Genomic DNA, 57,671 nt, shown 5'->3' with positions numbered 1-57,671 from the left:
GTACGAAGGTGCGCTCAGCGTGGTCGGAAATCACGCGTAGAGTATAAAGGCAAAAGCGCGCTTAACTGCGAGACCCACAAGTCGAGCAGGTACGAAAGTAGGTCTTAGTGATCCGGTGGTTCTGTATGGAAGGGCCATCGCTCAACGGATAAAAGGTACTCTGGGGATAACAGGCTGATACCGCCCAAGAGTTCATATCGACGGCGGTGTTTGGCACCTCGATGTCGGCTCATCTCATCCTGGGGCTGAAGCAGGTCCCAAGGGTATGGCTGTTCGCCATTTAAAGAGGTACGCGAGCTGGGTTTAGAACGTCGTGAGACAGTTCGGTCCCTATCTACCGTGGGCGCTGGAAATTTGAGAGGATCTGCTCCTAGTACGAGAGGACCAGAGTGGACGAACCTCTGGTGTACCGGTTGTGACGCCAGTCGCATCGCCGGGTAGCTATGTTCGGAAGGGATAACCGCTGAAAGCATCTAAGCGGGAAGCCTACCTCAAGATAAGATTTCCCTGTGACTTTATGTCACCTAAAGAGCCGTTGAAGACTACGACGTTGATAGGTTGGATGTGGAAGTGTAGCGATACATGAAGCTGACCAATACTAATTGCTCGTGAGGCTTGACTATACAACACCCAAACAGTTGTTGTATAAAAGCTCAATTGATTCGAAATCAAACGATCAAACTTGATTTAGTTGAAAAGCTAGATAGAATAAACAACCTAATTTAACTCAAGTATCTCTGTTAATAACTCATTTGACCAAGCATTGGCATTTAAATAAGACCAAACGCAAAGTCATACCAGTTGTGCTGGCGACCATAGCAAGAGTGAACCACCTGATCCCTTCCCGAACTCAGAAGTGAAACCTCTTAGCGCTGATGGTAGTGTGGGGTTTCCCATGTGAGAGTAAGTCATCGCCAGCTCATTATTCTAAACACCCCCTGTCAAATGACAGGGGGTGTTTTTTTATGGCTAGGATTTAAGAAAGTATCTAAATATTGATTTTTAATCTAAACCCATAGCAGAAAATCTGCACACTATATAAATTCATAGTGGTTGCTATCTTCTAGGATGGATTCCCTGTAATTGATTTTGGTAGTGGTTTTTAACTGATGCTAGGTACTACTCTGCATCGCTACTAAATACTTTGCTACAGTGCCTCGGAGGGCGGGTGGAAGGTGAATAACTTTGTTTTATTACCACCTTGGTGGTAATAAAACGTTTTGCGGGCTATCGGTAAATAGACTTGTAGCTATATAGACTCAAACGCCTTATATGAAGGGTATTGATATTTACAGAGTATGTTTTATAAAGGATGAAAGATTTACATATAAATATTATTTTTAGTCATATGTTGTACATTTAGATAGAAACTTAGATTATTAAATTGCTGGTTCTTTAATCAGGATTAGTTAAATTAAAATTGTGATTAAGTAATATCATATAAATCAGGCAGAAGTAACAGCTGCTCCCGTGATGGCTAGTTTGGGCTCTGCCATTTTATTTGTCTTACTTTTAATCATTTCAGGTATAGTCGATCATATATTTAAATATGCTTTTCTTGCAGGAATTTTGACTGGAATTATGAGCAGTTATTATGAATCTTGATTATATAATATTACAAGCCTGATTCAAGCTTGTAATATTCATATGGAATCAGATTTGAAAGTTAGAAATATCCTGAGCAATTTTTTTCGTGCAATATAACAGTTGACCTAAAAGTACATCATTAGTGGTCATGGCTAGGATCAGCATAGGAAACTTTGGATGCGGAATTGCAGTTAGGTTCGCTTTACCATTATTAGCATCCAGTGTAATGCTTTGACAGCCTTCCAGTTGTAATTCCTGCATAAATGCCTGGACCATAGCCACAATAGAACTACTTACCGCAGCAAGTTTTCCTTTACCGTTAGTTTTAATTTTTTCAAATGAGGCTAATTCAAATCCATCAGAAGAGCACAGCATGGTAAGTTCTATACCTTGCACATTGAATAAGAGTGCTTGAATCTGCTTGGCTGCAAATTCAGTTAATTCTTGGGGAGCAGTACGTTTTGCAAGATCATTTAAGGACATGGAATTTTCTTCAGACAGTAAGTTGAACTTCAGCTGTGGCGATCAAGGCATCAACCAGCATTAAAACATCATTTTTTTCACGGGCATCAATAAAGAACATTGGATAAGTACTGTCTTGCTTTTCAGCCCAGCCATGATAGAGAGCAGCATTATTTTTAGCTTTCTTATCAATATGCGTAATGCCAATCACAACGTTTTTAACTTTATCTTTGAAGTAATTTAGATAAAATTCTAGCTCTTCTAGTGGCTCATCAATACTGTCATCAATCAGTAATATTACTCCAATAGCGCCTTGTGTAATTACGTTCCAGATAAAATTAAAGCGTTGCTGGCCTGGTGTGCCATATAAGCCGACTTTGACCCCATCTTCCAGGACCAGTTCACCATAATCGATACCGACTGTTGTTAGTGATTTTTGGTGTGCTTCAAGGTCGGTATTAATTGCTTCGGTACTTAATACATCAATATTAGAAATGGTGCGAATGGCTGTAGTCTTGCCAGCACCCATGCTACCGGCAAATACCAATTTAAATTGGTGCAAGATCAAACTGAATTACTCCTAGATACCGAGCTTTTTACGTAATTTGCTAAAGAAACCCATCATTTTATTAGCTTCCTTTTGAACAGCGGTGGTTGCATGCTGTGTGAATTTGGCTTGATCTGATGAGATCGGTTCAAGTATATTGGCTAGTTGTGAAGCACATAGAAATTGATGAATATATTTTTCACCTAATTTCAACTGTTGTTGTGCATAGGCAACTGATGCACCTTCACTGAAAAGGGCAGCTAATTTGAATAGATCTTTGCGCTGGTCGAAATCTTTAATTTGTGGCCATTTAGCTAAGCGGTAATAGTCTGAATATTCAAGTTCAGCAAATTGCAGATGATGCCATACAAAATTCCAGATCCCTTGGTTAAGATCTTCTGGGCGCACTTGAGTGCGAAATTGCACAATACTATTTAAATCGGCAGGTTCAATGCTGAATTCTGAATCAGGTTGCGGATACCAGTCGATTGCTGGATAGAAGCAATGTTGTTCCAGATCGATAAGAGCTACACGTTTATCACTATTTTTGATTATGTATTTGCTATGACCTGATGGCTGAAATAGCTCATCTAGTATTAATTTAAATGACTGATATGCTATTTTGGCGCTACAAGAGGGTACTATTAATATGGGTTGTTCAATTGAATGAGGCGATTGAGTGCCTGATAAAAACTCACGTTGTAACCATTCAATTAAAGCATGGGGGTGCTCAAAGGGTAAGAACAAGGTATTTTCAATCACCTGAGATGACAATGCAGGGTTTTTCTCAATTTGTAGAAGTGTAAGATTATTACTTTTAATTTTTTGAATATGGGGTAAATCGACAAAATCAGCATTTACTAATAAAAGCTGTAGTTTCTGGTCAGTAAGATTGGTCCATACCAGATTATATTTTTCACTTAAAACATCAACCATTGTACTTTTAAATACATTTATTAAAGATAGGCTGAGGCCAGAAATGGAAATATAGAGAGTATCTTTCATGAGGATGTGCTCAATTTAAGGGTTACCGGAAAAAGTAACCCTCAAATAGCTTAATTAAGCAAAATCTAAACCTTTTTCAAAGTGTTTCAATTCATGACGTGCCATAGCCAGGTTTGAACGACTACGGTCAAGAACTAGATAAAGGAATAAATTTTCATTTGAATCAAGTGGGCGTAGCAAGTGATATTGTTTGCCTAAAGTGATTAGAATGTCTTCGATAGAATCATTCAGATTCAGGCTCGCTGCTACACGACGTTTAGCACGTACAACTTCTGTGTTGCCTGCAGCTGCGAGCTCAAGATCAATTGTATTATTGCCAAGAGTTGCTAATGCAAGACCACTTTCGTTGTCTACGAGTGCTGCTGCAACGAAACCATCAATATCTGTAAGTGCATCTAAAGTAAGCTTGGCCATACTATCCCCTGGAAAATTTTAAATAATGAAGATAAAAAAATTATCGCAAGAATGTTTATATAAAAGAACCAAGAATACAAGTTAAAATAAATTGAAAATATTTAGAAATTAGCTTATATGAAAACTATTAATTGAAATAGAGTATTATTTAAAATTAATTTAAAAATGATTTTATGTGACTTAATTCTTATTAATTTTAAATATTAACATCATATTTGAATAACTAATTGTATGTATAAACTGATTCATTATGTATTAATATTGTAAATTTTAAATAATATAAAAAAATATAACAAATAATTTTAAATGTTGTATTAATAAACAATATAGGTTTTGATATATTTAAATCAAAATGTGATTTAAATGGTATATAAAAATTTAATAGTGATGTGGGTCAAATAATATTATAAAAGTGGAAAATCATGGTTTAGATGAATAATTAAGCATAATCTATAATTATGCTTAATTACATCTATTAGAAAAACTAAATTGAATTTTTTAAAATTTTTTTATGATTAAGTACCTGTTTAGCGTATTTTTTACCTTGCTTACGCATCTTGCGATTATTTTCAAAACCAGATGGACCGACATTATAATATCCTAGCCCCTTTTTTAAGTCGCCTGCAGATTGTTGATAACGCGCTAATATATAGGAGCCACATTGGACATTGGTGGCTTCATGGAATAAATCAGCTCCACAACTGCTTTGCCAATAACGTGGAATAATTTGCATTAAACCCACAGCACCAGCAGGTGAGCTGACATACGGACGATAGGTAGATTCTTGTCGGATTACTGCTGCGACTAAGAGTGGATCTAAATTGTGCTGTTCGGCACTTTTAATAATCAGTGGCGATACGCGATTTGCTGTTTCTGGAGAGATAGAATATGCACTTTGTATCCCTTTGGAAAGTTTAGCTGAGCGTTTTTCTATGGAACCTCCACCTAAAGAAGAACATGCAGTTAAAGTAATTGCACTGCCTAGGAGGATGAGTTTTTTGAAATGCGAGGGTGTAAAAAAATGAGATAAAAGACGTTTTAAGGTAAATGACTTAAAGTAGGTCAAAATTAAATATCCGCATTATAAAATTAATTTGATACTAAAAAATGAACGGTTCAGCGTCAAGCTGATTAACCTTTTAAACCTGAGCTATAATAATTTTTGCAGCTTTTTAGCTTGATCTTTACTTGAGGCACTTTTATATAATTTTCAGCATCCAGATTTCACACGCTTCATTATGCCCCGTATTGCCCTCAGGATATGCCAGATGTTCAAAGCCCAGTTTTTCATAGAGTTTGACAGCTTGCCAAAGGGATTTTGTCGTTTCCAGATAAATCTTATGAAATTTCTGTTGTTGTGCGAAATCAAAAGCCAGATTCAAAATCTGCTTGGCAAACCCATGTTGACGAATGGCTGAGAGGAAGTACATTTTCTGGAGTTCTAGAATGCTATTATCACCTTGTAGGGGAGCAATGCCACCACCACCATAAACTTGATCATCTTCATCGACAATAACCCAGTAAGCAGCATTTGGTTGTTGATAAACCTGATATAAGCTGTCCAGAATAGAATCACCTACTGCAAAACCGGATTCAGCAGCAAGACCAAATTCAATAGAAACTTCACGAATAATTTTGGCAATTTGGGGATTATCCTTAGGCTGGATCGGTCGAATAGAATACATAAATCATGAAACATAAAAAAAGATGGAGGTTTTATAGTCCTAAAACTGTAAAAAATCCATCTTTATAGCTTATAAATCCATCAACGAGTCAGCATGTTCGAGATTCTGCAACCTACTTCAGCTCACTAGATGATTTACCCAGCTCACGACGAGCAATAATCAGCTGTTGGATTTGCTGGGTACCTTCAAAGATATCGAGGATTTTTGAGTCACGAGCCCATTTTTCGAGTAGCTCAGTCTCGCTATAACCTGCAGAAGATGCTAACTCGACGCATTTTAAAGTGATTTCATTAGCAATACGACCAGCCTTGGCTTTGGCAATTGAAGCTTCGCGAGAGTTGGGTTTACGATTGTCTGCCATCCAGGCTGCTTTCAGCATCAGCAGTCGAGCTGCTTCCCATTCTGCTTCCATCCGGTAAATCTGCGCTGCAATATGGGAGGTCTGTAAATAGGGTGTACCGTAATCCGTATCTAGCTGGTCTTTGAATATCTCTTTGATTCGTTCTAGAGATGCTTTGGAACAGCCAATTGCCATTGCAGCAACCAGTGGGCGGGTATTATCAAAGGTTTCCATTACGCCAGCAAAACCTTTGGCAACATCAATATCTGCATTACCCAACAGATTTGCCGCAGGCACACGACAGTCTACAAAGCTGATTGCGGCGGTATCCGAAGCTTTGATACCAAGTTTATGTTCCAGACGCTCGACTTTCATCCCAGGCGTACCTTTGAGTACCACAAAGGATTTGATTGCAGCACGCCCCAGGCTTTTATCCAAAGTTGCCCACACCACTACAGAATCTGCACGTTCACCTGAGGTGACAAAGATTTTTTCGCCATTCAGGATATAGTCATCACCATCTTTGGTTGCCGTAGTACGGATTGCAGCAGAGTCTGAACCACAACCTGGCTCGGTAATCGCCATTGCTGCCCAGGTGCCTTCAAAACGTGTCAATTGTTCCTCATTTGCCACCGCTGCAATCGCCGAGTTACCCAGACCTTGGCGTGGCATGGACAGGAGCAGACCTGTATCGCCATAACACATCTCAATAATACTCAGTGCAGTTGACATGTTGACGCCATTTTTATTAGACGTATCCGTATCACCACGTTTATTGACTGCGGCACCAGCATTCATACCTTCGCTACCAGCATTCATGCCATCCACAACAGAAGCCAGCATATCCAGCTCTTTAGGATAGGCATGTTCAGCCTTGTCATATTTACGGGAAATTGGACGTAATACATTCAGCGCAACTTCATGGGCCTGATCAATCAGTAATTTAAATTTTTTTGGATTTTGCAGATTCATTATAATTATTCCATATTCATGTCAATGATCAGGCATGCAGCCCACTTTGAATGACAGCAGTCGCGCGTAAGTCACGATACCAGCGTTCCACAGGATGTTCACGGGTATAGCCATGTCCACCCAGGATTTGCACGCCATCTGTGCCAATCTTCATTGATTTTTCTGCGCAGAGAATACGGGCCAAATATGCCTCACGATGGAAAGGCTTACCTGCTTCTGCAAGACTGGCAGCGTTCAGCACCAGCATACGCATAGCATCTGTTTCAATTGCCATATCGGCAATCATGAAAGCAACCCCTTGACGATGGGAAATGGGTTCACCAAACGCTGTACGTTCATTGGCATATTGAATACAGTATTTCCTGACAGCCTCGCAGGTACCGACAGCCATGGCACACCACATCAGATTACCCAGATCGATAAAGGCGGTGTAATCAAAATCTTCATCACCGAGACGTTGTGCTGGTGTATTGTCGAAATGCAGTGTGGCAGTTTCATTTGCTTTAAGACCCATCGCAGCTGACTTTTGAATACTGATACTCGGATCACGTTGCACCACAAATACATCCGGCTGACCATTGAGCATGGCACTGACCAGATAGATGTCTGCAGTGGCTGCGAGTAAGACCAGTGTTTTTTCACCCTGAATCAGATAATGATCTTGGTGTGGTGTTGCTTGGGTTGTAAGCCTAAAAGGATTGAAAGCCGGTATATTTTCCTGCGTGGCAAATGTGGCTCGAATACCTTTATCATTTGCGAAAGAAGCCAGATAGTCGGATTGAATCTGTTCTGAGCCCCATTGAGTCAGGGCATTAATCACACTAAAGGTTGAAAGCAGGCCAGCAGTCAGGCTGAAGTCTCCTTTAGCCAGATATTCAGCAATCAGCACATTGCTTACAATATTCTTTTCAGTCGCTACACCACCTAAGGACTCAGGCAAGGCATAGAAGTTAAGTCCTAAGTCGGTACCATGTTGCCACAGAACCTCTGGAAAGATTTCAGCGTGATCTGCATCGTGAGCAAGCGGATAAAGTACTTCGGCTGAGAACTGCTCCATTGCATCTACGGTCATCTGCTGCTCTTCAGTCAGGCTAAGATCAAACAGGGATTTATTCTGATTTGGCAGGCGCTGTTTTTTAATTTTTTGTCCTGATTTCAGCAGCTTTTGTGTCTGGCTTAGGGTTTTAAAACCTGCCTTAGAGCTTTGATACAGGGACTTTTCAACGAATTTTCGTAGCTTAAACTGATCCAGTAGCTCACTGCCTGCAATTTTAGTCAGTATGGATAAGCCAACTCCTTGGGCCTTATTCACCATATTGCTCATTATCATTATCCTGTTATAAATGTTTTAGATATTTTCAGAATTATGCTGACAGGTTGCCTGATAAAAAACCATGTCAGGAATGACATGATTGATTGACAATAATGAAGGAAATTTATTATATAAAATTTGCTAACAAGTTTATGAAATTATTAATATAATTATGTTATTTAAAAATATTAGAATGCAAAAAATTGACCCGGATGACAGATATCAGCCGGGTCAACTCAAAATATCACTTGATTCTCTTTAGAGATGTTTCTTGATCATGGCACGCACATTAGTTTTGGCATCAATCACGGTCATAAAGGTGTAGGCACCAATAAATTTACGGCTGATGAACATAAACTCTTTCGGTGGAACGCTGAAATAACGTGATGCCATCGATTTAGAGGCTTGTTGCATGACACGGCTATGCAACTGACTCTTTTTCCAGTCATAGCGATCTTGTGCATCCATTACGCCGGCTGGCAGGTCTTTATTGTTCATTGGCGAGCTAAATGCTTCAGTAGCCAGCAAGAAAACCTTGGCCATATCTGGTTTGATACTTTGCGGAATCGAGTCAAAGAATTCATAACCAGTCATGGCTTTGACCATCATATCTGAATCATGATGATAACCCGCTTGAATCAGATTACGCGCCACATTGAGCAGATGCTGGTCAAACTGACGGATTGCACCGAAGTCGAGCAGGACAATTTTATCCTGTGCGTCATCACCATTGCCCAAACGTACCAGATAATTCCCGAAGTTCGGGTCAGTCTGCATTTCGCCCCATTCGAAAATCTCGCGTACTGCGATTTCTAAGGAAGCTTCACCGAGTTTATTACGACGTTCCTGTGGCAGAGACAGCATGACCGGACTATTGATTGGTACACCACGCTCATAGGTCATACAGAGCACGCGATCGGTCGAGTAATCTTCAATAATGGTCGGTACGATATAACGTGGATCATTTTGCAGACGTTGACGGAAACGGCGGGTTGTTGCAGCTTCAATTTTGTAGTCCACTTCACGATGCATCATTTCACGAACTTCATCAAACCACTGATCAAATTCACGGGTTTGCGGCACCATACGGGTCAATTTGAGCATGTTTTTAAACAGGCTCATATCTGAGTCAATCGCTTCTGCAACGCCTGGATACTGGATTTTCAGTACCAGTTCCAGCCCGTCAGATTTGCGTTTGGCGCGATGTACCTGAGCCAGTGAGGCTGTTCCTAAAGGTTCATGATCAATGGTTAAATCATCAAGTTTTGAACCAAGCTGCGCTTGTAACTGCGCTTTAATCGCAGGCCAGGCCAAGGCTACAGTCTTATTATTTAATGTATTTAATGCCTGAGTGATTTCTTCGGGCAGAAAATGTTCACCATAGAGCGCCATCATTTGGCCGATCTTGACGATAGAACCTTTCAGCTTGCCGATTTCTGCAACCAAATAATCTGCCTGTTCTTTCATGGCTTTTTTGCGTTTTTTCTCTTTCTCTTCTTCACTCGAGAACATTGAAGTGGCATTTGATGCTGCCCAGCGGGTGCCTGCAAGTAGGGATGCCTTGGCGATCGATAAGCGTCGATCCATGGATGAGGTTTTCAGTTGTTTGAGCTTATCGTTCTGATCTGACATGTAGAATAAATCCTTTCCCAGCATATAGCAGAATAAATCATTGTAGCGGATATTAACCTGTCTTCACGTATTAAAAAAGTTTTAACAGATTGAATTTACGCTAAACATGATCAGGCTCGATGACCTGTATTTATATTAGCCAAGGCATTATGGCATCTGAAATTGAATTTTTAATTCAGTTCTTTGTTGCAACTGTTGGATATTTGTTTGAATGTGCTGTTGAATCAATGTAATCACGGACTCATGCTGAAAGCCCAGAGCATAACCTTTAACAATCACGATACTGGGTAAACTAAAAAACAGATAGCGTGCATCTTCTAGCGTTGCCTGCTGAAAAACACCCTGCTGAATTAACATGTCTTGCAAAAATGCCTTTTCCTGCTGCACGTTATGAGACTGTATATCATCCCAATAATTCAGGCGCATGGCCATCAGGTTGTTATGCTTGTAGCTCATAACATTCAACTCGTTTACTTGTATATCTTCGCTATATAATGGAGACAATTCTGAGAGTTTCAATTGCTTATTTGCATAAAATCGATGCTTATAAAGGAATAGGAATTTTCACTGGACTCAGGTAGTATCGGAATATAACTTAAAACAAAATTGATGAGTGCGATTGTAAGCATCATGCCAATTTGGCAAAGGGGAATGTATGCGTTTTGCATGTTTATTAACTGCTATTCTGGCAGGTACAGCTGTATATACACAAGCAGCTCAGGATTATTCAAGGGAATATTCACAGTGTATGAAGTTCACCTATGGTGACCGTACCAAGACTGAAAAATGTATTGCTAAGGAATTAAAAGGGCAGACTAAAATCTTGAAAAAAAGCTATAAAAATTATCTTAAATTAAACGCAAATAATGCTGCTGTAGTAAAAAACCATTATGCCTTGTTTGAATCCAGACTGGATAAGCAATGTGGTCGTATCCGTGCTGGAAACTATACCAAAATCCAGCAAGGGCAATGTGCCCTAGCCATGGTAATTGAGCAGTCCAATTATTATCAATCACGTTCTTTTGTCGGAAAACGCTGAGGAGCTGATCGGTACTCAAAAGCATAACGGACATGTAAGTTTGTTATGCTTTTTAAATTATGGCGAGAATTTGAGATTTATTAAGACTGGACAAAAGCGCTGAATAGGTGAGTCAGTATTATTTATCACTTACTTCATAAAACGTTCGATTTATCTCTCATACTTTAAAGCATTCAAATCCGGATTAAAGCGATCTATTGTTGACCATTCTCATCATCAAATAACAGGCTTCTAAAACCAGATTCAGCCAGGGTGGAGTCGTGCTGTTTTCGTATTTTTCATGGTTTTAGCATTATAAAAGCAGGCGAAACAAGGTATCATAAGGCGTTTTAAAATATGACCTCTGGAGACGCCTTAAGTGGATCGACCGACTATTAGCCCTGAACATTTGCAGGAAGCCGCTGAAAATCTAACAACCATTCGTGATTTTATCCGTTTTGGTGTTACAGCATTACGTCAATACGATGCGCACTTGGGCCAAGGCACAGAAGATTATTTTGCTGAAAGTTCAGCACTGGTTTTACAAACCCTTTCTCTGGACTGGAATGCTGATCCAGAAATTCTGGATTCAAAACTACTTCCAAGCGAAAAAGAAGAGTTTTTGAATCTGTTAGGACGTCGTATCAATGAAAGAATGCCGACATCTTATCTATTAAATCTGGCTTATTTCTTTGGCAAGCCATTCTATGTGGATGAGCGTGTACTGATTCCACGTTCACCAATCGTTGAGCTGATTGAAAACCGTTTTGCACCATATTGCCTGGGCGAAAATGGTGAAATGGGTGCAGCGGTAAATAACCTGCCAGAAAATCCGAATCCAAAAACACCACAACGTATTCTGGACATGTGCACCGGTTCAGGCTGTATTGCGATTGCATTGGCATACGCTTTTCCAGATTCTGAAGTGGATGCAACCGATCTGTCTAAAGAGGCTTTAGAAGTAGCGCAGATCAACTGTGAGCATCATAACAAGCAGTATCAAGTGGCATTGCTTGAATCGGACCTGTTCGCAAAAATTCCAGCTGAAAATCAATATGATCTAATCGTGTCGAATCCTCCATATGTGGATGCAGAGGATATGGCTGATCTTCCTGATGAATTCCATCATGAGCCAGAGCTGGCATTGGCTGCTGGTCAAGACGGTCTGGATCTAGTACGTAAAATGCTGGCTCAAGCGGCTGATTACCTGACTGAAGATGGTTTGATCGTGATTGAAGTGGGTAATTCTGAATGGGCGATGAAGCAAAACTTCAATACCGTTGATTTCCACTGGTTGCAGTTCCAACGTGGTGGTTCAGGTATCTTTGCACTGACTGCAGCCCAATGCCGTCAATATCGTGATTTATTCATTCAATCTGTTAATTCATAAGGAGTCGTTCACATGGCAGGTAATAGTATAGGGCAACTCTTCCGTGTAACGACTTGTGGTGAATCTCATGGTGTTGGCTTAATGGCCATTATTGATGGGGTTCCACCAGGGATTGAACTGTCTGAAGCGGATTTGCAAAAGGATCTGGACCGTCGTAAGCCGGGTACTTCAAAATTTGCAACACAGCGTAAAGAGCCAGATGAAGTTGAAATTATTTCCGGTGTGTTTGAGGGTAAAACCACCGGTACTTCAATTGGTCTTTTAATCCGCAATACTGACCAGAAATCGAAAGACTATGGCAATATCGCGCAGACTTTCCGCCCAGGTCATGCAGATTATACCTATACCCAGAAGTATGGTTTCCGTGATTATCGTGGCGGTGGCCGTTCAAGTGCACGTGAAACTGCAATGCGTGTGGCAGCGGGTGCGATTGCCAAGAAATTCCTGTTTGAGAAGTTCGGTATTGAAATCCGCGGTCATGTCACCCAGATTGGCACTGAAAAAGCCGAGAAACTGGACTGGAATGAAGTTCCAAATAATCCGTTCTTCTGTGGTGATGTTGATGCCGTTCCTCGCTTTGAAGCTTTAGTAACTTCATTGCGTGAACAAGGTACAAGTTGTGGTGCAAAACTGGAAATTATTGCTTCCAAAGTTCCAGTGGGTTGGGGTGAGCCAGTATTCGATCGTCTGGATGCCGATATTGCCCATGCCATGATGTCTATTAACGCCGTTAAAGGTGTGGAAATTGGTGATGGTTTTGGCGTAGCTGAACAGTTTGGTCACGAAACGCGTGATGAATTAACAACGGATGGTTTCCTGGCAAATCATGCCGGCGGTATTTTGGGTGGGATTTCTAGCGGTCAGGACATTCGCGTATCGATTGCACTAAAACCAACCGCTTCAATCACCACGCCGGGTAAAACCATCACCATCAATCGTGAAGATACTGACGTGTTGACCAAAGGCCGTCATGATCCTTGTGTGGGTGTGCGTGCGACGCCAATTGCTGAAGCAATGCTGGCGATTGTATTGATGGATCACTTTATGCGCCATCGTGCACAAAATGCCGATGTGGTTGCGCCGTTTGCACCAATTGAACCAAAATAATTCGCTTCTGATCTGAAGTGAATCCAAAAAGTCAGACTTCGGTCTGGCTTTTTTTATATTTGCAAAGGCAATAGATGATTTAGGTGGAGAGAAACTTATTTTTCCTATGCTTTTAAGAAGTTTAGGTTGATTAAAAACGAAATTCGAAAACTCATCCAAAAAATGATTCAAAAATTTTTAATGAGTTAGAAGGTTTAAAAGTTGAGGTATTAAATATTGCAAAAGAAGAAAGCTGGACTTAATTGGTTTATTATTTATTAAAATGCATAAGAGACTTTCTCTTACTTATTATCCGTTGATTTTTCCACTACTTTTTCTCCTAAAACTCTTCGGTTGTTGTATCCTTAATCATTGACAGGCAGTTGGGTTCGATTGCCACAAAATTGCATGTTACGAGTGGCTCAATGCTTCATACTATCTTCAGCGTCCTGTTTCCACTGATTGCCCTAATTACCCTGGGTTATACATTAAAACAAAGGAAATGGTTAGAAGACGGATTTTGGCGGGGGGCAGAAAAGCTAAACTATTATGTACTATTTCCAATCATGCTATTCCTGAATCTGGCTACTGCTCAGATTCATATAGATATTATTCAGGAGGTGGTGCTGGTTATTTCAATCATTACTGTACTGGTTTGTGCAGTGCTGTACAGTCTAAAAGCGATATACCGGATTAACTTTGCCCGATTTGGGGTCTATGTACAAAGCATGCTGCGCTTTAATACCTATATTGGCATTGCTGCGGTCAGCACCTTATTTGGGCAGGCAGGGATGACAGTATTTGCCGTCATTATGGTATTCTTTATTCCAGTCGTAAATACCGTTTCTGTGCTGGCATTTACTAAACCGGCCGATATGCAGTTTGGAAAAATTTTCATATCCCTCGCGAAAAATCCACTGATTTTAGGCTGTCTGGTAGGTGGGCTTTATAATCTGTCCGGATTGGGAATATGGCAGGGTATGAACCAGTTATTGAAACAGATGGCAGCATGCAGTTTACCTTTAGGTTTGATGTGTGTCGGGGCAGCATTAAAGTTTGGGCAAATTAATCTGGATTTATGGCGCATCGTCTGGAACACAACTGGGCGTATGATTTGCATGCCATTGCTTGGCTTGGGGGTATGCAAGATACTCGGAATATCCACGCTGACCACTCAAGTGCTGGTACTGTTTTTCGCGTTACCCACAGCTTCTGCTTCTTATGTATTGACCAAAGTTCTGGGTGGAGACAGTGAACTTATGGCGAAAGTTATTAGTGTGCAAACCCTGGTTGCAGGATTAACCTTGCCATTATTCTTAAGTTTTATCATCTAGTTAAAAGAATCCAATAGAGAAATTTTTCACTCAAAATAGCCTAAGCAAATTAAAATTTTTAATTAACCTATAATCCTGTTTCAAAAATCTAATCAAATATCTGCACCTTCATTTAAATTTCGTTTTATAGCTAAGCGAGCATAACGTATGCCTTGCTAATTACTGTGTCTTTACAACTTTGCACAGTAATTTTTTATTAAGCTCTATAGCATGGTATATAAATTGCTAAACAATACATATGCACATTATTGCAGGAGAGAAATGCACCTGCATTCGCCGAAGGAGCAACGACCCCGGAAACTCTCAGGCAGAAGGACTGTAATAATGCAAAACTCTGGAGAGAAGTGTTGAATCACTCACCGAAGGGGAAGGTTAAGGTATTGATCTCCAATACTGAAATCAAAGCTCTCAGGTAAAAATGACAGATGGGGCAGACATCATAATAAAAAAGGAGATGTCTATGCGTCATGTAATTGTCATTGGCGCCGGGATTACCGGCGTAACCACAGCTTATGAACTGGCTTTATTAGGTTATCAGGTCACTGTTGTCGACCAGCATCTTTACCCTGCCATGGAAACCTCGTATGCCAATGGCGGGCAACTTTCCGCCTGTAATGCAGAAGTCTGGAACCAAAAAGCGACGGTACTGAAAGGCCTGAAATGGATGTCGCAAAAAACTGCCCCATTACTGCTCAACCCGTCTTTTAGTATGCATAAATACAGCTGGCTAATGGAATTTATGGGGAATATTCGTCATTACGAAACCAATACCCGGGAAACAGTAAAAATGGCGTTATTGGCCCGTAAACGTTTATTTGAAATTGCTGAAACAGAACAGATTGAGTTTGATCTGGAAAAGAGGGGAATCCTGCATTTTTATCATACCGAGCAGGATTATAAGGTCGCGATGAAGGTCAATGATCTGCTTTGCAGTGGCGGGCTGGAACGCAATGCGATTTCCAATGAAGAAATTAAACAGATTGAACCCACTTTAACCGGTGATTATTATGCCGGCTTCTTTAGCCGTAGTGATGCTACCGGGGATATTCATAAATTTACTACAGGTCTGGCCAAGGCTTGTGCAGACAAAGGTGTACTGTTCCTGTTTGGTCAGAATGTACAGGCAGTAGAGCAGAAGGATGACTATACCCGGATCACCTGTATGCCGAGCAGTGAAAATTCCAATACCAATCCGCAAGAACGACTGGAACTGAAAGCTGATGCCATCGTGGTCTGTGCCGGTGTGGGTAGTTATCAACTCTCTTATCTGTTGGGTGACAGGGTCAATGTCTATCCGGTGAAAGGATATTCAATTACCGTACAGCTTAACGATGAACAAAGTCAGCAAAATGCGCCGTGGGTCAGCTTGCTGGATGAAAGCGCTAAAATTGTCCTTTCCCGATTGGGTAAAGACCGACTGCGTATTGCGGGTACAGCAGAGTTTAATGGTTATAACCGTGACATTCGTGCTGACCGGATTCAGCCTTTAATTGACTGGACGCATCGTAATTTTGATATTTCCACTGAATATGTGATTCCCTGGACCGGATTAAGGCCAATGATGCCGAATATGATGCCAGTCGTGCGTCAGGGAAAACACAAGCGAGTATTTTATAATACCGGACATGGGCATTTAGGCTGGACGCTCTCTGCTGCGACAGCAGCAATGATCAGCCAGCAGGTGGCTCAAACCTATCCTGTAGCTTAAAACAAAAAAGATCATCCTCGGATGATCTTTTTTTAATTGAATGGGTTTAGTCATATAGGCGATAGACACCGCTAAAGCGTTCACAGCCTTTCTGCTGGGTTTTTACCGAAAGAATGGCCTTGGTATAGTGAAATTCATACTTACAGTCGTTTTCGTTATCAGTGATTTCAGTTTTAGCTTCAGGAGTGGTATAAGCTAAAAAAGGGATAGTTTGAGTATCTATACGGTTTTTAGGACTGCGATAGGCAATACCTTCGATCTTGATGCGGTCTTTACTGAGCTGATGGATTTTTAGGTGTACCGGCTGTTTGGCAATCTGGCCCTGTTCAAATTTTAAATAATGCTGGGTCAGGCTTTGATTCAAAGAAATAAAGATATTCAGATCATCTAAACGCACATCAAACTGCTGTTTATAACAGTCTAGTGTTTTGCACTGTTGTAAGCGGTTTAGCCATAGTTGATGCGTATCCTGAATAATACTTAAAGGTGCATCAGTAATCAGGTAGGCCGTGAGATACTGGCTCGCCAGATTTTTTCTAAATTCAGCCAGAGGCACGGAACACAGCGTCGAAGTTGCTTTACTGGCTTGTGAGCTATCTGAACATTCTAGCGGATGTGCGGATGCTGTAGCACTTGTTGCCAAAGTGCTCAAACCCAGCATGAGACCCAGAAGTTTCATCATTTTTATATCAGTTTTCAGCAGCATGATCGCTTATACTTTCACTGTGTTACGCTTGGTCTAACTATAGCGAAATAGAAACGAAGTGTACAAGATTTCAATTGGTTATTTCTAAGGATGAAAACAGTGGTTGCACAAATTCGAATTGGTCAGGGGCTGGATGTGCATGCATTCGAAGAAGGTGATTTTGTCACACTGGCAGGCGTGAAAATTCCACATACCCATGGCCTCAAAGCACACTCGGATGGTGACGTTGTGTTACATGCATTATGTGATGCTTTGTTAGGTGCATTGGCACTGGGAGATATTGGTCAGCATTTTCCAGATACGGATCCTAACTTTAAAGGTGCTGACAGTCGTGTATTGTTGAAGCACGTGTATCAGCTGATCTTGGATCGTGGTTATGTATTGAATAATGCTGATATTACTGTGGCCTGTGAACGTCCAAAACTGGCAAAGCATAATCTGGAAATGCGTCAAAGCATTGCAGATGTACTAGAAGTAGATCTAACCCAGATTAGCGTTAAGGCGACCACCACAGAAAAGCTGGGCTTTACCGGGCGTCAGGAAGGCATTCTGTCTATGGCGACGGTCCTGATCACTCACGCAAAGTGATCAGGATTAATCATTGCCAGCTTAAGTTCTTCAGTTGCTTTACGGCCTTGTAGCTGTAAGGCAACAGCATGCAATAGACCCGTCCAGGTGTCATTCGGTTCCCAGACCTGATGCAGGCTTGCTTGCGCCGTCGGTAGATCCATATCCATATAGTATTGGCGATATAAATACATCAGGCTGCTGACATGGAAGTTCTGGTTGCAATGTACCCAAACGGCTTGTTGCTTGACTAGATGATCAATCATGTCCAGCACTAGCAGGCATTGATCATCGGATGGCATTTCCCAGGAAATTGGCAGCTGGATATAGTTGAGTCCAAGCTCCAGACAGATTTTATCTTCATGGTCCAGGTGAGGCTCTGCATCGCTCAAAGCTACATTGATAACGGTCGAGATCCCGTATTCCTTTATCAGCTTGAGCTGTTCTGCTGTCGGCTGGCCTGAAGTAAACAGGTGCTCATGGATGAATTGAAAATTATTAATTTGACAGAGTGCAGTTTCAATTTCATTCATCAGATCATTTTCCTTATGTAGAAATGCAAACGCCATCTTACGATGGCGTTTTGATCAATCGCTTAGCGATTTGGTAAAACGTCCTTTAACGCCTCATGCATATCAAGTAATGCCTTTTCAGTCGTTTCCCAGTCGATACAGCCATCAGTCACTGATTTGCCGTATTCCAGATCACAAAGGTTTGCCGGGATATCCTGACGACCACCTTTAAGATGACTTTCTACCATAATACCAACAATTGATTTATTTCCATCAATAATTTGTTCAGTGATGTTTTTTAGCACTAATGGTTGTAAGTACGGGTCTTTGTTTGAGTTTGCATGACTGGTGTCAATCATGATTTTGGTACTAACTTTCGCTTTTGCCAAAGCAGTCTCAGCCTCTGCAACAGAACCTGCATCGTAGTTCGGTTTGCCATTACCACCACGAAGTACTACATGAGCATATGGGTTACCAGAAGTACGAATGACTGCAACCTGACCTTGATCGTTCAGACCGAGGAAGCTATGACCGTGTTTCACGGATTGCATGGCATTGGTTGCAACAGTCAGGCCGCCATCAGTACCGTTTTTGAAACCTACTGGTGAAGACAGGCCAGATGACATTTCACGGTGAGTCTGGCTTTCGGTAGTACGTGCACCAATCGCTGACCATGAAATTAAATCCTGATAATACTGTGGCGAGTTTGGATCAAGTGCTTCAGTTGCACATGGCAAACCCTTTTCGTTCAGTTCAAGCAGAAGCTTACGGCCAATGCGCAGACCTTTTTCAATATTGAACGAGTCATTCATGTCTGGGTCATTGATCAGACCTTTCCAGCCAATGGTAGTACGTGGTTTTTCAAAATACACACGCATTACCAGATACAGGCTGTCTTTTACTTTTTCGCTCAGCACTTTCAGGCGCTCGGCATATTCTTTGGCAGCTTCAGGGTCATGAATTGAACATGGACCAATCACGACAAAAAGACGTTTATCGTTGCCATCAAGAATATTGCGAATCGTTTCACGACCTTTCAGTACGGTTTGATAAGCATTCTCAGTCAAAGGCAACTCAGTCTTTAATTGTGCTGGAGTTACAAGAGGAATCATGCTTTGGATATTCACATCATCAATATCTGATTGTGAAATAGGATTTGACTGTAGTGTATTCATTGCCGTCACTGGTTCGATCATACAAAAGGTTGTTTAATAGCCCGAATATAACATGAATGATGCGTCACTTTGTTATAAAAAAGATGAATAAATCTTTGAAAAAAAAGTGATGAATCTGAGGTTTAGTTTAAACGGCCTGAGATTTTTCTGCTTCCGTTACCAACTCGGGTTGAGCTGGTTGGGCAGGTTTGGATTTGACTGGATTGAGCATAAAGTTCACACCCAGACAGAACAGGGTAACACCCAGAATTTTACGGATAATTTTCTCAGGCATATGTGAACTGATCAATGTGCCGATCACGATTGCAGGAATAGAACCCACCAGTAACCAGCCTAACAAAGCAAAGTCTACATTACCTGCGCTCATATGGCTCAAGCCTGCGACTAAAGTTAAAAGTACGGCATGCACCACGTCAGAACCGATAATACGAATCATCGGCAAATTCGGGAACATCAGAATCAATGCCATAATACCGAATGCCCCTGCGCCCACTGAAGACAAGGTCACAAAAACACCAAGCACGATTCCCATGATGATAATCAGAGCGCGTTTTTTGCCAGATTTAAAATCGACTTTTTCCAGATCCTGGGTCATATCTGGCAATTCTTGTTTACGGTATTTATTAAAGAACTTCTCAATTGAAGCGCGGAATACAATAGAAATACCGGTCAGCGTTAGCATAAAACCGAGTACCATGGTGAGTACTGCTTTATAATGGGTAGATTGACTGAGATAGTTCTCAAGTACCCATTGCGTGGCAAAAGATGCTGGAATACTGCCGATTGCCAGCCAGATCACAATGGGCCAGACAATATTCATTTTTTTTGCATGGACAAAAGAACCGCAGAATTTAGAGATTGCGGCATATAGAAGGTCAGTACCGATTGCAATGTGCGGTTCAATCCGGAATAGGCTGATCAAAATAGGGGTCATCAGTGAACCACCGCCGACACCAGTAATCCCTACACAGAAACCAACTAACACACCTGCTAAAATAAACTCAATCGGACCAAACATCTATATATGCCAATATCAAAAAACGAGCATATCTTATGACTATTAAAGATAAGTAGTTGTCTTGATTAATGATTTGCTTATTCCAAAATAAGATAAAGCAAGTGATTAATGAGGTGTTTTATTATCGAAAAAATTGGTGTAAAGGATAAGTCCGGTAAGCTTTCTAAAGAATTTTCTTATAGTTAGGAAATACGATGAAGATAAATGGAGTTGAATCCATAAAATATGATTAACAGTATAAAATTTCTTCTTTATTAAAATAAGCAGATTTATTTGATTTAGAAATAGGCTGGTAGTGATAAGGGAAATTAGAAGTTTGGTAGATCATTCTTTATATCATTTTTCAATTGAGCATATTTGTAGTCATGATGATCCTGGTCATTCTTATCTAAAGTGAATTCAGAAAATCCCTGTAGTCATCATTATATTTGTAGATATAGCGCTTTAAATTCTTAGATTCATCATTTTTAAACCATTTCATACAGATCGGGATCAAGTTCAGCCTTAAGTTTTTTGTCTTATGCTAATATGCTGACAGCAATTCTCTGAGGATCACATCTTGCAAAAACGGAAGCTTAAAATTGGAATCGTCGTGGGTGAAGTATCGGGAGATACCTTAGGTGCCAGTCTGATTCGTCGTTTTCGTGAGCAGGGTATTGATGCTGAATTTGAGGGCATAGGTGGTCCACAGATGATGGCAGAAGGTTTTAAAAGCTATTATCCAATGGATATTCTGTCGGTGATGGGTATTGTCGAAGTCTTGAAAGATATCCGTAAGCTGTTTGCTGTACGTGATGGACTGCTGGAGACCTGGACGAAAGATCCAGTCGATGTATTTATCGGCATTGATGCACCAGATTTTAACCTGCGTTTATCCAAGAGCATCAAGCAACGACAGTTGCCGATCAAAACCGTTCAATATGTCAGCCCATCCGTCTGGGCGTGGCGTCAGGGACGTGTACATGGCATTAAAGCCAGTATCGATCTGGTACTGTGTTTATTTCCATTTGAAAAAGTCTTTTATCAAAAATGGCAGGTACCCGCTGCATTTGTCGGTCATCCATTAGCGAGTCAATTGCCGATACAAAATCCACTGGTTGAAGCAAAGCAGGAGCTGGGACTCGATCCTGCCCAGAAATATATTGCCTTGCTGCCAGGCAGCCGCCGTGGAGAAATTGAACGTCTTGGGCCATTGGTGCTGGATACTGCACAAATTTTGCAACAAAAACATCCTGAATATATCTTCCTGATTCCTGCCATCAATGATGCACGTAAGCAGCAAATTCAAGCCTTGCTGCAAACTTATCCGGAAAGTTTACAGGCCCAAATTCGTCTGATGGAAAATACCGGTAGCGATTCTAAAATCGGTCGTCAGGTCATGAATGCAGCAGATATCGTCGCTTTGGCATCGGGAACAGCAACTCTGGAAGCAATGTTGTTACATCGTCCAATGGTGACTTTCTATAAATTACATTGGCTGACTTATCGTATTGTTAAACTTCTGGTGAAAATTCAGTACTATTCATTGCCAAATATTATTGCGGGCAAGAAAGTGATTCAGGAGCTGATTCAATCTGAAGCAACCCCCGAGAATCTTGCTGCCGAAATTGAAGCATTAATGAATATTGAAGCAGCACAGATTCAGGCGATGCAGCATCTGACCATGCATAAGCAACTACTTTCAGGGAATAGTGAAGATCCTGTGACTGCCATTTTAGAACTGGTAAAATAATCTTCTCAGCTATTGTTGACCCTGATGCTGCTGACGATACTGGCTCGGAGTCAGTTCAAACTGCTTTTTAAAACTCTGACTAAATGCAGTTTCTGAAGAATAACCTACGCGATGCGCAATCTGTTGTACGGTCATTAAGCCATCTCTTAAATAACGTGCTGCCAGACGCATCCTGTGCTGTTGCAGATAAGCCAAAGGCGTTTCACCGACCACTTGTGTAAACAATTGTGCAAATTTGGAACGTGACATATGGCATTGTTCAGCCAGACTTTCAACGGTCCAGCTCTGTTCTGGCTGGCCATGAATGGCAGCTAAGGCACTGGAAAGTTCAGGATGGCTTAAGGCATTTAACCAGCTGGAGGCATGCCGGGCATTCAAAATATAATCCCGCACACATTCAATAAGTAAAATACTGACCAGATGATCGAGAATACGGTCACGGCCCGGACGTGTATTCTGGGTTTCTAAAGCCAGGAACTGTAATCCGATCTGTAACCATTCCGGGGCTGAATCACTCAAAATATGCTGGATATGCAGATAATCCGGCAAAGAGGTAATTAGCGGTCGCGCCATCTGGATATCCATTTTTGAACGAATCGCCAGAATAAAGTTGCGTTGTGGCTGGACCTGACCGAAATCAATACTTTGCTGTGAATGCGAAGCAAAGAAGCTGTTAATGGGACTACTTTGTGTTAGTTCTTGATCATTTGGACAATGCAGCTGGTGCGCTTTGGCAGATGGAAGCAGAATCAGATCACCCTGCTGTAAGACAATGACATGGTCTGAATCTTCAAAGCTGAGCTGTGCCTGTCCATGCAAAATCACATAGGCCAGCATGGACGGTTCATGTCTGTATAACAGTCGATAAGGGTGATGAACATTCAGGTAGATATATTCTGATTTGGCTAAATGTATGTCATCAAAAATTTTACTAAGCGCATCCATGCGTGTTCTATTCTGAATTAAAAAGATATTTTTATTTAAGTCTGCATGTGAATTGAGGTCAGAAATCGGCTGATCAGGACAAAGACGCTGACATAGCTTTTCTGGACGCTGACAACTGTGCACATGCGCTGAATTATTCAACTATAAGGGCAGGGTAACATAAAACAGGAGGGTCGCAATGAATGCCCCTGCAAAAATCACAAATATTCACCTGGAGCAGGACGCTCAGTTGCTGAAGGGCCGCCAGCTAGATAAAAAACGTTTCGGATGGCTGTTGAGTCCGGGTCTACCAGTCATCGGTATGGGTATTTTAGCCGGCTACCATTTTGGACCGAAAGCCACTAAGAAAGTTTTTGCCTTGGGTGGTCCGTTATTACTGCATGTCATCATTCCGACACTAGATGCTCTGATTGGCGAAGATGAAAATAATCCCAGCGATGATCAGATCAAAGCTTTGATCAAAGATCCTTATTATGACCGTATCGTAAAATTGTTTATTCCTTTGCAAATGGCTGCTAATACTTTTGCAGGCTATGTGGTATCACGCCCCAATGTCTCATTGACCGATCAGATTCTACTGGGGATCTCGATGGGTGCAATTAATGGAATTGGTGTAAACACTGCACATGAATTGAGTCACCGCCCGAATAAATCTGATCATTACTGGTCACATGCCAGCCTGATGCCATTGGCTTATAACCATTTCCGGATTGAACATCCTTATGGACATCATAAACGGGTCGCGACGCCTGAAGATCCTGCCTCATCAAAAATGGGAGAGTCATTTTATAAATTCTGGCCACGTACGGTATTTGGTGGACTTAAATCTGCAATTGAAATTGAAAAACGCCGTTTACAGCGTAAAGGCTTGAGTTTCTTTAGCAAGGAAAATGAATTGTTTCATGGCTGGGGGATGAGTGCTGCTTATCATGGCTTGATGCTGAAAACCTTTAGCAAGAAGATTATTCCATATACGTTAACACAGGCATTTTATGGCATCAGCCTGTTTGAAATTGTCAATTATATTGAACATTATGGTTTGAAGCGTGCTGAAACTGGGAAAGGTAAATACGAGCGTACTTTGCCTGAACACAGCTGGAATAATAACAATATTGTTACCAACCTGTTTCTGTATCAGTTACAACGCCATTCTGATCACCATGCGTTCCCAAGCCGGCCGTTTCAGGCATTGCGCAATTTTGAGGAAGCACCTGTCTTGCCAAGCGGTTATGCGACCATGCTGATTCCAGCTTTGATACCACCATTGTGGTATAAAATGATGGATAAGCGTGTGTATCAACATTATCAAGGCGACCTGAACAAAGCCAATATCTTGCCTGCTAAACGCAAGCAGATTTTCAGAAAATTTGGCATACAAGATAATGCAGCTTAACTATTTTCAGTTTTTAATATTTTCCAGTTTTTAATAAAAAATGCGCCTTTCAGGGCGCATTTTTTATTCATTTTCGTTAAATCTTAAAACCATTCTGGCTGCATATTCAGGCAGGTATCATCAAAGTTCATCAGTAATTGTGCCTGATGTTCAACTTCAGGCAGTTCCCAGCGGATAAAGTATTGAGCTGCCTGCATTTTTCCTGTCAGGAATTGTTGATCTTCTGCATAGTCAGACGAGGCAAATTTTAACTGTGCCTGATTCGCCATTTCCAGCCATAACCAGGCAATAATGGTTTTACCCATCATATCCAGATATAAACCTGAATTCGCCAATGCTGCATCAACTCGACCTTGATGCAAAGCCTGACCTAAAACCTGCGTGGTTTTTTGCACAGTCGCAAGATGCTTTTTAAAAGTTTCTGCCAGTTCAGCTAACTTGGGATCCTGAATCTCGGATAAAGTTTTCTGGATACGCTGCATGAGCAGGCTTAAACCTTTACCGTTGTGTTGCCACAGTTTACGACCGAGTAGGTCTAGAGACTGAATGCCATAAGTGCCTTCATGGATTGGATTCAGACGGTTGTCCCGGTAGCACTGTTCAATCGGATATTCACGGGTATAGCCTGCACCACCCAAGACCTGAATTGCCAGGTCATTGGCTTTGGGGCCATAGGCAGAAGGGAAGGATTTGACCACTGGCGTAATCAGATCCAGCAAAATAGCACTCTCTTCATCCTGAGCTGCCTGATGTTCATCAATCAGGCGGGCTGCAAACAGACACAGTGCCAGTGATGCTTCAACATAGGACTTCTGGGTCAACAGCATACGTTTAACATCGCTATGCTCAATGATATTCACTGGTTTACTATTTGGATCTTTATCGGCTACCGGACGTCCTTGTGGACGGTTTTTGGCATAATTCAGAGACTCCAGATAACCACGATAGCCAATCATTGCCGCACCAAGTCCCACACCGACACGTGCTTCATTCATCATCTTGAACATATATTTTAAACCATGACCTGCTTCACCAAGTAAATAGCCTAAGCAATTGTCATTTTCCCCAAAGCTCAGCACCGTCGAGGTAGTCCCGCGATAGCCCATTTTATGCAGTAGGCCGGCCAATTGAACATCATTAGACTCATCAAGTGAACCATCGGCACGGGTCTTGAATTTTGGCACAATAAACAGGGAAATACCCTTCACGCCTTGAGGTGCATCCTGAAGCCGGGCAAGCACAAGATGCACAATATTTTCAGTAATGTCCTGGTCACCCCCAGAGATAAACATCTTTTGACCTTTAATCCGATAGGATCCATCTGCCTGAGGGATGGCCTTCGTGGTCAGATCACCAAGGGATGAACCAACATCCGGTTCTGTCAGTGCCATGGTGCCAGAAAAACGGCCGCTGAACATATGGGGTACAAACGTGTGTCTTTGTTCCTCGGTGCCGAAAGCCTGAATCACATTGGCTGCGGCAGCGGTCAAGAAAGAATAAGCCACCGTTGATGGATTGGCAGACATAAAAAAGGCATTACACGCCATATTGACCAGAATTGGTAACTGCATACCGCCGGCATCATAATCATGTTGAGCGCAGAGTAACCCGGCATCGGCAAACTGTTTCCATGCGGTTTTGACTTCAGCAATGGTTTCGACTTTTTTGCCGTCAAAAGTTGGTTCGTGCTGATCTGCTTTGGCATTGTGCGGCGCAAAATAATCGGTAGCGATGCCTTGGGCCGTATCTAAAATACTGTCAAAGGTGGTTTTATCATGTTCCTGATAACGTTCAAGTTGGGTCAGCTGTTCCAGTTTAAAAACGTCATACAGCAGGAAATTTAGGTCTTTGTCATTGATAAGTTGAGTCATATTTAGTTTTAAATCGAGTGTTCATATGATGTGTTTAAGACTAGTAGTTGCTTTTATTTTTTAGAATTGTCAATAATGACACTTAAGATGTGAAAAGTGACAATGATATTCAGATGAAAAAGGTGGTGGTTTTAGGTTTTGATGGGGCTTTAGCATCGGCTATTACTGGAGTCGTGGATTTATTTGCCATGGCGGGCGTGAGCTGGAACCGGATTCAGCAGCAGGAAATTCATCGTCTGTTTCAGGTAGAAATTGCCAGTGCCCAAGGGCAGGCGATCCGTTGTATTAATGGGGTATTGATCCAGGCACATTTAGCTTATGCAGATATCAAGGATGTAGATATTGCTATTGTCCCTACGATTGCCGGACCGATTATCGAAACCTTGCAACAGAATCTGGAACTGATCCGTTATTTAAAGGAAGCAGACCGGCAGCAGAAAGTGATTGCAGGAAACTGTACGGGGAATTTCTTTTTGGCTGAAGCCGGTATTTTGAATGATCGCCAGGCGACCACGCATTGGGGCTTTCAGGATATGTTTCAGACTCTTTACCCTAAAGTAAAGCTTCATGCCGATCAGCTGATTAGTCGGGATCAGCATATCTACTGTGCAGGTGGTGGTCTGGCCTGGTTTGACTTAGGACTGCACTTGATTGAACGCTACTATGGTTTTGAGCTGGCGATGCAGTCAGCCAAATCCTTTGTGATTGATTATCGGCGTGACAGCCAGCTGTCTTATTCCTTACTGAAAATTAGCAAGCCGCATCATGACGAGCTGGTACAAAAAGTACAAGATTGGCTGGAACAGCATTTTCATGAAGCGCTTAATCTGGAACAACTGGCGACACGTTTTAACCTCACCACACGTACTTTGATTAGGCGTTTTAAACAGGCACTGGATGTGCCACCCAATCAGTATCTGCAAGCTATCCGGATTGAAGCAGCCCGTAAACGGCTGGAAGAAACCGAACAGGCGGTGGATCTGATCATGCAACATGTCGGTTACCATGATCCAAGCTCTTTCAGGCGATTATTCCATAAAAAAACGGGGTTAACCCCGTTAGAATATCGCCGTCGATTTAGCCGGCGCTTTTAGCATGCCATCAAGTTGCAGCAGCTTTGACTTTACGTCCATGCAGCAGGTAATACCAAAGCAGACAGCTGAGTGTAATGACCGCACTATACAAATACAAATGCTGATAACCGATCTGATCCAGAAACTGGCCAATAAAATACGGTCCAAAACCAAGTGCAGCATCAAGAGCAATAAAGAAAGTTGATGTTGCCAGTCCCATACGCTCTATTGTGGTACTTTTTACCGCAATGGTCTGGCAAATGGATTGAATATTGCCATAACCAAAACCTAATAACGCTGCACTGGTGAGGAGCATCCATGAATTATGTGCCTGACTGAGTAAACCAATACCGATTGCCATAATCACAATCGCAGGATACATGATGATATTTTCGCCTTTACGATCCATCAATGGGCCGGTAAATGGGCGAGAAATCAAAATTGCGGCTGCATACATCAGGAAGAAGAATGAAGCTGCCTGCAAGAGGTTAATTTCCTTGGCATACAGGTTAAGAAAAGACAGTACACCGGAATAACATGCACCAGCAATCAGGATAATAACCGCAATAGGAAAAGCTTTAGGCTCAACAAACTGCGCGAGACATGAAGTAGGCGGAGCAGACTGTTGCGTACCAGCTTTTGCAGCCAGTTTTACTTTTGAAGTATCGACACCAAAACTGAAGAACAGACAGGTGAAAGCCACAATAGAAGTAAAAGTAAAAATCACCTTATAGTCATATTGTGACATTAGCCAGATCGCCAGGAATGGACCAACTGCAGTGGCTAGTGTACTACTGGTACTGAAGTAGCCAATACCTTCAGCACGTCGGGTTGCTGGAATGGTCTGGGCAATGACAGTTCCAATAACAGTCCCTGCGACACCCATCATAAAGCCGTGAGCAAAGCGGATCGCAATCAGATAAGGTACATCCACTGGAATAAAATACAGACCAGAGAACAGGAAAAAGCCCAAAGCTCCGGCAACCAGACTGGCTTTGGCACCCAGATTGGGCAGGAATTTTCCTATCAGCAATCGGCCGACTAAAGTCCCAACCACGAATACACCGGAGATTAACCCTGCTTGTGCAGTAGTGGCATCCAGTTCAGCTAAGGCATAACCAACACTGACAATAACCAGTAGATAGAACACCAGAACCAGCTGGAAGTTCATTGCACTGAGAAAAATAAAATTTTTCGTCCAAAGTTTGGATGGAGCTTCAGTCATGTTGAAGCTCCTTTCTCGCCTGAAGGGAATGCATAAACTCTAAAACAAAAGCATGAGCACGTTTCAGCTCATCTTTATTGAAGTCTTGCAGTAATTCTGCTTCCAGAACATCAATCTTGCCACAACATTGCTGGAACTGTTGTTTACCCATTTTAGACAGCTGCAGTAATTTCTGGCGTTTATCTGTCATGGGTTGTGATTCAATAAAGTTCATTTCCATCAAAGTATTTAAACGCTTGGTTACAGCAGGTTTTGAAATCCTGAGTTCCTGGGCGATATCCAGCGCCGTACATTGACCATTCATTTTGATAATGACCAGACTTTGCCATAAGGAATAATTTAAGCCATGTTCAATTAACACCGCATTCATTTCATCCCCGAGCAATCTTGCACAGCGTAATAATGCAAATCTAAAGCGGGAGGTAGTATCCATAAGGAATAATGTTAACCTGGTTAACTAAATGTGGATAATTTACGCTTATAAACATGAAAATTCAAGTGATGTATCAGTTGCTTCGATATGGCTTAACAGATATTTCAAGGAGTAAATGAGCTAATCTGGTGGGAAAAATCTTTAGTTTTCTTTAACATGCAAATCTGGATGCGAGCAGTGGCTAAGGTGGATTTATGCAGGATTTAGACCTAACAACAATTATCAGTGAATGTTTTAAAAGCAGTTCTAATTTAATGATGGATTTACATCAACCAGCAATTACCTTACCTGAACAGCTGATCCACGCAGTTAAAGAGGCAGCACAAACACGCGGATATACTGAAACAATTCATCATGTAATGTTGCTGGATCAATTTGATGCTTCACGACTGAGTTATGTCTTTAGTCCGCTTATTCTGTCCGTGCTAAAACATAAAACCATCTTTATCGCTCCAGCCAATACTGAACTGCAACAGGTGCTGGGGGAATATTTCCGGGTAGAAGCGCTGAAACTAAACCATACCCAGGCCTTACAGGAAATGGATATTTGCTTTGATTTGGCAATTGATGGTTGTTCCATGCCAGATTTACAGCGCTATGCTGTATTCAAGGCCTTACTTGAGCGAAATTGTAAGAGCCTGATTGTCATTGGAAATGAACTGGATGCTGAGTTGAAAATATTACTCGAATCATTCGGTATACAGGTTATCCAACACAAATTGATACAACAGAATTTTGATTTAACTGAAATTGAATTTAAAAAACTGTTATGGAAAAGGAAGACAGATTCAGTTGCCGTCACTTGTGAAGAGATCACGTCAGCTAATATTGAATTAGTTACTCAACTTAGCGGAATACAGCATGCCGATGCCGAGCGTCTAATTGATGACTTGATGTATAGCGAGCATCTGTTCGAAAAAGTCTCAGTCTTTGGCGAATTTACCGAAACTATTTATAAGCATCAGCTAAAATAAAAGATAGCGGAAAGGCATTATTGTCTCAGAGTTGTAGTGATTAGATTTTAGATATGCGCGCGGTGGCAGAGATGCCACACATTCCCCATCACGACACGACGTCGTAATGGGGGAATAAAAGACTTTTGCCTACTTTGAGTTTTTCCAAAGTAAGGTTCTGCCTGCACACAGCCACTTAGACTTTTAAAGAGAAGATAAAGCTGTGCAATACATAATTATAAATATTTATGAATATCATAAATTTAAAACATTATTGAGTTGCTATGATGACCTAATATATATCCTGATTAAAATTGTGGGACGGTAGTGAGCCAAAAGGCTCTTTATTCTGCTCAGGATTTTTTCTGTTTACGGTAAATAATTGGTCGTACCGGGTGTGTGCCGCGCCAGAGACCTTTCTTATTTTTCTTGGCATTGCTTTGCAGGCTCATCAGATAGGAGAGGTGTTTCTTGTCACGGATATATTCTTCATAAACCCAAGCCGCACCACGCTTGATGAGTTCTTCATTGACATTTTTACGACGTCGGTAAATGACTCCAACACAGCGTCCATAACGGTCAATATCGGTAATTTGCACACGGACCAGTCTATTCTTGATCATTTTTGCGACCAGCTGCTGGGATTCCTTGCCATAGGCCTGACTGGATTCAGGTGCATCCACATAGGCAAAGCGTAAGCGGGTTTCTGAACGACGGATATTGAAACGATAGCAGGTGAGGGTGTCGCCATCGCTGACGGCCTTAACTCGACACCAGTATTTTTTGCCTTTTTTGAAGGGGCGGAACAGTTCTTGTAAAAACACCACAAGTTTGTGCAGCAAATAATAGGAGAAACATAGAGCCACAAGGCCAAGTACAATTTGCCAAGAAGTTGAGAGATGCAACAAAATTAAAATCCAGAAGAAGCGCAGTCAGGTGAAGAAATAGCTGACTTATAAAGTGTTCATTCTAGATCAAAGCCTCACGTCTTAAGGCTCTGTAACCGTTTATACGAAGATTTTTTTAAGCAAACAAAATAGCCTAAGCAAATAACAAAAAACCAAGCTGCGATTCTTAGGAATAAACTTTAAAGGCTCTATAAATAGCCTAAGTATTTTTAAAATTCACTTATAAAAATAGCCTAAGCAAAAATTTTATTAATTTCACTCCGTAAAAATTGATGTCTCTTATTCTCTTGTAAATCCTTATACCAATACATCCCCATATTAATTTTCTGCAGTTTTACAGGAACTTCAAAAATTTTCAGGCTTTTATCAATATGCAAATGATTTAAAACATTTCGGGGAATGGTGAGCATCGCTAAGGGATGCTGCTGCAAAATCTGTAACGCCGTCGAGTAATGCTGACAACGCAGGAAAATCTGTCGAGATAGTTGATTACGGCTTAAATACAGATCTTCAACTAATACGCCAGTCCGGCGCGAAGACACACCAATATGTGGGGAGGCGAGATAACTTTTTTCCGTGACTTGTTGCTGTTGAGTACAGACGACAAACTCATCCTGATCCAGTAATTCAAACTGGATTTTGTCGCCCAAAGGCTGTTCCAGATCGATCACAAAATCAACTTGCTGGGTTGCCAAATCAGAAACAATATTCTTTCGGTCCAGTTTAATACTGACAAACTGAATATCTAGATTAAAACGCTGAAAATGTGCGACCAGTTTTGGCAAGATCATCGGTTCAATTTCATCATGCACAGCAATCTTTAGATTTTGTACCAAGGTTGGCTCAAATTGCTGGTTCTGGATGGAAATATTCTGGATGGTGATGAGGGCATGTTTAATTTCTGAATAAATCTGTTCCGCAAACGGCGTTGGCTGCATTTTACTGCCAGTCCGTACAAACAAATCATCCTGCAGATGCTGTCTTAGACGCTGTAAGGCATGACTGGCAGCAGACTGGGTAATTGACAGGATTTGGGCAGCCCGGGAAATACTTTTCTGTTCAAAGACAGCAACAAAAAGTGGATATAAATTGATATCGATCCGATGGAAACTGCGAAGATCAATACTGTTTTCATTATGAATCTGTTGCATATTAAACTATGGAATAAAATCATTTTATTCATAATAGGTTTTAGGTTAAGGTCTTGTAAAGCAGAATAATCATATCCAGAGGAAAGTTGCCATGTTTGAGCTATCAGCACGTGCACAGGACTACGTTGAACGCACCAGAAAATTTATTAGAGATGAGATCGAGCCAATTGAGGCAGATTTCTGGCATCAGGTGCATGAGCTGAATCAGGGCGGTGACTGGACCAAATGGCAATGGCCGGCTGAACTGGAAAATTTAAAAGCCAAAGCCAAAGCAGCAGGGTTATGGAATATGTTCCTGCCATGTGCTGAATTGGGTCAAGCATTGTCGGTCAATGAATATGCGCATATTGCTGAACTGTCTGGACGTAGTCTGATTGCACCAACGGTATTTAACTGTAATGCTCCAGATAGCGGCAATATGGAAGTATTATGGCGTTATGGATCTGAACAACAAAAACAGCAATGGCTCATGCCGTTATTAGAGGGAAAAATCCGCTCGGTATTCTGTATGACTGAACCCGCAGTGGCCTCCAGTGATGCCACCAATATGCAGGCAACGGCGGTCATTGAAGGTGATGAAATTGTATTAAATGGCCGTAAATGGTGGTCATCTGGTCTGGGTGATCCAAATGCCAAAATCATTATCTTTATGGCACATACTCCCGATGAAACTAAAGACCGTCATCATCAGCATTCCATGGTTTTAGTTCCAGTCGATACTGCGGGCGTGAAAATCGAGCGTATGTTGCCCGTCTTTGGTGATTATGATGCTCCACATGGCCACGGCGAAGTTAGTTTTGATAATGTGCGGGTACCAGTATGCAATTTTATTGGGGGCGCTGGTCAGGGCTTTGAAATTGCCCAAGGTCGTTTAGGCCCAGGTCGTATTCATCACTGCATGCGTTGTATTGGTGCAGCAGAAAAATCTCTGGAACTGATGATTGACCGTGGTATGAGCCGCACGGCGTTTGGTAAAGAAATTTTGAAACTGGGTGGCAATCTGGAACGGGTCGCAGAAGCACGGGTTGCGATTGATCAGGCGCGATTATTAACCTTGTATGCTGCCTATAAAATGGATACTTTAGGGAACATGGCGGCTTTGACAGAAATCTCGGCCATTAAAGTCGTGGCACCAAGTGTGCTGGAAAAAGTCGTGGATATGGCAATCCAGATTCATGGTGGCGCTGGTGTTTCACGTGATACACCATTGACCGGATTCTTTGCCCAAGCACGTGCGCTACGTTTGGCAGATGGCCCGGATGAAGTACATAAGGGCATGATTGCAAAATTAGAGTTGGCAAAACGTGGTTATAGTACGCGTCGTAAAAAATAAGTCTTAAGTTTAAAGATATTTAGATAGTAAAAAGATTTTAAGGAAATATTATGGCAGTCATTGATGTCGGTGGAAAAGTTCGTGAGGGTGAAGAACTGGATGTCCGCGCTATAGGAAACTGGCTGATTGAACACGGTGAAAATATTAAAGGTCCAGTTGAAGTCACTCAATATTCTGGTGGTGCGTCGAACTGGACTTATCGGCTGAAATATAGCAATGCCGATTTAATTCTGCGTCGTCCACCTAAAGGCACCAAGGCCAAATCTGCACATGACATGGCGCGTGAATATCATGTGCAACGGGCACTGGCTGATCACTATCCAGTTGTTCCGGAAATGTTGTTGCTATGTCAGGATGAATCAGTGATTGGCTGTGATTTCTATGTGATGAAACGCATTGAAGGCATTATTCCACGAGCGAATTTGCCCAAAGATCTGTACTTCAGTGAAGCTCAGGTACGCGAACTTTGTATCAATGTCATTGATAAACTGATCGAGTTGCATCAGGTTCCTTATCACGGTACTGAACTGGAAAAGTTAGGCAAAGGTGAGGGTTACTGCCGACGTCAGGTAGAAGGTTGGGATAGCCGTTATGACAAAGCTAAAACGATTAACGTACCTTCATTCAAGTACGTACGTAACTGGTTAAAAGATAATATTCCTGCCGATTCTAAAACCTGTGTGATTCACAATGACTGGCGTTTTGATAATGTTATTCTGGATCCTGACAATCCAACACAGGTGATTGGGGTACTGGACTGGGAAATGGCGACTCTAGGCGATCCACTTATGGACTTGGGTTCTGCCTTGGCTTATTGGGTGGAAGAGACTGACAATGCAATTTTTAAGGCAACCCGCCGTCAGCCGACCAATCTAAAAGGGATGTTTACCCGTAAGGAGGTTGTGGATTACTACCTGGAAAAAACTGGATTACAGCCAGAGAATTGGACCTTCTATGAAGTATTTGGCATTTTCCGTTTAGCGGTAATTGCCCAGCAGATTTATTATCGTTACTACCATAAACAAACCAATAACCCGGCGTTTAAAGATTTTTGGGTGGTAATTCATGCATTGCATATCCGCGCCTTAAAGCTGATTGGCAAACAAAAGATCGAAGCCAATGATCTTGCCCAGAAGTATATGAACAAATTTAAAGAGTTAATGCCAAAATGACCACCATTTACCTGATTCGACATGGCCAGGCATCTTTTGGAGCAGAAAGCTATGATCAGCTTTCTCCCAACGGTGAGCTGCAAGCCAAGTTACTTGGACGTTATTTCGATTCTATTCTTAAAGAAGCACCTGTGGTGATGGCTGGATCAATGCAACGTCATCAGCAAACAGCGCAATTGTGTCTGGATGAATGTTTTCCTGAAAGTGAATTGATTACCAATTCTGCCTGGAATGAATTTAATCATACTCAAGTCTTTGCCAGGTATGAGCCGCGATTTAATCAGCCGGAATTATTAAAAGAAGATGTGGCACAACATGCCAATCCTCGAGCGTATTTAAGCAAAATCTTTGAAGGGGCAATTGAACGCTGGACGGGGGGAGATTATCACCATGAATATGAAGAATCCTGGCCAGACTTTAAAAACCGTATTGAATCTGCATTGCAAGATCTATGCAATGAACTGGCTGAGAAAAGACCGCGCTATGCTGTAGTGTTTACTTCGGGTGGCGTTATCTCTGTGGCAGCAGGGAAAATTCTAGGCTTGAGTCCGAGCAAAACTTTTGCCTTAAACTGGGCCATTGCCAATACCAGCATGACGACTTTGCGTTTGGTGGGTAATGAACCGCAGTTACTTAGTCTGAATGAACATCATTTTATTAAGGCAAATCAACCAGAATTACTCACCTGGATCTAAAAGATCTGGAACAAAATGATTTTAAAGGAATAAAAAATGGCTAAAACAATTCTAATTACCGGGGCAAGTTCCGGAATTGGTGCAGGTATGGCACGTGAATTTGCACAAAAAGGTTATAATTTGGCAATCTGTGCGCGTCGTATGGAACGTCTGGAAGCTTTAAAGCAGGAACTGGAAAACCAGTACGGGATCAAAGTGATTGCCAAAACCCTGGATGTGACCAACTATGATCAGGTCTTTGAAGTATTCCGTGCCTTTAAGGAAGAGTTTGGTAGCATTGACCGAATTATCGTGAATGCTGGCGTTGGTGAAGGTCGTCGTATTGGAAAAGGTAACTTTGCTATTAACAAAGCTACGGTGGAAACCAATTTTATTTCTGCCTTAGCCCAGTGTGAAGCTGCAGTGGAGATTTTTCGTGCGCAAAACTCAGGTCATTTGGTCATGATTTCATCCATGAGCGCAATGCGTGGTATGCCAAAACACCTGACCGCCTACGGGGCTAGTAAGGCAGGAGTCGCGCATCTGGCAGAAGGAATTCGTGCAGAGCTGATTGATACACCTATTAAAGTGACGACGATCTTCCCGGGTTATATTCGTACTGAAATTAATGAAGGTGCGAAAAAACTGCCTTTTGAGGTAGACGAAAAAACGGGTTCGCGTTTATTGGCTGCTGAAATTGAAAAAGCGCCGGTTAAAGCGTATGTACCAAAATGGCCTTGGTTACCGTTGGGCTTGGCTATGAAAGTATTGCCACTAAAACTGGTGAATAAACTAGGATAATTCTTGTTTGGATGATCAAAAAGCTCCTAACGGGGCTTTTTTATTTTTGGAATTGAAACATTTTGACTTTAAAAATTAAGAAAATAATGTCTGGAAATTATTTTTTATAAATATGATTATACATTATGGTTTAGCATAGCTAAGGGTTGGTGAATATATGTATATGGGCTTATAACCAAATGAAAAAATTAGCTTTTATCATTATTCTGGTATTGACAGCAATGCCATATGCTCAAGCAGCATCTGATGAAGGAAAAAATCCGGATACGACCCGATTGTGTGAGGGAAAAGGACCTCATGTAAAGCTTACGGTTAAAATTGAGGGTCATACCATAAAAGGCTCATGTCAGATCGGCTTTAAACCTGCTCAAGTAAATGCCTTGGACTATGAAGCAATACGCGCTCCCGCTGTGCAAAATGCATGTAAGAGCAAAGCACGTGGTTCGACTCTTGTCATGAATGTAAATGGTGAACAGATACCGGGTAAATGTGATCTAGTCTTTAAAAGCAATCATTTCTAATAAATTCAACGATTCATGTGACATCACTATTTAAGTTTACCTAATAGATTTTTATTTTAAATCAAAATATTTAATAAAATTTTGATCATTTAAAGGGAATATAGATTCTGACTCTATATTCCTTTAGATATGTTTATTGATATGGGAAATAGTCAAAACAATTTACATTAGACTGATTAAGACGTTGTTGTTCATACACCATTTCTTTACGTTGCTCATCATAGTAGTTGTGTTTTTCCGAAATTGTGGCTAGTAGTGAAGCAGGTAGGTCTTTTCTATTCCTGTTAGCGTCTAATTGCATAACATTTATAGCAGCTATAGCTGCACTTTCTGCTTCACATAAAATTTTTGTCTTTTTACTAAAATGTAGGTCATCCCGATTTGCTTGAACATACTCAGCGATTTTTTGATCATACTGTTTTTCGTAATAATTTAAAGCATGTATGATTTGCCCTGCTGTCATATTTACGGTAATTTGAGGCTTTGTATTAGTCTCCTGACCAATAACTTTTCCTCTCATTAATTCAGGATTATTAGTCTGAAGCATTGGGTTTAAAACATAAGTATATAAACCATCTTTAACTTTTCCCCAATTAATACCTTCCGCGAGAACCGTTGAGCTAACAGTTAGAGTTAGTGCTAAAATAGCTAATTTAATTTTCATAAATATAAGTTAAGTTATTGGAAAAAAATGAAGTTATATTTTAATATTCAACTTTATATGTATGAAAATTCACCTTTAGTCTAGGAATATATCTACTAAATTATTTAAAAGTGAAATCGCTTAAATAAAATACAATATTATTAGAGTGAAATTTATTTTGTAACAACTGCTGTTTTTCTAAACATCCTGCTTTGAAAACTAGAGATATCAACTTTTATTTTCCGTATTTTCCTTTAATGTACACCTGTCCATAAATTAAAGGTTGTACATATGTCTTCATCCTCGGATATGACCAGTCAGCAGCGGATTGCCAAAGTCAGAACTGTGGTCATGCAGGCTGGCGAGGACCTGCGAGCACGATATCCCATCCTGAAACATCAAAATTTCATTGGTGCGAGTATTCTGACTTTTGCCTGGTCAGGCATGATTATATCTGCGTTGGCCTTTTATTATGGATATCTGACCGCATGGATCACCATTCCACTGATTGCCATATTTGCATCCTTAACACATGAATTGGAACATGATTTGATCCATTACATGTATTTCAAAAAAATGCCATGGGCACATCATTTAATGCTGGCTTTGGTATGGTTGGCACGTCCGAATACGATCAGACCGTGGGCACGTCGTCGCCTGCATCTACATCATCATAAATATTCAGGGACTGAAAGTGACTTGGAAGAACGTGGTATCAGTAATGGTATGCCGTGGGGGACTCGACGTATTTTAGTGATCAGTGACCAGTTGATGTCAGTCTATCTGCGGCCATTTCAGATGTTCAAAATGATCCACCTGTTTCTGGAAAAGCAGCCTGAAAAAGAACGTAAAATTGCACAAATTTCACAGCTGCTTGGCTTTTTGCCTTTAAGTATTGTTTACTACGGTTTGTGTTATGTATTTGCAGTATTTCATATTTCCAATGCGATCGTACCCATGTTTGGTTATGAAATGCTGTGGTCACAAAGCATAATCGAGGCCATGCCATGGGTTAATTTAATGGCAGTCATTTGGGTGCTTCCCAACTTTATCCGTTCTTTTAGTTTACAGTTTGTCAGTTCAAATATGCATTATTACGGCGATATTGACCCGCGTGATGTAATCAAACAAACCCAAGTCTTGAACCCATGGTGGATGATGCCATTTCAGCTATTCTGCTTTAACTTTGGTGCAACACATGCGATCCATCATTTTGTCGTAAAAGAGCCATTTTATATCCGTCATATGACTGCCAAGACCGCACATAAAGTCATGAAAGAAGTAGGTGTGCGCTTTAATGATATTGGAACATTCCGTCGTTTAAATCGCTGGAATGAAATCAAAGCTAAGTAAAATAATAATGAAGTAAAATCCTGCTATAAGCGGGATTTTTTTATTTCTATACTTTAATTTTAATACAGAATTATTAAGAAGAATTTTAAGCGGTATATATTGATATTGTGTTTTAATTTTTTGATTATTAATTGTTTTTTATAATAATGGCGAATACTTTTTTAAAATACTACAGCCATTATTAGGGAACAAGGCATAGAAATGGATAGAAATATAAATATGTGAATATTCATAAAAAGTGACTATTAAGTTGTTACTTGAAGATTATAAACTGGGGTAAAATTAATCCTATCCTTATATAAATTAATCCATTATGTTGCTCAAAGCTGCTACGATTGCCTTAATACCTGCTCTAGTCATCCAGGGTAATCGCGTCAAGAAAAAAACGCTACGATTACCAGAACCTGCTGGGGAACGCGAAGGTTTGATTGGGCAAGGGAAACCTTTATCCATCCTGATTGTTGGAGATTCGGCAGCAGCCGGTGTCGGGGTAGATCATCAAGAAGACGCATTAACTGGGGCAATCTTAAGTCAGCTCCAGCAAGATTATCAGATTCGCTGGAAACTTCAGGCGAAAACGGGAGATGCGACTTCCAACGTCATTCGCGTATTAGAAAAAATTCCGGCTGAACACTATGATGTTGTAGTGACTTCAGTCGGTGTAAATGATGTTACCAAGCTGATACCCGCAGATGTGTGGATTAAAAAGCAGCAGAAACTTTATCAGGCGATTGAAAGTCGCTTTAGTCCTGAGTTAATTATCGCGGCCGGTGTTCCACCAATGAACATGTTCCCGGCTTTACCAAATCCATTAGCTTGGTTATTTGGTCATTATGCCAAAGCCATGAACTCTGAGCTGGAGAAATTTGTCAGCAAGAAAGCCAATATGCAGTGGATTGAGTACGATATCAAACAATATCAGGCACTCAATCTGGAAATGGCCAAAGACGGTTTTCACCCGAGTAAAGAAGTTTATACGCTTTGGGGACAGGAAGTTGCTACAAAAATCCGCCAAAAATTTTAGAATAGAATTTCTATACACTAATTTAGTGGAATTTTATGTCGGATATTGAAACCCATCCTCTAGAACCTTTTTTACCGGAAAATTCCAAACTTCTGATGATGGGCAGTTTTCCGCCACCAGAAACACGTTGGAAAATGCGTTTCTATTATCCAAATTATCAAAATGATATGTGGCGGATATTTGGTTTAATTTTCTTTCATAATAAAGATTACTTTCTGGATATTGCCAATAAGAATTTTCAGGAGATGCTGATTCGGGAATTTTTGCTGGAAAAAGGTATTGCGATTTTTGATACGGCGTATCAGATCCGGCGATTGAAAGGGAATGCTTCAGATAAATTTCTGGAAATTGTTACGCCAACTGACCTCAACAAACTGCTTGTTCAGATGCCTTTATGTCATAGCATTATGACCACAGGCGATAAAGCGACCGAAACCCTGATGCTATCCATGCCTGAAGGCACAGAAAAACCTGCTATCGGGCAGCCGAGTAAAGCACATTTTGCTGGACGTGAACTAAAACTCTATCGAATGCCATCATCATCACGAGCCTATCCATTGGCTTTGGAGAAAAAGGCGGAAGCCTATCGGCAATTGTTTAGAGATGCTGGACTGATTTAGGTTTTAGCAATAAAGGTGAATGCAATACTTATACTGTTTACGTTAAATCTATCTTGATTGAAGCACATATTTCATTTTGGGATTAAGAAAATAAAATGCATGCATATTTATAGTTAATTACCAACTAATAGTAAGTATTAAATCTATGTATCCGGCATCATTTGTGGATATTCCACCCATTTAAAACCATGCGCCTGAAAATCCCGAACATGGCTAAAGTCAGACCAGATCAGGCGGCTGCCTTTGGTCCATCTTAATAGTTTTATTCTGCGATGGACCAGCTCCAGTTCAGTTTCAGTTGCAGGTCGCAGTTCACTGATTTCCGCATATAAACGTACTCCTGGATAACTGCTAAATTTACCGCTCATTAAAGATTTTAGCCAAAATGACTGGCTACTATTTACTGCTTGAATACACGCTTTCGAACTATGTGGAAGGTTCTGTTTCAGGCTGGTACAGTAGCGGTCAAAGAAAAAGCCTGTGGGTTTATATTCATGTAAAAATAAAGTGCCGATGGGACTGCTTGTAGGAAATCCATCAGAGGTGATTGTAGATACCGAGCAGTGCATGGCAGCACGCTGGGCATCAGCAAAGACATTCCGGATCTTAAGCCAATCTTGAGGCTGAATATTTACCATCATAAGGTTATCTTCATTTTTTATTATTTTCATTAACATAGCATAGAGCATATATAAAATTGCCGAGACATTACGACTTACCATTCATCTCTATAGAAATTTTAAAATAAAAAAAGCGATTGAATCGCCCTTAAATGTTTTAGTGATGGCTTTAAATATTAACTATCATATTCCACATAATCCCAAAGATTTAAACGGGATTTAATTTCACGACGAATATTCGGTAATAAAGGCAACAGCGTGCCATCGATCCATAAACTCAAAGCTTGTGAAGATAGTAATTGTTGCTGCTCATCAACCAGTTTTGCACCTTTGACGACGACCAAAGTTTCTTCATTAACTTCAGTTTCTACACCTTTAAACAGCACCTGCAGATCATAGCCAGAATCCTGAATCAGCCATTCCAGTTCAATCTGGATATTTTCATTGGACTGGATGATAGCCTGACCTTCAATCACCTCTGTATCAGAAATACAGTCATGCTCTACACGGATTTTGGCGAGAAACCACTCCTGAGCGGATAATTCTTGAAGGGTTTTGTTTGGTGTAAGGATATCACTTAACTTAAACTGGCGGCTTAAATCAAAAAATTGCATGGGAGTGTGGCGAAAAAACTTCGCGAAAACTGGAAAAGTGTAATTTTAAGGCAATCTAGAGCTATGGTATAGATCATGACCGTATTGATCGAATAAACGTCTAAAACCTGCACGATTTTCAATTAATCCTAAAATTAACAATCTTTAAAATGAGATGGAAATTCAATTTCGTCATCTGTTTGTCATTACATTGCCCATTCAGCTGGGAAAGTCGTGACTAAATGCATCATAAAACGCTGGAATCGGGTTGTTTCAGGATCATGGGTAAATTTTAAAATTTTTCCGTCTTTCTGTTGGTCCAGCCAGATAATTTCCCCTTTATCATTCAGCTTAAGTTGATAAGCAATACGTGGCAGATATTTATCTAGTGAGGCTGCAATTTCATTTTGAAGCTTCTCTGATTCGATCACCAGTCCGACTTCAGTATTCAGGCGTGCTGAACGGGGATCAAAGTTAAAAGAGCCGATAAAGACTTTGCCATTCGCATTGAAAAACTTGGCATGCAGGCTGGAGCTGTTTTTATTTTTAGCTGGAATCACATTACCTGTCATTTTCTCATACCAGGTAGGTTCCCGACGTTCGATATAAGGTTTAAATTCCCAGATTTCTATACCATTTTTGAGTAATTGATTACGGTATTGCTGATAGTAGGCATGTACCACAGGCACATCATTCGCCAAAAATGAGTTGGTGACAACTCGAATTTTCAAGCCATTTCGGGCACGCTTGCTCAGATAATCCGTTCCCCATTGGGTGGGAACAAAATAGGAAGACACCAGGTCTAACTGATTTTTTGGTTCACCCATCAGATCTAACATCTGGGTATAGATGAAGTCTTCATCATTTATCGTGTGACGTGCTTTTCTGGGGGAATCGGCAACAAAGTGCGCACTGGCCCATTGCACAGGTTGTGACTGTAATTGTTTGGCAATTTGTTGCTCGGCAATATTGACGCGACGCTGGGTTTCCTTGGCATCCAAACGGGTTTGAGCAAATAATTTTCTTAATTCAACCAAATCATCCGGTTTAGACCTTTCCTCTAAGATCTGCTGGATATCATAACTCAGCGTATCATTCCAAAAGTCGATAAAAGACTGGTTGGCATCTGTGACCGCATTGCCAGCAAAGAAAATATCGACATCGGTAAACTGAAAATCATTGCTGGCTTCAAAATATTCACTACTGATATTGCGGCCACCGGTGACAGCCACACTGCCATCGGCAATGATCAATTTATTGTGCATACGGTGATTCACTTTCTTTAAACGCAGCCCATAATCTAGGGCGCGAAAGTGACGAAATTTATAAGGATTAAATAATTTGGTTTCGATATTAGGATGTTGGCTCAGCGCAAGCAGTTTATCATCCAGCTGGGTACCATTCTGGTCATCAATTAATAGCCGCACTTTAACTCCGCGATCAGCGGCATTCAGCAACTGGGACAATACCAGATTACCAATAAAATCATCGTTCCAGATATAATATTGCAAATCAAGATGATGCTTGGCGTGATTGATCAGGTGTAGTCGTGCTGCAATACTCATAAAACCGTCATATAGCGGCAAATAAGCGGTTAAACCTTCCTGAACATTTTCCCGGGCTTCGGTTTTTTGAATCCAGTGTTGGGATTGTACCGGTGTAATTTTTGCTTTAGTCGATATGTTTGGATCTAACTCACAGCCTGTCAAAAAAATGGATAAGCTAATAAAACTGATACAAAGTGTTTTAGTTCGGTGAGTCATTGAGTTTCCATTAATTATTTGGCTTTATTCTTCCCATATTAAAGATGTTAATGGTTGAATCTCAGAATAGAAAGAGGTTACTGTTAGTCATCTGTTAAATCAGCAAACAAAGGATAGTTTTAAATGAAATCACGTGCAGCGGTAGCGTTCGGTCCAGGCGAGCCATTACAGATCGTTGAAGTTGATGTCGCACCACCGAAAGCTGGCGAAGTTCTGGTAAAAATTAGCCATACGGGCGTGTGTCATACTGATGCTTTCACTTTATCTGGTGAAGATCCTGAAGGTGTATTCCCGGCAATTCTGGGCCATGAAGGTGCAGGTGTGGTGGTTGAAGTGGGTGAAGGTGTCACCAGCTTAAAACCGGGTGATCACGTGATTCCTCTATATACTGCTGAATGTGGTGAATGTCTGTTCTGTAAATCTGGCAAAACGAACCTGTGTGTTGCTGTACGTGCGACTCAGGGTAAAGGGGTAATGCCGGATGGTACCACGCGTTTCTCTTATAATGGCGAGCCAATTTACCATTACATGGGCTGTTCAACATTCTCTGAATATACCGTGGTTGCTGAAGTTTCTCTGGCGAAAATCAATCCGGAAGCAAATCATGAACACGTTTGCTTATTAGGCTGTGGTGTCACTACAGGTATTGGTGCAGTACATAACACAGCAAAAGTACAGGAAGGCGATACGGTTGCAGTATTCGGTCTGGGTGGTATCGGGTTGGCAGTGGTACAAGGTGCCCGTCAAGCCAAAGCCAGCCGTATTATTGCAGTAGATACCAATGCTGATAAATTTGAACTGGCAAAACAGTTCGGTGCAACCGACTTCTTAAATCCAAAAGACTATGACAAGCCAATTCAGCAAGTCATTGTGGAAATGACAGGCTGGGGTGTAGATCATTCATTTGAATGTATCGGTAATGTCGACGTAATGCGTTCTGCACTGGAATGTGCACACCGTGGCTGGGGTCAATCAGTCATTATTGGTGTCGCTGGTGCAGGTAAGGAAATTTCGACTCGTCCATTCCAGCTCGTGACTGGCCGTAAATGGATGGGGACTGCATTTGGTGGCGTAAAAGGTCGTTCACAATTGCCAGGAATGGTTGAGCAGGCTATGAAAGGTGATATCCAGCTGGAACCATTTGTAACCCATACCATGCCGCTTGAGCAGATTAACGAAGCATTTGATCTGATGCATGAAGGCAAGTCGATCCGTACAGTGATTCATTTTGACTAAGCGGATCAATTTTAAAAGACCGGTAAATACCGGTCTTTTTTATGTTTATTTATTTTAAGTTGGATACATTTGCCTCTTAAACCCTCACAGAGCTTAACTGAATCCGCACAAGCCTTCTAAAGTCATTTTGGCTCAGAGCTTTATAGTGGTGAAAGCATATTGATATGCGTTAAGAAAACCATTTTCAACAATAAGGATAAGCTCTATGTCGAATGATAATTTTGATCGTGATTTAATCAAGAATTCTCCAAAAGAAGTACGTGATGATTTAAATGCCGATCCAATTACTGGTGAACCGGGTGCGCATCCGGTAGGTACAGGTGTCGGTGCTGCAGGCGGTGCAGCTGCAGGTGCAGCAATTGGTTCTGCTGCTGGTCCGGTTGGAACTGCTGTCGGTGGCGTAGTCGGTGCAGTGGTTGGCGGGTTAGCGGGTCATGGTGTAGGTGAAGTGGTAAACCCAACCGAAGAAGAAGCATATTGGCGTGAAAATTCATTAAATACGCCTTATTATACTGAAGCACGTACAAGTTATAGCGATCTGGATTATGATCGTGATTATCATACGGCGTATCAGGTCGGTTATGAAAATCGTGCCCATTATGATGCTAACACCCGTTTTGAAGATGTCGAATCCGATTTAAGAATCAAATGGGAACAGGTAAAAGGCGAGTCGCGTCTGAACTGGGAGCAGGCTAAATATGCGATCCGCGATGCCTGGAACCGTGTTTCACGTTGATTCTGCTTTAATAATGAGTCACTGAATCTTGACAAGGTCTGAAGTAGCTTCAGATCTTGTCAAACTTTGGTATAGCTATGACAAATACGTGGATTGATAAATAAAAATAGCTACACTAATAAATATTTTTTTTACAATTTTTACTTGTCAAATACTGATATACCGCGTATTTTAAATTTCATATTCACATTTTTATAAATGACATAACATGCTCAAGCAACCTGTAAACTCAAACGCTTATTATTATTTCTGGCAGTTTAGATGATTGCCTGAATGCGTTCGGGCAAGTAAAAGGTTGCCCACCCAGTTTATACCTGATCGGCAACCCTGATCAGGTTTTTTTATGCTTGTTATATTTACTAATTTTGGAGACAGCCATGACTTATTTTAATTATTCATACTTTAGCAACTTTTATTGGTTCTACTTTAACCAGTTGATGAACCTTAGCACCCAGACACATAGACCCATAAAGCTCAAATAAAAGTTCGGACTGTATTGATCAGTCCAAAGGATGAAAGTCATGAATAGCGTTATTACATCACAACAACAGCAAACTGAAACTCTATTAAGCCTGCCGGCAGAACTGAAAGCACAATTGCCATTGTCTCCACAATTGGCTGAACAGATTGCCGGACAGCGACAAACCATACAGAACATTCTAGAGGGTAAAGATCACCGTCTGATGGTGATTACCGGACCATGCTCCATCCATGATGAAGCCTCGGCACTTGAATATGCAGAAAAATTAAAACAGTTACAGGCTCAAATTTCTGATCAGATTTTCCTGGTCATGCGTGCTTACATTGAAAAGCCTCGTACCACAGTCGGCTGGAAAGGTTTCCTATACGATCCTGTACTGGATGGTTCATCCAATATGCAGTTAGGTCTGCAAAAATCTCGCGAACTTTACCTGAAAATTATTGGCATGGGCTTACCGATTGCTTCGGAGATCCTTAGTCCAATGGCGACGGCATACTTCGATGATTTACTAGCTTGGGGTGCGATTGGTGCACGTACCAGTGAATCTCAGATCCACCGCGAAATTTCCAGCCATATGCCATACAGCATCGGTTTCAAAAATGGCACTGATGGTTCGATTCAGATTGCTTTAGATGCGATTCAGTCAGCTTCTCATCCGCATCAGTTCCTGGGCATGAGCCAATCGGGTTTACCATGTATTTTAAATTCCAAAGGTAATCCAAAAGCCCATCTGATTCTGCGTGGATCAAATAGTGGTCCGAACTACCAGTTATCTGAAATCGAGAAAATCAAAGCCAAACATTCAGCGGAATTGCCAGCATTAGTGATTGACTGTAGCCATGGCAACAGTTCCAAAAATCCGATGTTACAACCAGAGGTTTTAGAGCAGATCGTGGCAGAACGCTTACAGACCAATGTTCGCGGTGTGATGCTGGAAAGTCATCTGGTTGATGGCAATCAGAAAATTTCAAATGGTATGGTTTACGGACAGTCGGTTACAGATGGATGTCTGGGCTGGACAAAAACCGAACAACTGTTGTTAAATATGATAGATTCACTGCGACTGGAAGGTTTAAAGCGTAGTGCTTAAATTTACGGTCATGCCTTTCCTCAGACTGTTAGGGAAAGGCATGAGTGAATGCTACAGAGAGGAAGACTGCTGATAAAGTTTCGATCAGCACCTTTACTATGTTGAACATACAGAATAATAATCAATAAACATATATTTATAAAAACATCAGAAAATAAGTGATTTCACAATAACAATAATTTTTCAGGATCTGCATCAAACCGTTTTATATCGCGCGATGAACAGGATCTGAGGGAACTGGATATGTATACACCCGAATTGCTCGATGAAGCACGTAAATTTATGCACCATATGCTGACCAAAGTGGTTGAATATGGAGGTTCCGATCTTTTTATTACCGCAGATTTTCCACCAAGTATCAAACAGCAGGGCTTGATGAAACCTTTTGGTCAGCAAAAACTGGCAGCGGATAAAACCCGTTTGTTTGCCTATGCTTTAATGAATGAACGACAGATCAAGGAATTTGAATCAGTGATGGAATGCAATTTCGGTATCAGTGTACCGGGTGTATCACGCTTCCGGGTCAATGTCTTTCAGCAACAGCATAATGTTGGGATGGTAATCAGAACCATTACTACGGAGATTCCAAGCTTTCAGCAATTAGGACTACCAAACTCTTTGCAACAAGTGATTATGGAAAAACGTGGGCTGGTTCTGATTGTAGGTGCGACAGGTGTTGGTAAATCTACCACACTGGCAGCCATGATAGATCACCGCAATACCTATTCTGAAGGACATATTATTACCATAGAAGATCCGGTGGAATACGTCTATCAACATAAAAAGTCCATGATTACCCAACGTGAAATTGGCGTAGATTGTGTTTCCTGGCATAACGCGCTGATCAACACCATGCGTCAGGCCCCGGATGTAATCGTGATTGGTGAAATCCGGGATACCGAAAGTATGGAGCATGCGATTGCCTTTGCTGAATCCGGTCATCTGTGTTTGGCCACCCTGCATTCTAATAATGCCGATCAGGCTTTAGATCGAATTATTAATTTCTTTCCGGAAGAACGCCGCAATCAGTTATTAATGGATTTATCCGCCAATATGAAAGCTGTGATTTCGCAACGTTTGATCCGTACCGAGGATGGGCAAGGCCGTAGAGCTGCCGTTGAAATTTTATTGAATACGCCACTGGTGTCTGATTTTATCCGTAAAGGAGATTTTTACGAGTTGAAAACTATTATGGCGCGTTCGCGTGAACTCGGCATGCAGACCTTTGATCAGGCATTATTTGATTTGTATAACCAGGGAATTATTTCTTATGACGAAGCCTTGCGTAATGCAGATTCAAGTAATGAAATGCGTTTGCAGATCAAATTAAAGAGTAGTCGCATCAATCCCGCTCTTCAGGAAGAAGGAAGTAAAATGAGGATACTGGAACAGTCTAAGGAAACTACACTTTCCAGAATCTGACATACAACATTTTGCTGAAATCAAGCTGCATTCAAATGCAGTTAAGTTGGATGATAATTTTTCAGCGGTGGTTTAAAGCTCATAAAGCTTTAGCCACCAAGATTTTTAATTTAATTTCCTTATTTAAAAAAATATGTGGACGGATTCATTTCGATGAGTTCCCAATTTACTTTTCTAAAATCTGGACTCTAGTTTATCAATAGTTATAACTATTAGATTTTAATTTCATTAAGATCATTTCCCTTTATTTTTATTTTTCTTGAATCAGGTCACAAAATTATTTGAAAAAATTATCTTTATAAATCAAATGTGTTTGAGCCTTTTGAAAAAACGCTGCACAATAAAATCAAAATATATTGATATGGGTCTTTTTTTGAAGATTTATACCATTGTGCATTACAGAGGAAAATATGTTTACGGCAGAAGAGTTATTAGAAGAAGCACGTAAGTTTATGCATCATATGCTGACCAAGGTCGTTGAATATGGTGGTTCAGACTTGTTCATTACCGCAGACTTTCCTCCGAGTATCAAACATCAAGGATTAATGAAACCTTTTGGGCAACAGGAACTCACCCCAGAAAAAACCAAACTGTTTGCCTATGCACTGATGAACGAAAAGCAGCGTAAAGAATATGAAGCAGAACTAGAATGTAACTTTGCCATTACTGTACCGGGCGTTTCACGTTTCCGTGTCAACGTGTTCCAGCAGCAGCTCAATGTCGGCATGGTGATCCGGACCATCACTGCAGAAATTCCGAATTTCCAGAAGTTAAAATTACCAGAGTCACTCAAGCATGTGATTATGGAAAAGCGCGGTCTGGTACTCGTCGTGGGCGGTACAGGTTCAGGTAAGTCGACTTCGCTTGCTGCGATGATTGATTATCGTAATGAAAACTCAGCAGGCCATATCATTACCGTAGAAGACCCGGTGGAATATGTACATAAACATAAGAAGTCAATGATCACCCATCGCGAGGTCGGTGTAGATAGCCATTCCTGGCATAATGCCTTAAAAAATACCTTGCGTCAGGCACCCGATGTGATTCTGATTGGTGAAATCCGGGATACGGAAACCATGGAACATGCAATTGCCTTTGCCGAAACAGGGCATCTTTGTCTGGGGACGCTGCATTCCAACAATGCCAACCAGACGCTCGACCGGATTATTAACTTCTTCCCGGAAGAACGCCGTAATCAGTTATTGATGGATCTGTCTTCCAATATGAAAGCGATTGTCTCTCAGCGTTTGGTCCGTACTGAAGATGGCAAGGGGCGTCGTGCCGCGGTCGAAATTATGCTGAATACACCATTGGTATCAGATCTTATTCTGAAAGGTGATTTCCATGAATTAAAAGCAATTATGGGTAAATCACGTGAACTTGGTATGCAGACCTTTGATCAGGCATTATTTGATCTTTATAATGAAGGTGCGATTTCTTATGAAGAAGCATTGCGTAATGCTGATTCGACCAATGAACTTCGTCTGCAAATCAAACTGAAAAGTACGCGTGCTAATCCAGCCATGAATAACACGGCCACCGCATTTAGCATGGTGGAAGAGAAAAAGCCGGACAATGAAGCGGATGAAGATACCAGTAGCACAGAACAAAGCTCATAAATCTTAGGCGTTTAAACTAAAAACCGACATGAAATAGGGTCGGTTTTTATTACTGGATTAAGCTATAACAGTTGTACGTTGAACCACGAATTTAAAATACAGCAGGCTCAGAGCTGTTAGAGCGGCACAAATAATAAAGGCGAAGCTAAAGCTTTGCTTGGTAATCATCATCCCAACGACTAATGAGCCAATAGCAATGCCAATGTCGTAGCAGGTATAGAAAGTCGAAGTGGCATAGCCAATCCGATGCTTGGGAGCACGTTGAATGGCGAGAGTTTGCAAACAAGGTTGAGCACTGCCAAAACCTAATCCGATCAGTACGGCTGCCAACATAAATCCAGTCAGGTTATGAATCTGACTTAAAACCAATAGCCCCAGACTAAAGGTAAGAACCGCAGGATAAATTACATATTGTGGACCTTTACGATCATAAATTTTGCCAGTAATCGGGCGTAAGCTCATCATGGAAATGGCAAAAACCACAAAGAATAAGCCTGCGTACTGCATCAGATGAATTGAACTGGCAAAGGGGGCAATAAAGGACATGATGCTGGCATATGAGAAGGAAATCATCATGACCATTAAGGCAACGGTCAGGGATTTCTTCTCAACAAAATCACTTAAACCCAACTTGCTTTTTTCAGCTTCACTGTCTGGTTGTTTGACTTCTTGCACCGGAATTAGAAAGCAGAAGATATAACCGATAAAGATCATGGCTACCAGTACAGCAGTCACCATGGTATAGCTTAAATAAGGAATAAGACTTAGGCCAATGAGGGGGCCGAGTACAATTCCGAGATTTACCGACATGGCATAATAACCCATGCCTTCGCCTCGGCGACTATCCGAAATAAACTGGTTTACCACAGGAACACAAACTGTAGTGAGGATACTAAACCAGACCCCATGGAATAAACGCAGGATATATAAACTGGTCATATTGCTAATAAATAAATAGCCAAAAGCAATAAAACAGAACATCGTCGCCGAGATAATTAAAGTACGGCGCTGTCCCAGTTTTTCAATAATCAAACCACTAAATGGGCGGATCAAGATCGCAGAAACCATGAATAGCGTCAGGGTTAATCCGGCTTGGGTTACGCTGCCCCCAAGTTCTTTAAGAATATAAATCGGTAAAATCGTAGTTTGAGCAAAATAAAAAATAAACAAAAACAGATTATTTGCCAGACAAAGCAAAAAGGACTTTGTCCACAACGGCGTTACAGTTGCGTTCATCATGATCCAGAAATTTTAATGTGAGACGCTAGGCCAAAATTAGTATTTTTTTATGGAACATGCTGAATGCGATATTCAGCAACGAAGCGCGTCACGAAGACTATATGGGAGATTATGTGAATAATACAATAAAAAACGACAAATGTGGTGTCATTTTAATATGTAAAAGGTCTTAAAAAATCAGGTATAAAAAAATCAGCCCGCAGGCTGATTCTTAAAGCAGGTTAAATTAAAGCCCAGCTTCATATTCAGTATTGCTGAGCAGTTTTTCGACATCCGCGATATTATCTGGTTTGATTTTGTAAATCCAGCCTTTGCCATACGGGTCATCATTAATGAAATCCGGATCATCTTCCAGTGCCGGGTTAATTTCAACAACGATACCAGAAACAGGCGCATGGATATCTGACGCAGTTTTTACAGATTCGACAACACCTGCTTGCTGACCTGCAGTCACGTGTGAATCAAGATCTGGCGCTTCAACATAGACCAGGTCACCTAAAGCATCCTGTGCATGGTCAGAAATACCGGTCACCACAAGATCACCCTCAATGCGTACCCATTCATGTGTACTTGCGTACTTTAATTCTGAAGGATGATTCATTGATAACTCCTTAAATCGCTTAGGTTCATTTTTGACATAATTTATACATTCTTTTGCTGCAAAACAAAAGGCTTATAGATACGGATCTTTACGCCAGTTGCTTGGACTACGACCACTCCAGCGTTTAAAGGCACGACTGAAGTTGGCGACATCACTATAACCGAGTTCATCGGCAATCTGTTCCAGAGTGAAGTCTGTTCGTGAAAGCAGGGAAGTTGCATGACGATAACGTACTTCATCGACCAGTGTCGAGAAAGAAGTGCCTTCTGCGGCCAGCTGACGTTTCAAGGTGCGATCCGACATATGCAGACGGTCGGCGACTGCTTCAATACTAAGATAATGCTGTTCTGAATTGGTCAGAATATCCCGTACCCGCATGGCAATACGATGCCGTTCACCCAGTGCGGAAAGTTCTGCTTCACACTGGTTAATCGCAATCTGGCTGGCGATCGGATCGGCATGCACCAGTTTATTCATCAGATAGTTTTTATCGAAGCTAAGTAACAGATGTGGCTGTTCAAAACGGAACTGATGCGTAGGGAATTTCACCATAAAGCGTTCAAAACCTTCCGGCTTTTTAAAATCGAAATCGATTTCTCCGGTTGCATCGCTGATCCCGGTAATGGCTTTAGCCATACTGATCAGACCGATCATCAGGGCGATTGAAATTTCAGTACGCAGCGGTTCCATCTGAATATCAGTTTGTAGCTGTACTGTGGCCTTGACCCCAAAGGTCGAGAAGAACAGTTGCAGGAAGGGCAAACGCAACTGAATAAAACGGTTGGCCAGCACCAAAGCTTCGGTAATATTATTTGCCGTCATAATGGCATAGCCAATGAAGCCATGAATGGAAATACGCATCTGTGTGCCAAGGTGATAGCTCAAGGTCGGTTCACCAGTCAGCTTGAGTGCGTGTTTAACCATATCATTGGCAATGGCAGTTGGAATTCGGAACTCAGGATCTGCCAGCTGTTCGCTGGTTAGCCCAAAAGGTTTGAATAGCGACTCATCGTTATAGCCCCAGCGGGAGATAACGTCGAGAAGCAAAAGACCATAAACACCCGGGATGCCTTGGTCTTGGCGTGGAACAATCATCTTCATGCGCGATCCGTTGCACTCAGTCAAATTTTTTCTATTTATGTGCCCATATTGGCATGAACTAGCCAGTTTTATCTTTAAAATTGTTGGACAAAATGCTGAGCCTTACCCAGACACTTCAAGCAGATTAGCCTGAAATGTGGGTAAAAATCAAACTAAACTGCTGTAAATTCTCGCTTAAATACCAGAATATTTGTGGTTGAATTAAACAGAACCTGATCTTGCTGGTTCAAGGCCTGTGTTTCATAGCGAACGATGCCACGATCAGGTTTGCGTTTGGAAGGTTGAATATCAGTGATGGTCACAATCACCCGGATTTCATCATCAGGGCGGGTCGGGCAGGGCCAACGCACATGCGAATCCGCCCCAATCAGACCATAAGCAACCGGGAAACATTCGGTCCATAAACGCATGACCACCGCAGCAGTATGCCAGCCACTGGCGGCCAGACCCCGGAAGATCGGATGCTGTTCGGCCTGTTCCGCATCGACATGAAACGGCTGCGGGTCATAGGCATGAGCAAACTTTAGAATTTCGTCCTTACTCATGCGGTAAGAACGACTTTTAAACTCATCACCAATCTGCAGGTCTTCCAGATATAACATGTTCTATCCTTGTTTTTTTGTGTCGTGTTCCATTAAAAATCCGCCAGTCTGACGTTGCCACAGATGCGCATAAATTCCATTCAATGCCACCAGTTCATCATGTGTGCCTTGTTCAACAATCTTACCCTGATCCAGCACAATCAACCGGTCCATTTGCGCAATAGTAGAAAGACGGTGAGCAATCGCAATCACAGTTTTACCTTTCATCAGCTCATCCAGACTGCTCTGAATTGCTGCTTCAACTTCTGAATCCAGTGCACTGGTTGCTTCATCCAGAATCAGAATAGGTGCATCTTTCAGAAAGACACGGGCAATCGCAATACGCTGACGCTGACCACCAGACAGCTTGACGCCACGCTCGCCAACATAGGCCTCATAACCACGCTTACCGCGCATATCGCTTAGTTGCGGAATGAATTCCTCTGCCTCAGCTTTACGCACCGCCTCAAACATTTCTTCATCTGTCGCATTCGGACGGCCATATTTTATATTTTCAGCCACACTACGATGTAACAGTGAAGTGTCCTGTGTCACCATGGCAATATTCTTGCGCAGGCTATCTTGAGTCACATCTTCAATATTTTGTCCATCGATTAAAATACGACCTTGGTCAATACGATAGAAATTCAGCAATAGCTGAATCAGGGTAGATTTACCGGCACCAGAACGACCCACCACACCGATTTTTTCACCTGGTCGTATGGTCAGGTTCAAACCATCAATCACATTTTTGTCATTATAGGCAAAGCAAACATTATCAAATTTGATTTCACCCTGTTTCAGTTCCAGTTCTTTGGCATCCGGCTTGTCCTGAATCGAAATTGATTTACCCAGAGTTCCCATGCCGTCCTGAATGGTTCCGACATTTTCAAACAATTGCGAGGTTTGCCACATCAGGAATTCGGCAATACTGTTCAGTTTCAGTACCATCGCCGTAGTTGCAGCAATAATGCCGAGCTGAGCCTGACCTTCCATCCATAACCAGATCGCTGTCCCTAATACACCGCCATAGAGTACGAGGCTCAGTAGCAAAATACTGATTTCATACTGGGCACCCAGTCGCATCTGTTTATAAACCGTCACCATAAACTCTTGCATGGATGCTTTGGCATACTGGCTTTCACGGCCTGCATGAGCAAAAAGTTTAACGGTCTGAATATTGGTATAGGCATCGGTCACACGGCCAGTCATTACCGCACGGGCATCGGCCTGTTCATGTGAGATTTTGCTGAGACGGGGAATAAAATAGCTGGCAGCACAGATAAACAGCAGCAGCCACACCATCAGTGGAATAATCAGATAAGCAGAAATTGAACCGAGTACGATGTTAATGGTAATGAAATAAATCACTACATAGGCCAGCATATCGCCGAGAATGACCCAGAATTCACGGATCGCTAGTGAGGTCTGCATGACCTTGGCAGATAAACGACCGGCAAAGTCATTGTGGAAGAAATCTAGGCTTTGCTTGAGCAGCAGATTATGGAAACGCCAGCGCAAACGCATTGGGAAATTACTGTATAAAATCTGGTGCTTGATCAAGGACTGCGCACTGGCAAAGAAAATATTGGCCAGCAGGACTACAGTGAGTAAAGTCAGGTTGGCCGCATGTTGCTCCAAAAAGGTGTCTGGCTGACTTTGGCTGAGCCAATTGACCAGATCGCCAATTTTAGCATATAGCAAGGCCTCGAAACTGGCTGCACCGGCAGTACAAAGGACAAGAATCAACAGATAACGGCGTACGCCATAAGCCGCTTGCCAGACAAAAGGGAAAAAACTGGTGGGCAAGGGTTGGTTCAGATTTTTGGTGGGATAGGGATCTACCAGCCGTTCAAGCCATCGAAACATTAGTGTGCTCTTTTCTCATGCATTTTGCTTTTCACGGATTATAAAGGATTCTGTTTTTATAAGGCTGAATTAAGGTGAAATTGCCACAAAATGATTAACTAAATCAAACTTTAGGTTGCAAAGTTTAAAACCTAGAAAAGTTGATTTCAGGTAAATAAAAAATTTAAAAAAACATCGATGAAATTGCATAGCTACGTCAATAAAAAAAGCCTGAGATGACGTATCATTTCAGGCTTGGAGTAACTGCGTTTAAATTAAGTAATAATTGGCGAAGCAGGCGCTGTAAATACTTCCTTAAAATCGCTGCCTGAAGGTGCCTGATACACTTTCAGGCCAAATTCCGGAATAATTGCCAATACATGATCCATAATATCAGACTGAATATTCTCATATTCAGTCCACACCGTGGTATTGGTAAAGGCATAGATTTCTAGCGGTAAGCCTTCACTGGTCGGCTGTAATTGACGCACCATTAGAGAAAAGTCTTTAGTAATACCCGGATGCTGTTGCAGATAAAATTCCAGATAGGCACGGAACGTTCCTAAATTGGTTAAACGGCGCTGATTATATTGGGAATTATGCTGTAACTGCTGGTTGAATTTGACCAGTTCTTCAGTCTTGGTATTCAGATAATGATCCAGCAGGATAAAGTTTTTGAGTTTGGTCTGTTCTTCCTCACTCATAAAATGCACGCTGCTTTGATCAATATGAATCGAACGTTTGATACGACGCGCACCAGCTTCCTGCATTCCTCGCCAGTTTTTAAACGTATCCGTCACTAACTTATTGGTTGGAATGGTCGTAACAGTTTTGTCAAAGTTTTGCACGGTCACAGTATGTAATGACATATCAATTACATCACCATCCGCATTCAGTGAAGGCATTTCAATCCAGTCACCGATACGCACCATGTCATAAGAAGAAATCTGTACTGAAGCCACCAATGAAAGAATCGTGTTCTGAAACACCAGCATCAGCACGGCAGCCATCGCACCGAAACCCGCCAGCAAAGTAAACACATCCTTTTTCAGGAAGGTACCCAGAATCATCAATCCACAGACAATAAAAATCAGCAGTTTCACTAGCTGCAAATAGCCTTTAATCGGTTTATTGCGTGATTTGGGGTTGCGCTGATAAATCAGGTTAAAAATATTCAGCAATTCACCCAGTGCTAGGGCAATGGTTAGAAAAATAAAAGCCTGAGCGCCCATCTGTACAAAGGTCTGCACTTTATCTGACAAGTGTGGAACCGTGCTGATCCCATTCATAATCACAATGGCGGGTACAATATTGGCAATACGGCGAATTACACTGTGTTCCGCAAAGATCGTGTTGTTGGCAAAAGGTAATTTGGAAATCAGTTTACGAATTCCACGAACAACAACCTGTTTGGCAAACAGATTGGCGATAAAAGCCACCGCAATCACAATGCTTAAAGAAGACAGCATTTCCAGCCAAGGGTATTGATCTGCCCAATCTTGAATGTTCTGAATAAATCTAAACTGTTCCAACTGATCTTTCTCTTCAATGTAAAAATGCCATACAGTTTATAGGCTTAGAAATTATTTATTAACCTTGAATAACGTTTTAAAACATATCTGTCCCGTTACAGCATTTTGATCCTTCAATATTATGCTTATAAAAAGATACAAAAACGGATAGAGAAGCAGATCCTGCTTATTTAAAATTTGATTAACCAGCGGTCATCCTTATGACTTGTTGAAATGATCAGGAAAGTTTTAAAACTGTTAATTACATCAGATGAACAGGAGACTTTATCGGCATTTCATATCAGCTTCTAAGTAGCCCAGCTATGACAAAGATGCACATCAAAGATCACCCTCCTACAAAAATACAAAGGGTAGAATTATGCAAAAACAGTTAGCAATTGTCGGTCTAGCCTTAGCGCTGAATGCCTGCGGTGATGGGAATGATGATATTTTTAGAGGTGTAGATGGTTCATCCTCAAGCCGCTTGACAGGTGTCTATCTCGGCAGTTTTACAGATGAAAATCTGAGTCCGCGCTCTATTCTGGGTGTGATCGAGAAAAATAGTAATTTCTGGTTATTGTATTCACTGCCAGCAGATAATGGTTATACCGGTATCATGCGTGGGCAGTTTTCTTTATCGGGCAATCGCTTTAGTGCGACCAACATTCGCGACTATAATTTTGCCTTCAATCAAACTGCTAGTGTAACCCTGAATGGTCATTATACGCCGGAAAAGAACCTGCAGGGAAATGTCAATAATACCAATAATCGGCCTTTTAACCTTATTTATAATAGAGATTACAGTCGTGACAATACCAGTATATCCAGCCTGCAAGGGCGCTATAGCGGTCGAACTACAACTTTAACCAATAATGTAATTACTACAGTCAATATCGACCGTAGCGGAGTGGTGACAGGAATTGTCGGCGATCAGG

At 41.4% G+C, this 57,671-nt stretch carries 54 protein-coding genes, 2 rRNA genes and 1 riboswitch (2 of these 57 only partly in view); of the genes, 26 read left to right on the top strand and 30 right to left on the bottom strand.

Annotated features, from left to right (window positions below; genetic code table 11):
- Together F899_RS09210 and rrf are read left to right on the top strand one after the other, a co-directional pair.
- Positions 1-623, top strand: a 23S ribosomal RNA gene (locus tag F899_RS09210) (it extends 2,271 nt beyond the left edge of the window).
- Between the two features lie 182 nt (positions 624-805).
- Positions 806-920 (top strand): 5S ribosomal RNA (rrf, locus tag F899_RS09205).
- Between the two features lie 733 nt (positions 921-1,653).
- Here rrf and F899_RS09200 read toward each other — a convergent pair.
- The 10 genes from F899_RS09200 to F899_RS09155 form a co-directional block, all read right to left on the bottom strand.
- Positions 1,654-2,070 (bottom strand): roadblock/LC7 domain-containing protein, encoded by a 417-nt coding sequence (locus tag F899_RS09200; protein ID WP_005222345.1) that lies wholly within the window; start codon positions 2,068-2,070, stop codon positions 1,654-1,656.
- A 10-nt stretch (positions 2,071-2,080) separates the two neighbouring features.
- Complete coding sequence (locus tag F899_RS09195; protein WP_004895107.1) at positions 2,081-2,617, bottom strand: GTP-binding protein; 537 nt, start codon at positions 2,615-2,617, stop codon at positions 2,081-2,083.
- Between the two features lie 12 nt (positions 2,618-2,629).
- Entirely contained in the window at positions 2,630-3,601 is a 972-nt protein-coding gene (locus F899_RS09190) for a hypothetical protein (protein WP_005222343.1), read from the bottom strand.
- Between the two features lie 54 nt (positions 3,602-3,655).
- Positions 3,656-4,015: a hypothetical protein gene (locus F899_RS09185; RefSeq protein ID WP_005222341.1), complete on the bottom strand. Its 360-nt coding sequence runs from the start codon at positions 4,013-4,015 to the stop codon at positions 3,656-3,658.
- Positions 4,016-4,499: 484 nt separating this feature from the next.
- Positions 4,500-5,081 carry a lytic transglycosylase domain-containing protein gene (locus tag F899_RS09180; protein ID WP_005222339.1) on the bottom strand — a complete coding sequence of 194 codons (582 nt, stop codon included), beginning with the start codon at positions 5,079-5,081 and terminating at the stop codon, positions 4,500-4,502.
- 133 nt (positions 5,082-5,214) lie between these two features.
- A complete protein-coding gene (locus F899_RS09175; protein ID WP_005222337.1) occupies positions 5,215-5,700 on the bottom strand; it encodes a GNAT family N-acetyltransferase in 486 nt (161 codons plus the stop codon).
- Between the two features lie 112 nt (positions 5,701-5,812).
- Positions 5,813-7,012: an acyl-CoA dehydrogenase family protein gene (locus tag F899_RS09170; RefSeq protein WP_005222334.1), complete on the bottom strand. Its 1,200-nt coding sequence runs from the start codon at positions 7,010-7,012 to the stop codon at positions 5,813-5,815.
- Between the two features lie 28 nt (positions 7,013-7,040).
- Positions 7,041-8,336, bottom strand: a complete 1,296-nt coding sequence (locus F899_RS09165) for an acyl-CoA dehydrogenase family protein (RefSeq protein WP_005222332.1) — start codon at positions 8,334-8,336, stop codon at positions 7,041-7,043.
- Positions 8,337-8,582: 246 nt separating this feature from the next.
- Positions 8,583-9,956, bottom strand: a complete 1,374-nt coding sequence (locus F899_RS09160) for an ABC1 kinase family protein (RefSeq protein WP_004809593.1) — start codon at positions 9,954-9,956, stop codon at positions 8,583-8,585.
- Positions 9,957-10,103: 147 nt separating this feature from the next.
- Entirely contained in the window at positions 10,104-10,412 is a 309-nt protein-coding gene (locus tag F899_RS09155; RefSeq protein WP_005222330.1) for a hypothetical protein, read from the bottom strand.
- A 199-nt stretch (positions 10,413-10,611) separates the two neighbouring features.
- Between F899_RS09155 and F899_RS09150 the strand changes: the two genes are divergently transcribed.
- The 5 genes from F899_RS09150 (at position 10,612) to F899_RS09130 (ending at position 16,492) form a co-directional block, all read left to right on the top strand.
- The gene (locus F899_RS09150; RefSeq protein WP_005222329.1) at positions 10,612-10,995 is read left to right on the top strand and encodes a hypothetical protein; all 384 of its coding nucleotides are present in this window, start codon (positions 10,612-10,614) and stop codon (positions 10,993-10,995) included.
- 358 nt (positions 10,996-11,353) lie between these two features.
- Positions 11,354-12,364 (top strand): 50S ribosomal protein L3 N(5)-glutamine methyltransferase, encoded by a 1,011-nt coding sequence (gene prmB, locus F899_RS09145; protein ID WP_005222327.1) that lies wholly within the window; start codon positions 11,354-11,356, stop codon positions 12,362-12,364.
- A gap of 12 nt (positions 12,365-12,376) precedes the next feature.
- The gene (gene aroC / locus F899_RS09140) at positions 12,377-13,471 is read left to right on the top strand and encodes a chorismate synthase (RefSeq protein WP_005222326.1); all 1,095 of its coding nucleotides are present in this window, start codon (positions 12,377-12,379) and stop codon (positions 13,469-13,471) included.
- Positions 13,472-13,875: 404 nt separating this feature from the next.
- The gene (locus F899_RS09135; RefSeq protein ID WP_005222324.1) at positions 13,876-14,784 is read left to right on the top strand and encodes an AEC family transporter; all 909 of its coding nucleotides are present in this window, start codon (positions 13,876-13,878) and stop codon (positions 14,782-14,784) included.
- A 241-nt stretch (positions 14,785-15,025) separates the two neighbouring features.
- Positions 15,026-15,113: riboswitch (glycine riboswitch) on the top strand.
- Positions 15,114-15,244: 131 nt separating this feature from the next.
- Positions 15,245-16,492, top strand: a complete 1,248-nt coding sequence (locus tag F899_RS09130) for a D-amino acid dehydrogenase (RefSeq protein ID WP_005222321.1) — start codon at positions 15,245-15,247, stop codon at positions 16,490-16,492.
- Between the two features lie 46 nt (positions 16,493-16,538).
- Here the strand turns inward: F899_RS09130 and F899_RS09125 are convergent, their stop codons facing one another.
- Positions 16,539-17,198: an A1S_1983 family putative colistin resistance protein gene (locus F899_RS09125; protein ID WP_005222319.1), complete on the bottom strand. Its 660-nt coding sequence runs from the start codon at positions 17,196-17,198 to the stop codon at positions 16,539-16,541.
- Between the two features lie 99 nt (positions 17,199-17,297).
- Here F899_RS09125 and ispF point away from each other — a divergent pair, with 99 nt between their 5' ends.
- Positions 17,298-17,786 carry a 2-C-methyl-D-erythritol 2,4-cyclodiphosphate synthase gene (gene ispF / locus F899_RS09120; protein ID WP_005222317.1) on the top strand — a complete coding sequence of 163 codons (489 nt, stop codon included), beginning with the start codon at positions 17,298-17,300 and terminating at the stop codon, positions 17,784-17,786.
- On the opposite strand, the gene F899_RS09115 is transcribed toward ispF, so the two are convergent.
- From F899_RS09115 to F899_RS09105, 3 genes are all read right to left on the bottom strand, one after another.
- Positions 17,774-18,298: a protein tyrosine phosphatase family protein gene (locus F899_RS09115; RefSeq protein WP_004809577.1), complete on the bottom strand. Its 525-nt coding sequence runs from the start codon at positions 18,296-18,298 to the stop codon at positions 17,774-17,776. The genes ispF and F899_RS09115 overlap by 13 nt on opposite strands.
- Before the next feature lie 62 nt (positions 18,299-18,360).
- Complete coding sequence (locus F899_RS09110; protein WP_111810749.1) at positions 18,361-19,452, bottom strand: 3-deoxy-7-phosphoheptulonate synthase; 1,092 nt, start codon at positions 19,450-19,452, stop codon at positions 18,361-18,363.
- A gap of 127 nt (positions 19,453-19,579) precedes the next feature.
- The gene (locus F899_RS09105; protein WP_005222315.1) at positions 19,580-20,470 is read right to left on the bottom strand and encodes a sulfite exporter TauE/SafE family protein; all 891 of its coding nucleotides are present in this window, start codon (positions 20,468-20,470) and stop codon (positions 19,580-19,582) included.
- Positions 20,471-21,029: 559 nt separating this feature from the next.
- On the opposite strand from F899_RS09105, the gene lpxB reads away from it, so the two are divergent.
- Positions 21,030-22,202, top strand: a complete 1,173-nt coding sequence (gene lpxB / locus F899_RS09100) for a lipid-A-disaccharide synthase (protein ID WP_005222313.1) — start codon at positions 21,030-21,032, stop codon at positions 22,200-22,202.
- A 9-nt stretch (positions 22,203-22,211) separates the two neighbouring features.
- Here the strand turns inward: lpxB and F899_RS09095 are convergent, their stop codons facing one another.
- On the bottom strand, positions 22,212-23,147 hold the full coding sequence (locus F899_RS09095) for an AraC family transcriptional regulator (RefSeq protein ID WP_034423948.1): 936 nt from the start codon (positions 23,145-23,147) through the stop codon (positions 22,212-22,214).
- A gap of 178 nt (positions 23,148-23,325) precedes the next feature.
- Here F899_RS09095 and F899_RS09090 point away from each other — a divergent pair, with 178 nt between their 5' ends.
- Complete coding sequence (locus tag F899_RS09090; RefSeq protein ID WP_004809567.1) at positions 23,326-24,540, top strand: alkane 1-monooxygenase; 1,215 nt, start codon at positions 23,326-23,328, stop codon at positions 24,538-24,540.
- An 83-nt stretch (positions 24,541-24,623) separates the two neighbouring features.
- On the opposite strand, the gene F899_RS09085 is transcribed toward F899_RS09090, so the two are convergent.
- Positions 24,624-26,411 carry an acyl-CoA dehydrogenase gene (locus F899_RS09085; RefSeq protein WP_005222311.1) on the bottom strand — a complete coding sequence of 596 codons (1,788 nt, stop codon included), beginning with the start codon at positions 26,409-26,411 and terminating at the stop codon, positions 24,624-24,626.
- 113 nt (positions 26,412-26,524) lie between these two features.
- On the opposite strand from F899_RS09085, the gene F899_RS09080 reads away from it, so the two are divergent.
- Positions 26,525-27,505 carry a GlxA family transcriptional regulator gene (locus tag F899_RS09080; protein WP_034434244.1) on the top strand — a complete coding sequence of 327 codons (981 nt, stop codon included), beginning with the start codon at positions 26,525-26,527 and terminating at the stop codon, positions 27,503-27,505.
- Between the two features lie 7 nt (positions 27,506-27,512).
- On the opposite strand, the gene F899_RS09075 is transcribed toward F899_RS09080, so the two are convergent.
- Positions 27,513-28,709 (bottom strand): MFS transporter, encoded by a 1,197-nt coding sequence (locus F899_RS09075; RefSeq protein WP_005222308.1) that lies wholly within the window; start codon positions 28,707-28,709, stop codon positions 27,513-27,515.
- The gene (locus F899_RS09070; RefSeq protein ID WP_005222306.1) at positions 28,702-29,142 is read right to left on the bottom strand and encodes a MarR family winged helix-turn-helix transcriptional regulator; all 441 of its coding nucleotides are present in this window, start codon (positions 29,140-29,142) and stop codon (positions 28,702-28,704) included. Before F899_RS09070 ends, F899_RS09075 begins: the two co-directional genes overlap by 8 nt.
- Positions 29,143-29,396: 254 nt before the next feature.
- Here F899_RS09070 and F899_RS09065 point away from each other — a divergent pair, with 254 nt between their 5' ends.
- Positions 29,397-30,116, top strand: a complete 720-nt coding sequence (locus F899_RS09065) for a hypothetical protein (RefSeq protein WP_228127799.1) — start codon at positions 29,397-29,399, stop codon at positions 30,114-30,116.
- Positions 30,117-30,448: 332 nt separating this feature from the next.
- Here the strand turns inward: F899_RS09065 and F899_RS09060 are convergent, their stop codons facing one another.
- Positions 30,449-31,003 (bottom strand): thermonuclease family protein, encoded by a 555-nt coding sequence (locus tag F899_RS09060; protein WP_005222304.1) that lies wholly within the window; start codon positions 31,001-31,003, stop codon positions 30,449-30,451.
- Between the two features lie 233 nt (positions 31,004-31,236).
- Complete coding sequence (locus F899_RS09055) at positions 31,237-32,154, bottom strand: LysR family transcriptional regulator (protein WP_005222303.1); 918 nt, start codon at positions 32,152-32,154, stop codon at positions 31,237-31,239.
- A 91-nt stretch (positions 32,155-32,245) separates the two neighbouring features.
- Between F899_RS09055 and F899_RS09050 the strand changes: the two genes are divergently transcribed.
- The 5 genes from F899_RS09050 to F899_RS09030 all read left to right on the top strand — a co-directional run bounded on the left by F899_RS09050 (position 32,246) and on the right by F899_RS09030 (position 36,655).
- Positions 32,246-33,487, top strand: a complete 1,242-nt coding sequence (locus F899_RS09050) for an acyl-CoA dehydrogenase family protein (RefSeq protein WP_004895058.1) — start codon at positions 32,246-32,248, stop codon at positions 33,485-33,487.
- A 50-nt stretch (positions 33,488-33,537) separates the two neighbouring features.
- Positions 33,538-34,659 (top strand): phosphotransferase family protein, encoded by a 1,122-nt coding sequence (locus F899_RS09045; RefSeq protein WP_005222302.1) that lies wholly within the window; start codon positions 33,538-33,540, stop codon positions 34,657-34,659.
- The gene (locus F899_RS09040; RefSeq protein WP_005222301.1) at positions 34,656-35,354 is read left to right on the top strand and encodes a histidine phosphatase family protein; all 699 of its coding nucleotides are present in this window, start codon (positions 34,656-34,658) and stop codon (positions 35,352-35,354) included. Before F899_RS09045 ends, F899_RS09040 begins: the two co-directional genes overlap by 4 nt.
- A gap of 36 nt (positions 35,355-35,390) precedes the next feature.
- Positions 35,391-36,134 carry an SDR family oxidoreductase gene (locus F899_RS09035; protein WP_005222300.1) on the top strand — a complete coding sequence of 248 codons (744 nt, stop codon included), beginning with the start codon at positions 35,391-35,393 and terminating at the stop codon, positions 36,132-36,134.
- 179 nt (positions 36,135-36,313) lie between these two features.
- Positions 36,314-36,655, top strand: coding sequence for a hypothetical protein (locus tag F899_RS09030; RefSeq protein WP_005222299.1), 342 nt, complete (start codon positions 36,314-36,316; stop codon positions 36,653-36,655).
- A 133-nt stretch (positions 36,656-36,788) separates the two neighbouring features.
- Here F899_RS09030 and F899_RS09025 read toward each other — a convergent pair whose 3' ends face one another.
- Positions 36,789-37,319: a hypothetical protein gene (locus tag F899_RS09025; RefSeq protein WP_005222298.1), complete on the bottom strand. Its 531-nt coding sequence runs from the start codon at positions 37,317-37,319 to the stop codon at positions 36,789-36,791.
- 270 nt (positions 37,320-37,589) lie between these two features.
- On the opposite strand from F899_RS09025, the gene F899_RS09020 reads away from it, so the two are divergent.
- The 3 genes from F899_RS09020 to F899_RS09010 all read left to right on the top strand — a co-directional run bounded on the left by F899_RS09020 (position 37,590) and on the right by F899_RS09010 (position 40,295).
- Positions 37,590-38,651: a fatty acid desaturase gene (locus tag F899_RS09020; protein ID WP_005222294.1), complete on the top strand. Its 1,062-nt coding sequence runs from the start codon at positions 37,590-37,592 to the stop codon at positions 38,649-38,651.
- 313 nt (positions 38,652-38,964) lie between these two features.
- Positions 38,965-39,675: an SGNH/GDSL hydrolase family protein gene (locus F899_RS09015; RefSeq protein ID WP_004895034.1), complete on the top strand. Its 711-nt coding sequence runs from the start codon at positions 38,965-38,967 to the stop codon at positions 39,673-39,675.
- Positions 39,676-39,710: 35 nt separating this feature from the next.
- Positions 39,711-40,295, top strand: coding sequence for a uracil-DNA glycosylase family protein (locus tag F899_RS09010; protein ID WP_004895032.1), 585 nt, complete (start codon positions 39,711-39,713; stop codon positions 40,293-40,295).
- A 143-nt stretch (positions 40,296-40,438) separates the two neighbouring features.
- Here the strand turns inward: F899_RS09010 and F899_RS09005 are convergent, their stop codons facing one another.
- The 3 genes from F899_RS09005 to F899_RS08995 form a co-directional block, all read right to left on the bottom strand.
- On the bottom strand, positions 40,439-40,966 hold the full coding sequence (locus F899_RS09005; protein WP_051005992.1) for a hypothetical protein: 528 nt from the start codon (positions 40,964-40,966) through the stop codon (positions 40,439-40,441).
- 125 nt (positions 40,967-41,091) lie between these two features.
- Positions 41,092-41,529 (bottom strand): hypothetical protein, encoded by a 438-nt coding sequence (locus tag F899_RS09000; protein WP_005222293.1) that lies wholly within the window; start codon positions 41,527-41,529, stop codon positions 41,092-41,094.
- 185 nt (positions 41,530-41,714) lie between these two features.
- Positions 41,715-43,271 (bottom strand): phospholipase D-like domain-containing protein, encoded by a 1,557-nt coding sequence (locus tag F899_RS08995; protein WP_005222292.1) that lies wholly within the window; start codon positions 43,269-43,271, stop codon positions 41,715-41,717.
- A 123-nt stretch (positions 43,272-43,394) separates the two neighbouring features.
- Between F899_RS08995 and F899_RS08990 the strand changes: the two genes are divergently transcribed.
- The 5 genes from F899_RS08990 (at position 43,395) to F899_RS08970 (ending at position 49,855) form a co-directional block, all read left to right on the top strand.
- The gene (locus F899_RS08990; protein WP_004895024.1) at positions 43,395-44,507 is read left to right on the top strand and encodes an S-(hydroxymethyl)glutathione dehydrogenase/class III alcohol dehydrogenase; all 1,113 of its coding nucleotides are present in this window, start codon (positions 43,395-43,397) and stop codon (positions 44,505-44,507) included.
- Between the two features lie 205 nt (positions 44,508-44,712).
- The gene (locus tag F899_RS08985; RefSeq protein WP_005222291.1) at positions 44,713-45,243 is read left to right on the top strand and encodes a hypothetical protein; all 531 of its coding nucleotides are present in this window, start codon (positions 44,713-44,715) and stop codon (positions 45,241-45,243) included.
- A gap of 521 nt (positions 45,244-45,764) precedes the next feature.
- The gene (locus tag F899_RS08980) at positions 45,765-46,814 is read left to right on the top strand and encodes a 3-deoxy-7-phosphoheptulonate synthase (protein ID WP_005222290.1); all 1,050 of its coding nucleotides are present in this window, start codon (positions 45,765-45,767) and stop codon (positions 46,812-46,814) included.
- A 243-nt stretch (positions 46,815-47,057) separates the two neighbouring features.
- Positions 47,058-48,236: a PilT/PilU family type 4a pilus ATPase gene (locus F899_RS08975; RefSeq protein ID WP_005222289.1), complete on the top strand. Its 1,179-nt coding sequence runs from the start codon at positions 47,058-47,060 to the stop codon at positions 48,234-48,236.
- A 410-nt stretch (positions 48,237-48,646) separates the two neighbouring features.
- The gene (locus F899_RS08970) at positions 48,647-49,855 is read left to right on the top strand and encodes a PilT/PilU family type 4a pilus ATPase (RefSeq protein WP_005222287.1); all 1,209 of its coding nucleotides are present in this window, start codon (positions 48,647-48,649) and stop codon (positions 49,853-49,855) included.
- 57 nt (positions 49,856-49,912) lie between these two features.
- Here F899_RS08970 and F899_RS08965 read toward each other — a convergent pair whose 3' ends face one another.
- The 6 genes from F899_RS08965 to F899_RS08940 all read right to left on the bottom strand — a co-directional run bounded on the left by F899_RS08965 (position 49,913) and on the right by F899_RS08940 (position 56,757).
- On the bottom strand, positions 49,913-51,091 hold the full coding sequence (locus F899_RS08965) for an MFS transporter (RefSeq protein ID WP_005222285.1): 1,179 nt from the start codon (positions 51,089-51,091) through the stop codon (positions 49,913-49,915).
- Positions 51,092-51,320: 229 nt separating this feature from the next.
- On the bottom strand, positions 51,321-51,695 hold the full coding sequence (gcvH, locus tag F899_RS08960) for a glycine cleavage system protein GcvH (protein ID WP_004809515.1): 375 nt from the start codon (positions 51,693-51,695) through the stop codon (positions 51,321-51,323).
- Positions 51,696-51,767: 72 nt separating this feature from the next.
- Positions 51,768-52,796: an AraC family transcriptional regulator gene (locus F899_RS08955; protein ID WP_005222283.1), complete on the bottom strand. Its 1,029-nt coding sequence runs from the start codon at positions 52,794-52,796 to the stop codon at positions 51,768-51,770.
- A 152-nt stretch (positions 52,797-52,948) separates the two neighbouring features.
- A complete protein-coding gene (locus F899_RS08950; protein WP_004895014.1) occupies positions 52,949-53,398 on the bottom strand; it encodes a MaoC family dehydratase in 450 nt (149 codons plus the stop codon).
- Between the two features lie 3 nt (positions 53,399-53,401).
- Complete coding sequence (locus F899_RS08945) at positions 53,402-55,246, bottom strand: ABC transporter ATP-binding protein (RefSeq protein WP_005222282.1); 1,845 nt, start codon at positions 55,244-55,246, stop codon at positions 53,402-53,404.
- Between the two features lie 254 nt (positions 55,247-55,500).
- A complete protein-coding gene (locus tag F899_RS08940) occupies positions 55,501-56,757 on the bottom strand; it encodes a mechanosensitive ion channel family protein (protein ID WP_004809506.1) in 1,257 nt (418 codons plus the stop codon).
- A 358-nt stretch (positions 56,758-57,115) separates the two neighbouring features.
- Here F899_RS08940 and F899_RS08935 point away from each other — a divergent pair, with 358 nt between their 5' ends.
- Positions 57,116-57,671, top strand: partial view of a hypothetical protein gene (locus tag F899_RS08935; RefSeq protein ID WP_005222280.1) — the 5' portion only. The gene runs 224 nt beyond the window's last position; 556 of the gene's 780 nt are visible here — the first part of the coding sequence; it begins with the start codon at positions 57,116-57,118; the stop codon falls past the right edge of the window.

This window comes from Acinetobacter sp. CIP 101934 (genome assembly GCF_000369585.1).
GTDB classification, from domain to species: Bacteria; Pseudomonadota; Gammaproteobacteria; order Pseudomonadales; family Moraxellaceae; genus Acinetobacter; species Acinetobacter schindleri.
Note: the sequence above shows the minus strand (reverse complement) of the source record. Positions and strands in the feature narration are given on the sequence as shown.

Bases quoted from the DNA above. Each gene is read 5' to 3' on its own strand.
- F899_RS09200 (WP_005222345.1), bottom strand. From the start codon at position 2,070: ATGTCCTTAAATGATCTTGCAAAACGTACTGCTCCCCAAGAATTAACT.
- F899_RS09190 (WP_005222343.1), bottom strand. From the start codon at position 3,601: ATGAAAGATACTCTCTATATTTCCATTTCTGGCCTCAGCCTATCTTTA.
- F899_RS09185 (WP_005222341.1), bottom strand. From the start codon at position 4,015: ATGGCCAAGCTTACTTTAGATGCACTTACAGATATTGATGGTTTCGTT.
- F899_RS09175 (WP_005222337.1), bottom strand. From the start codon at position 5,700: ATGTATTCTATTCGACCGATCCAGCCTAAGGATAATCCCCAAATTGCC.
- F899_RS09170 (WP_005222334.1), bottom strand. From the start codon at position 7,012: ATGAATCTGCAAAATCCAAAAAAATTTAAATTACTGATTGATCAGGCC.
- F899_RS09165 (WP_005222332.1), bottom strand. From the start codon at position 8,336: ATGAGCAATATGGTGAATAAGGCCCAAGGAGTTGGCTTATCCATACTG.
- F899_RS09160 (WP_004809593.1), bottom strand. From the start codon at position 9,956: ATGTCAGATCAGAACGATAAGCTCAAACAACTGAAAACCTCATCCATG.
- F899_RS09155 (WP_005222330.1), bottom strand. From the start codon at position 10,412: ATGAGCTACAAGCATAACAACCTGATGGCCATGCGCCTGAATTATTGG.
- F899_RS09150 (WP_005222329.1), top strand. From the start codon at position 10,612: ATGCGTTTTGCATGTTTATTAACTGCTATTCTGGCAGGTACAGCTGTA.
- aroC (WP_005222326.1), top strand. From the start codon at position 12,377: ATGGCAGGTAATAGTATAGGGCAACTCTTCCGTGTAACGACTTGTGGT.
- F899_RS09135 (WP_005222324.1), top strand. From the start codon at position 13,876: ATGCTTCATACTATCTTCAGCGTCCTGTTTCCACTGATTGCCCTAATT.
- F899_RS09130 (WP_005222321.1), top strand. From the start codon at position 15,245: ATGCGTCATGTAATTGTCATTGGCGCCGGGATTACCGGCGTAACCACA.
- F899_RS09125 (WP_005222319.1), bottom strand. From the start codon at position 17,198: ATGCTGCTGAAAACTGATATAAAAATGATGAAACTTCTGGGTCTCATG.
- F899_RS09115 (WP_004809577.1), bottom strand. From the start codon at position 18,298: ATGAATGAAATTGAAACTGCACTCTGTCAAATTAATAATTTTCAATTC.
- F899_RS09110 (WP_111810749.1), bottom strand. From the start codon at position 19,452: ATGAATACACTACAGTCAAATCCTATTTCACAATCAGATATTGATGAT.
- F899_RS09105 (WP_005222315.1), bottom strand. From the start codon at position 20,470: ATGTTTGGTCCGATTGAGTTTATTTTAGCAGGTGTGTTAGTTGGTTTC.
- F899_RS09095 (WP_034423948.1), bottom strand. From the start codon at position 23,147: ATGGATGCGCTTAGTAAAATTTTTGATGACATACATTTAGCCAAATCA.
- F899_RS09090 (WP_004809567.1), top strand. From the start codon at position 23,326: ATGAATGCCCCTGCAAAAATCACAAATATTCACCTGGAGCAGGACGCT.
- F899_RS09085 (WP_005222311.1), bottom strand. From the start codon at position 26,411: ATGACTCAACTTATCAATGACAAAGACCTAAATTTCCTGCTGTATGAC.
- F899_RS09080 (WP_034434244.1), top strand. From the start codon at position 26,525: ATGAAAAAGGTGGTGGTTTTAGGTTTTGATGGGGCTTTAGCATCGGCT.
- F899_RS09075 (WP_005222308.1), bottom strand. From the start codon at position 28,709: ATGACTGAAGCTCCATCCAAACTTTGGACGAAAAATTTTATTTTTCTC.
- F899_RS09070 (WP_005222306.1), bottom strand. From the start codon at position 29,142: ATGGATACTACCTCCCGCTTTAGATTTGCATTATTACGCTGTGCAAGA.
- F899_RS09065 (WP_228127799.1), top strand. From the start codon at position 29,397: ATGATGGATTTACATCAACCAGCAATTACCTTACCTGAACAGCTGATC.
- F899_RS09055 (WP_005222303.1), bottom strand. From the start codon at position 32,154: ATGCAACAGATTCATAATGAAAACAGTATTGATCTTCGCAGTTTCCAT.
- F899_RS09050 (WP_004895058.1), top strand. From the start codon at position 32,246: ATGTTTGAGCTATCAGCACGTGCACAGGACTACGTTGAACGCACCAGA.
- F899_RS09045 (WP_005222302.1), top strand. From the start codon at position 33,538: ATGGCAGTCATTGATGTCGGTGGAAAAGTTCGTGAGGGTGAAGAACTG.
- F899_RS09040 (WP_005222301.1), top strand. From the start codon at position 34,656: ATGACCACCATTTACCTGATTCGACATGGCCAGGCATCTTTTGGAGCA.
- F899_RS09035 (WP_005222300.1), top strand. From the start codon at position 35,391: ATGGCTAAAACAATTCTAATTACCGGGGCAAGTTCCGGAATTGGTGCA.
- F899_RS09030 (WP_005222299.1), top strand. From the start codon at position 36,314: ATGAAAAAATTAGCTTTTATCATTATTCTGGTATTGACAGCAATGCCA.
- F899_RS09025 (WP_005222298.1), bottom strand. From the start codon at position 37,319: ATGAAAATTAAATTAGCTATTTTAGCACTAACTCTAACTGTTAGCTCA.
- F899_RS09020 (WP_005222294.1), top strand. From the start codon at position 37,590: ATGTCTTCATCCTCGGATATGACCAGTCAGCAGCGGATTGCCAAAGTC.
- F899_RS09015 (WP_004895034.1), top strand. From the start codon at position 38,965: ATGTTGCTCAAAGCTGCTACGATTGCCTTAATACCTGCTCTAGTCATC.
- F899_RS09010 (WP_004895032.1), top strand. From the start codon at position 39,711: ATGTCGGATATTGAAACCCATCCTCTAGAACCTTTTTTACCGGAAAAT.
- F899_RS09005 (WP_051005992.1), bottom strand. From the start codon at position 40,966: ATGAAAATAATAAAAAATGAAGATAACCTTATGATGGTAAATATTCAG.
- F899_RS09000 (WP_005222293.1), bottom strand. From the start codon at position 41,529: ATGCAATTTTTTGATTTAAGCCGCCAGTTTAAGTTAAGTGATATCCTT.
- F899_RS08995 (WP_005222292.1), bottom strand. From the start codon at position 43,271: ATGACTCACCGAACTAAAACACTTTGTATCAGTTTTATTAGCTTATCC.
- F899_RS08990 (WP_004895024.1), top strand. From the start codon at position 43,395: ATGAAATCACGTGCAGCGGTAGCGTTCGGTCCAGGCGAGCCATTACAG.
- F899_RS08985 (WP_005222291.1), top strand. From the start codon at position 44,713: ATGTCGAATGATAATTTTGATCGTGATTTAATCAAGAATTCTCCAAAA.
- F899_RS08980 (WP_005222290.1), top strand. From the start codon at position 45,765: ATGAATAGCGTTATTACATCACAACAACAGCAAACTGAAACTCTATTA.
- F899_RS08975 (WP_005222289.1), top strand. From the start codon at position 47,058: ATGTATACACCCGAATTGCTCGATGAAGCACGTAAATTTATGCACCAT.
- F899_RS08970 (WP_005222287.1), top strand. From the start codon at position 48,647: ATGTTTACGGCAGAAGAGTTATTAGAAGAAGCACGTAAGTTTATGCAT.
- F899_RS08965 (WP_005222285.1), bottom strand. From the start codon at position 51,091: ATGAACGCAACTGTAACGCCGTTGTGGACAAAGTCCTTTTTGCTTTGT.
- gcvH (WP_004809515.1), bottom strand. From the start codon at position 51,695: ATGAATCATCCTTCAGAATTAAAGTACGCAAGTACACATGAATGGGTA.
- F899_RS08955 (WP_005222283.1), bottom strand. From the start codon at position 52,796: ATGAAGATGATTGTTCCACGCCAAGACCAAGGCATCCCGGGTGTTTAT.
- F899_RS08950 (WP_004895014.1), bottom strand. From the start codon at position 53,398: ATGTTATATCTGGAAGACCTGCAGATTGGTGATGAGTTTAAAAGTCGT.
- F899_RS08945 (WP_005222282.1), bottom strand. From the start codon at position 55,246: ATGTTTCGATGGCTTGAACGGCTGGTAGATCCCTATCCCACCAAAAAT.